General features: G+C 41.9%; 54 protein-coding genes and 1 riboswitch (2 of these 55 cut by a window edge). Of the genes, 32 read left to right on the forward strand and 22 right to left on the reverse strand.

Translation table 11 applies throughout. The features are described from left to right. Positions 1-652 carry the 5' end (the start) of a hypothetical protein gene (locus ACKI4H_RS08070; protein ID WP_407304965.1) on the reverse strand. 680 nt of this gene lie to the left of the window's left edge, so the window shows 652 of its 1332 coding nt (coding positions 1-652); it begins with the start codon at positions 650-652; the stop codon falls past the left edge of the window. A 249-nt stretch (positions 653-901) separates the two neighbouring features. On the opposite strand from ACKI4H_RS08070, the gene ACKI4H_RS08075 reads away from it, so the two are divergent. Beyond that, entirely contained in the window at positions 902-1486 is a 585-nt protein-coding gene (locus tag ACKI4H_RS08075) for a YqiA/YcfP family alpha/beta fold hydrolase (protein WP_407304966.1), read from the forward strand. 14 nt (positions 1487-1500) lie between these two features. Beyond that, positions 1501-3381: a DNA topoisomerase IV subunit B gene (gene parE / locus ACKI4H_RS08080; RefSeq protein ID WP_407304967.1), complete on the forward strand. Its 1881-nt coding sequence runs from the start codon at positions 1501-1503 to the stop codon at positions 3379-3381. 53 nt (positions 3382-3434) lie between these two features. Here parE and ACKI4H_RS08085 read toward each other — a convergent pair whose 3' ends face one another. The 9 genes from ACKI4H_RS08085 to urtA form a co-directional block, all read right to left on the reverse strand. Next, positions 3435-3731, reverse strand: coding sequence for an FmdB family zinc ribbon protein (locus ACKI4H_RS08085; protein WP_131269099.1), 297 nt, complete (start codon positions 3729-3731; stop codon positions 3435-3437). A gap of 102 nt (positions 3732-3833) precedes the next feature. Beyond that, positions 3834-5012, reverse strand: a complete 1179-nt coding sequence (fmdA, locus tag ACKI4H_RS08090) for a formamidase (RefSeq protein WP_131269098.1) — start codon at positions 5010-5012, stop codon at positions 3834-3836. A gap of 30 nt (positions 5013-5042) precedes the next feature. After that, positions 5043-6167 carry an AAA family ATPase gene (locus ACKI4H_RS08095; protein ID WP_407304969.1) on the reverse strand — a complete coding sequence of 375 codons (1125 nt, stop codon included), beginning with the start codon at positions 6165-6167 and terminating at the stop codon, positions 5043-5045. 25 nt (positions 6168-6192) lie between these two features. Continuing rightward, entirely contained in the window at positions 6193-7236 is a 1044-nt protein-coding gene (locus ACKI4H_RS08100) for an aliphatic amidase (RefSeq protein WP_131269096.1), read from the reverse strand. Positions 7237-7474: 238 nt separating this feature from the next. Continuing rightward, a complete protein-coding gene (gene urtE, locus ACKI4H_RS08105) occupies positions 7475-8173 on the reverse strand; it encodes an urea ABC transporter ATP-binding subunit UrtE (protein ID WP_407304970.1) in 699 nt (232 codons plus the stop codon). 12 nt (positions 8174-8185) lie between these two features. Next, a complete protein-coding gene (gene urtD / locus ACKI4H_RS08110; RefSeq protein WP_131269094.1) occupies positions 8186-8944 on the reverse strand; it encodes an urea ABC transporter ATP-binding protein UrtD in 759 nt (252 codons plus the stop codon). Further along, the gene (gene urtC / locus ACKI4H_RS08115) at positions 8941-10104 is read right to left on the reverse strand and encodes an urea ABC transporter permease subunit UrtC (protein WP_407304971.1); all 1164 of its coding nucleotides are present in this window, start codon (positions 10102-10104) and stop codon (positions 8941-8943) included. Before urtC ends, urtD begins: the two co-directional genes overlap by 4 nt. 18 nt (positions 10105-10122) lie before the next feature. Beyond that, on the reverse strand, positions 10123-11043 hold the full coding sequence (gene urtB, locus ACKI4H_RS08120; protein ID WP_407304972.1) for an urea ABC transporter permease subunit UrtB: 921 nt from the start codon (positions 11041-11043) through the stop codon (positions 10123-10125). An 82-nt stretch (positions 11044-11125) separates the two neighbouring features. Then, the gene (gene urtA, locus ACKI4H_RS08125) at positions 11126-12364 is read right to left on the reverse strand and encodes an urea ABC transporter substrate-binding protein (protein WP_131269091.1); all 1239 of its coding nucleotides are present in this window, start codon (positions 12362-12364) and stop codon (positions 11126-11128) included. 203 nt (positions 12365-12567) lie between these two features. Between urtA and ACKI4H_RS08130 the strand changes: the two genes are divergently transcribed. Both ACKI4H_RS08130 and ACKI4H_RS08135 read left to right on the forward strand, forming a co-directional pair. After that, complete coding sequence (locus tag ACKI4H_RS08130; protein ID WP_407305060.1) at positions 12568-16023, forward strand: ATP-binding protein; 3456 nt, start codon at positions 12568-12570, stop codon at positions 16021-16023. 19 nt (positions 16024-16042) lie between these two features. Further along, on the forward strand, positions 16043-16963 hold the full coding sequence (locus ACKI4H_RS08135; protein ID WP_407304974.1) for a response regulator: 921 nt from the start codon (positions 16043-16045) through the stop codon (positions 16961-16963). 124 nt (positions 16964-17087) lie between these two features. Here ACKI4H_RS08135 and ACKI4H_RS08140 read toward each other — a convergent pair whose 3' ends face one another. The 3 genes from ACKI4H_RS08140 to ACKI4H_RS08150 all read right to left on the reverse strand — a co-directional run bounded on the left by ACKI4H_RS08140 (position 17088) and on the right by ACKI4H_RS08150 (position 19269). Next, on the reverse strand, positions 17088-17795 hold the full coding sequence (locus ACKI4H_RS08140) for a phospholipase D family protein (protein WP_407304975.1): 708 nt from the start codon (positions 17793-17795) through the stop codon (positions 17088-17090). A gap of 119 nt (positions 17796-17914) precedes the next feature. Next, positions 17915-18418 carry a GNAT family N-acetyltransferase gene (locus tag ACKI4H_RS08145; RefSeq protein ID WP_407304976.1) on the reverse strand — a complete coding sequence of 168 codons (504 nt, stop codon included), beginning with the start codon at positions 18416-18418 and terminating at the stop codon, positions 17915-17917. A gap of 122 nt (positions 18419-18540) precedes the next feature. After that, positions 18541-19269, reverse strand: coding sequence for an outer membrane protein OmpK (locus tag ACKI4H_RS08150; protein ID WP_407304977.1), 729 nt, complete (start codon positions 19267-19269; stop codon positions 18541-18543). 488 nt (positions 19270-19757) lie between these two features. Here ACKI4H_RS08150 and ACKI4H_RS08155 point away from each other — a divergent pair, with 488 nt between their 5' ends. The 5 genes from ACKI4H_RS08155 (at position 19758) to ACKI4H_RS08175 (ending at position 24167) form a co-directional block, all read left to right on the forward strand. Further along, a complete protein-coding gene (locus tag ACKI4H_RS08155) occupies positions 19758-20135 on the forward strand; it encodes an HPF/RaiA family ribosome-associated protein (protein ID WP_407304978.1) in 378 nt (125 codons plus the stop codon). Between the two features lie 159 nt (positions 20136-20294). Then, positions 20295-20837 carry an ankyrin repeat domain-containing protein gene (locus ACKI4H_RS08160; protein ID WP_407304979.1) on the forward strand — a complete coding sequence of 181 codons (543 nt, stop codon included), beginning with the start codon at positions 20295-20297 and terminating at the stop codon, positions 20835-20837. 13 nt (positions 20838-20850) lie between these two features. Next, entirely contained in the window at positions 20851-21621 is a 771-nt protein-coding gene (locus ACKI4H_RS08165; RefSeq protein WP_407304980.1) for a transporter, read from the forward strand. A gap of 19 nt (positions 21622-21640) precedes the next feature. Further along, complete coding sequence (dsbD, locus tag ACKI4H_RS08170) at positions 21641-23482, forward strand: protein-disulfide reductase DsbD (RefSeq protein WP_407304981.1); 1842 nt, start codon at positions 21641-21643, stop codon at positions 23480-23482. 4 nt (positions 23483-23486) lie between these two features. Further along, on the forward strand, positions 23487-24167 hold the full coding sequence (locus ACKI4H_RS08175; RefSeq protein WP_407304982.1) for a glutathione S-transferase family protein: 681 nt from the start codon (positions 23487-23489) through the stop codon (positions 24165-24167). Here ACKI4H_RS08175 and ACKI4H_RS08180 read toward each other — a convergent pair. After that, entirely contained in the window at positions 24164-25363 is a 1200-nt protein-coding gene (locus tag ACKI4H_RS08180) for a GGDEF domain-containing protein (protein WP_407304984.1), read from the reverse strand. The genes ACKI4H_RS08175 and ACKI4H_RS08180 overlap by 4 nt on opposite strands. Positions 25364-25624: 261 nt before the next feature. Here ACKI4H_RS08180 and ACKI4H_RS08185 point away from each other — a divergent pair, with 261 nt between their 5' ends. After that, positions 25625-26191: an FMN-dependent NADH-azoreductase gene (locus ACKI4H_RS08185; RefSeq protein WP_407304986.1), complete on the forward strand. Its 567-nt coding sequence runs from the start codon at positions 25625-25627 to the stop codon at positions 26189-26191. 79 nt (positions 26192-26270) lie between these two features. Here the strand turns inward: ACKI4H_RS08185 and ACKI4H_RS08190 are convergent, their stop codons facing one another. Further along, positions 26271-27182, reverse strand: a complete 912-nt coding sequence (locus tag ACKI4H_RS08190) for an alpha/beta hydrolase (RefSeq protein ID WP_407304987.1) — start codon at positions 27180-27182, stop codon at positions 26271-26273. A gap of 152 nt (positions 27183-27334) precedes the next feature. Between ACKI4H_RS08190 and ACKI4H_RS08195 the strand changes: the two genes are divergently transcribed. After that, complete coding sequence (locus tag ACKI4H_RS08195) at positions 27335-27772, forward strand: DUF2147 domain-containing protein (RefSeq protein ID WP_407304988.1); 438 nt, start codon at positions 27335-27337, stop codon at positions 27770-27772. Between the two features lie 84 nt (positions 27773-27856). Here the strand turns inward: ACKI4H_RS08195 and ACKI4H_RS08200 are convergent, their stop codons facing one another. Beyond that, positions 27857-28204 (reverse strand): Spx/MgsR family RNA polymerase-binding regulatory protein, encoded by a 348-nt coding sequence (locus ACKI4H_RS08200; RefSeq protein ID WP_407304990.1) that lies wholly within the window; start codon positions 28202-28204, stop codon positions 27857-27859. A 451-nt stretch (positions 28205-28655) separates the two neighbouring features. Then, positions 28656-29474, reverse strand: coding sequence for an exodeoxyribonuclease III (locus tag ACKI4H_RS08205; protein WP_407305062.1), 819 nt, complete (start codon positions 29472-29474; stop codon positions 28656-28658). A gap of 40 nt (positions 29475-29514) precedes the next feature. Between ACKI4H_RS08205 and pyrE the strand changes: the two genes are divergently transcribed. Then, positions 29515-30165 (forward strand): orotate phosphoribosyltransferase, encoded by a 651-nt coding sequence (pyrE, locus tag ACKI4H_RS08210; RefSeq protein ID WP_171536916.1) that lies wholly within the window; start codon positions 29515-29517, stop codon positions 30163-30165. A 73-nt stretch (positions 30166-30238) separates the two neighbouring features. Further along, complete coding sequence (locus ACKI4H_RS08215) at positions 30239-31075, forward strand: GIY-YIG nuclease family protein (protein ID WP_407304992.1); 837 nt, start codon at positions 30239-30241, stop codon at positions 31073-31075. 29 nt (positions 31076-31104) lie between these two features. On the opposite strand, the gene ACKI4H_RS08220 is transcribed toward ACKI4H_RS08215, so the two are convergent. Further along, positions 31105-31296 (reverse strand): DUF3565 domain-containing protein, encoded by a 192-nt coding sequence (locus ACKI4H_RS08220; RefSeq protein ID WP_407304994.1) that lies wholly within the window; start codon positions 31294-31296, stop codon positions 31105-31107. 117 nt (positions 31297-31413) lie between these two features. Here ACKI4H_RS08220 and gshB point away from each other — a divergent pair, with 117 nt between their 5' ends. The 9 genes from gshB (at position 31414) to lpxC (ending at position 41951) form a co-directional block, all read left to right on the forward strand. Further along, positions 31414-32355, forward strand: coding sequence for a glutathione synthase (gshB, locus tag ACKI4H_RS08225; protein ID WP_407304996.1), 942 nt, complete (start codon positions 31414-31416; stop codon positions 32353-32355). A 14-nt stretch (positions 32356-32369) separates the two neighbouring features. Continuing rightward, complete coding sequence (locus ACKI4H_RS08230) at positions 32370-33491, forward strand: phytanoyl-CoA dioxygenase family protein (protein ID WP_407304997.1); 1122 nt, start codon at positions 32370-32372, stop codon at positions 33489-33491. A gap of 345 nt (positions 33492-33836) precedes the next feature. After that, positions 33837-34934, forward strand: coding sequence for an undecaprenyldiphospho-muramoylpentapeptide beta-N-acetylglucosaminyltransferase (gene murG / locus ACKI4H_RS08235; RefSeq protein ID WP_407304999.1), 1098 nt, complete (start codon positions 33837-33839; stop codon positions 34932-34934). Positions 34935-34947: 13 nt separating this feature from the next. Continuing rightward, entirely contained in the window at positions 34948-36396 is a 1449-nt protein-coding gene (gene murC, locus ACKI4H_RS08240) for a UDP-N-acetylmuramate--L-alanine ligase (RefSeq protein ID WP_407305000.1), read from the forward strand. A 56-nt stretch (positions 36397-36452) separates the two neighbouring features. Next, complete coding sequence (locus tag ACKI4H_RS08245; protein WP_407305002.1) at positions 36453-37382, forward strand: D-alanine--D-alanine ligase; 930 nt, start codon at positions 36453-36455, stop codon at positions 37380-37382. 3 nt (positions 37383-37385) lie between these two features. After that, a complete protein-coding gene (locus ACKI4H_RS08250; protein ID WP_407305003.1) occupies positions 37386-38240 on the forward strand; it encodes a cell division protein FtsQ/DivIB in 855 nt (284 codons plus the stop codon). Between the two features lie 71 nt (positions 38241-38311). Next, complete coding sequence (gene ftsA / locus ACKI4H_RS08255) at positions 38312-39574, forward strand: cell division protein FtsA (protein ID WP_407305004.1); 1263 nt, start codon at positions 38312-38314, stop codon at positions 39572-39574. Positions 39575-39735: 161 nt separating this feature from the next. Next, positions 39736-40926, forward strand: coding sequence for a cell division protein FtsZ (gene ftsZ / locus ACKI4H_RS08260; RefSeq protein ID WP_407305005.1), 1191 nt, complete (start codon positions 39736-39738; stop codon positions 40924-40926). Positions 40927-41048: 122 nt separating this feature from the next. Continuing rightward, positions 41049-41951, forward strand: coding sequence for a UDP-3-O-acyl-N-acetylglucosamine deacetylase (lpxC, locus tag ACKI4H_RS08265; RefSeq protein WP_407305006.1), 903 nt, complete (start codon positions 41049-41051; stop codon positions 41949-41951). A gap of 97 nt (positions 41952-42048) precedes the next feature. Here the strand turns inward: lpxC and ACKI4H_RS08270 are convergent, their stop codons facing one another. Beyond that, positions 42049-42489, reverse strand: a complete 441-nt coding sequence (locus ACKI4H_RS08270) for a DUF721 domain-containing protein (RefSeq protein WP_407305008.1) — start codon at positions 42487-42489, stop codon at positions 42049-42051. A gap of 107 nt (positions 42490-42596) precedes the next feature. Here ACKI4H_RS08270 and ACKI4H_RS08275 point away from each other — a divergent pair, with 107 nt between their 5' ends. From ACKI4H_RS08275 to recJ, 10 genes are all read left to right on the forward strand, one after another. After that, positions 42597-43277, forward strand: coding sequence for a M23 family metallopeptidase (locus tag ACKI4H_RS08275; protein WP_407305009.1), 681 nt, complete (start codon positions 42597-42599; stop codon positions 43275-43277). A gap of 327 nt (positions 43278-43604) precedes the next feature. After that, a complete protein-coding gene (gene aceE / locus ACKI4H_RS08280) occupies positions 43605-46319 on the forward strand; it encodes a pyruvate dehydrogenase (acetyl-transferring), homodimeric type (protein WP_407305011.1) in 2715 nt (904 codons plus the stop codon). Between the two features lie 2 nt (positions 46320-46321). After that, a complete protein-coding gene (locus tag ACKI4H_RS08285; RefSeq protein ID WP_407305012.1) occupies positions 46322-48358 on the forward strand; it encodes a 2-oxo acid dehydrogenase subunit E2 in 2037 nt (678 codons plus the stop codon). Between the two features lie 184 nt (positions 48359-48542). After that, positions 48543-48683, forward strand: a riboswitch (yybP-ykoY riboswitch). A 73-nt stretch (positions 48684-48756) separates the two neighbouring features. Further along, complete coding sequence (locus ACKI4H_RS08290; protein WP_407305013.1) at positions 48757-49332, forward strand: TMEM165/GDT1 family protein; 576 nt, start codon at positions 48757-48759, stop codon at positions 49330-49332. 181 nt (positions 49333-49513) lie between these two features. After that, complete coding sequence (locus ACKI4H_RS08295) at positions 49514-50311, forward strand: MBL fold metallo-hydrolase (protein WP_407305015.1); 798 nt, start codon at positions 49514-49516, stop codon at positions 50309-50311. A 97-nt stretch (positions 50312-50408) separates the two neighbouring features. Further along, positions 50409-50774, forward strand: coding sequence for a YkgJ family cysteine cluster protein (locus tag ACKI4H_RS08300; RefSeq protein WP_407305016.1), 366 nt, complete (start codon positions 50409-50411; stop codon positions 50772-50774). 175 nt (positions 50775-50949) lie between these two features. Further along, positions 50950-52416 (forward strand): IMP dehydrogenase, encoded by a 1467-nt coding sequence (gene guaB / locus ACKI4H_RS08305; protein ID WP_407305017.1) that lies wholly within the window; start codon positions 50950-50952, stop codon positions 52414-52416. 126 nt (positions 52417-52542) lie between these two features. Beyond that, positions 52543-53874 (forward strand): phosphoglucosamine mutase, encoded by a 1332-nt coding sequence (glmM, locus tag ACKI4H_RS08310; RefSeq protein WP_407305018.1) that lies wholly within the window; start codon positions 52543-52545, stop codon positions 53872-53874. Between the two features lie 9 nt (positions 53875-53883). Next, positions 53884-54540 carry a pyridoxamine 5'-phosphate oxidase gene (pdxH, locus tag ACKI4H_RS08315; protein WP_407305020.1) on the forward strand — a complete coding sequence of 219 codons (657 nt, stop codon included), beginning with the start codon at positions 53884-53886 and terminating at the stop codon, positions 54538-54540. Then, positions 54541-56262 carry a single-stranded-DNA-specific exonuclease RecJ gene (gene recJ / locus ACKI4H_RS08320; protein ID WP_407305021.1) on the forward strand — a complete coding sequence of 574 codons (1722 nt, stop codon included), beginning with the start codon at positions 54541-54543 and terminating at the stop codon, positions 56260-56262. Positions 56263-56280: 18 nt separating this feature from the next. Here the strand turns inward: recJ and ACKI4H_RS08325 are convergent, their stop codons facing one another. From ACKI4H_RS08325 to ACKI4H_RS08335, 3 genes are all read right to left on the reverse strand, one after another. Then, entirely contained in the window at positions 56281-56499 is a 219-nt protein-coding gene (locus ACKI4H_RS08325; RefSeq protein ID WP_407305022.1) for a hypothetical protein, read from the reverse strand. Then, complete coding sequence (locus ACKI4H_RS08330; protein ID WP_407305024.1) at positions 56475-56786, reverse strand: hypothetical protein; 312 nt, start codon at positions 56784-56786, stop codon at positions 56475-56477. Before ACKI4H_RS08330 ends, ACKI4H_RS08325 begins: the two co-directional genes overlap by 25 nt. Positions 56787-57086: 300 nt before the next feature. After that, positions 57087-57671, reverse strand: partial view of a putative porin gene (locus ACKI4H_RS08335; RefSeq protein WP_407305025.1) — the 3' portion only. It continues 204 nt past the right edge of the window; the window shows 585 of its 789 coding nt (coding positions 205-789); its start codon lies beyond the right edge, outside the window — the gene reads right to left on this strand; its stop codon occupies positions 57087-57089.

Below are 57671 nucleotides of genomic sequence, written 5' to 3' on the forward strand. Positions count from 1 at the left end.
GATCTTCGAGGGTGTTGGCAAGACTGCGTCCATTGGCAGAGATGCGCCGCCCGGTGTTGTAGTTGAGGTAAAGCATGGTGTTCTGGTCACGCTGTGCCAAAAGTTTCTCACCAATGCCACCATATTGATGGTTGGACCATTCTAAATGGGACAGGCATAAACCATGCACAAAGATCACCACCCGACCCGATAGATCACCTTTTTGCAGTTCCCCATAATGATCGTATAGCACCATTGGCAGGGCAAGCGGGTTTTGATATTTTAATAAATAATCCCCCAGTACACCGTTGAGAACACCGACTAAAAAATGCAATGATGGAGTAAGCGGTTTATCATGCAATTTAGGATATTTTTCAATGATTTGGCGCAAACCGGGTGCCAGTAGATAGAGACCGGAATTGAATAAAGTATCGTAGGAGAACTGGTAAAGTTTTTCGATATAAGGGATGCGCTGTAATTTTTTCGAACGTTGTTCACTCATACCAAACAAGCTGATCATGATTTCACGTTGAATAACCTGTATCAGATCTTGTACTACATCTCCCAAACGGGTTGTGACCAATTGAGCCAGGCCTTCCAATACATCGGCTTGACTGGGTGGAGTACGATCCCATTTACAATAGGTTTCATGCAATGGTGTTAAACTTGGCATTTTATCCTATCCTTATTTCTGACCAGATTCCGCAGGCACTTTATTTTTTCTTAAGATCACGGTATAAATTTTTAGCTTTGAATCTTATCGGGTTCATCTCGAACAACTTTTACAATACCGAGGATTGCCTTTTAGAATTAATTTTTTTGTCTGACAATTCCTGTTAAATACACATTAAAATAAGGGCGTGATAAGCTTCTCATTTTAGAATAAATCAGATTCATTTAAATTAATATGAAATAAAAAGCGATGAACATTATTTATTTACATGGATTTCAAAGCAGTGCCTTATCCCTGAAAGGTCAGCAGATTAAAGCATTTTGTCAGCAAAAAACCGGTTTTCAAGTCTATTTGCCTGATTTAAATATGCCACCCCAACAGGTTTTGGCTTACGTTTCGGATATGATTGCCGGTTTAGATCACGTGGCATTGATTGGCAGCAGTCTGGGCGGCTTTTATGCGACACAACTGGTCGCAAAACATGGGGTGCCGGCTGTTTTAATTAATCCTGCCATGCGACCATGGCGACTGTTTCACGATTTGTTTGGCAGTGAACAGATTCCCTATGTGGTGAGTGCCGAATGGACTTTGGATCAAGTGGACCTTGCTCAACTGGAACAGATGGCGCTGCCATTTGTGCAATATGCAGACAAAATTTTAGTGTTACTGCAACAAGGTGATGAAGTTTTGGATTATCGCGAAGCACAGCGCTATTATAGCAATGCTTCACATCAGTCTATGCTGATTACCGAAGCCAATGGCAACCATGCGATGGAAAATTTCGCAGACAAAATACCGATGGCATTACAGTTTTTATCGGATTGTATAAAATAAGGAAACAGTACAACGTGTCTCAATATACGGCTCAATCACTTGAAGTTTTATCTGGTTTGGATCCGGTTCGTCGTCGTCCGGGAATGTATACCGATACCACTCGTCCAAACCATTTGGCACAAGAAGTTATTGATAACGCTGTGGATGAGGCACTTGCAGGGCATGCCAATAAAATCACCGTGACGGTGTATAAAGATGGATCTTTATCGGTAGAAGATAATGGCCGGGGTATGCCTGTCGATATTCACCCTGAATATGGCCAAAGCGGGATTGAAATTATCCTGACCAAATTGCACGCCGGCGGTAAATTCAGTACTGATAACTACCAGTTTTCAGGCGGCTTGCATGGTGTGGGTATTTCTGTGGTCAATGCATTGTCCAACCGGGTGGAAGTGGAAGTTCAGCGTCAAGGCAATGTCTATAAAATGGCATTTGAGCATGGTGAACCAGTTTCACAGCTTGAGGTGTTGCAAGGTAAAGCGCCCAAGCGTGCCTCAGGTACCACAGTTCATTTCTGGCCAGATACAAAATATTTTGATTCACCCAAATTTGCCCTAAAAGCCTTAAAACATAATTTAAAAGCCAAAGCCGTTTTGGCGGCTGGCTTACAAATTGTATATGTCGACCAAATTAATAACGAAAAAATTGAATGGCAATTTGAAAATGGTCTGGTCGACTATTTGATGGATGAGTTGCAAGATCGCGACATTATTCCCTGTCCTGCTTTTGTGGCGACAGGTGAAGCAGAACGCGCCAGTGCGGAGTTTGCAATTTGCTGGAATGTCGAAGGCGGTGAAAGCATTCAAGAGTCTTACGTTAATCTCATTCCGACCGCGCAAGGTGGTACACATGTGAACGGTCTTCGTTCCGGTGTGACGGATGCCATGCGCGAGTTCTGTGAGCTGCGTAATTTATTGCCGCGTAATTTAAAGCTTTCTGCGGAAGATGTCTGGGATGGTGTGAACTACATTCTGTCTTTAAAATTTCAGGAACCGCAATTTTCAGGTCAAACCAAGGAACGACTTTCAAGTCGTGAAGCATCAGGTATTGTGCTGAATATTGCCAAAGATGCATTCGCACTGTGGTTGAATCAAAACTCTGATACTGCCATGCAGATTGCTGAAATCATGATTGCCAAAGCTGGCCGTCGTTTAAAGGCAGCAAAAAAAGTTGAACGTAAAAAAATTGTAGCAGGACCAACTTTGCCCGGGAAACTGTCCGATTGTGTCGGTCATACCCTGGATGAATCTGAACTGTTTATTGTGGAAGGAGATTCTGCAGGTGGTTCTGCCAAACAGGCGCGTGATAAAAATTTCCAGGCGATCATGCCCATTCGCGGTAAAATTTTAAATACCTGGGAAGTGGCATCGGATGAGGTTTTGGCATCTCAAGAAGTGCATAATATTGCGATTGCGATTGGTGTGGATCCAGGCAGTGATGACCTTTCAGAATTACGTTATGGCAAAGTGTGTATTCTTGCCGATGCTGACTCAGATGGTTTACACATCGCGACCTTGCTGTGCGCATTGTTTGTAAAACATTTCCCGACCTTGGTGGAAGAAGGGCATTTGTATGTGGCCATGCCGCCATTATTCCGCATAGATGACGGCAAAGATGTCCATTACGCACTGGATGAAGATGAATTAGAATCAATTTTGAAGAAAACCAAGACCAAAACACCTCAAATTACCCGATTTAAGGGTTTGGGTGAGATGAATGCCAGCCAACTTCGTGAAACCACACTTGATCCGAATACCCGCCGTTTGGTGCAGCTTGATCTAGACGACATGCAGTTTACTGCAGGTTTACTCGATAAATTGCTCGCAAAAAAACGTGCCGGTGATCGTAAAGATTGGCTAGAGCAAAAAGGTAATTTGGCTGATATTATTGTTTAATATAGCTACTTGCTTTTGATCAAAAGCCTGCAATTGTGGGCTTTTTATTTAGATTAAACATCGCATAAAGAACAATTTACGCCGCGGCAATTATGTAAAACGGAGCTGCGTGCGCTATTTTTATTGGTACCAGGACCTTCAACCAATGGACCTGCAAGTTGTTCGGCACCTGAACCTGGGCGCCATTTGGTTTTCATATTGATTTGTTGGTGACCTGTGATCATCGGTTTTGCTAAAGTCAGTTGCTTACAATAATTGCATTCAATCGTATCTGTCGAAATACGCGCGATCGGGACACGCTGTTCAAAAATTCCTTCGCAATGTTTACAGCGGAAGTCGTATAGCGGCATTTTTTGTACTCCTGTACCCTAACGGTTTAAAATTAAAAAGCCGAGTAGCCCAAGGCTTTGGATATATGGCTACTCGGTACGAAGTTTTACTCAACAATAGACTTAACGTCGATGTCCCCAGAACTTGTCATCGTTGAGTGCACCTTTTGGCAAGATATCTTGCTCAAAAATAGAAGTCGGTAAAGATACGGTACATGCACAGTTCGGAATATCCACGATCCCGCCAATACGGCCTTCAACTGGTGCAGCAGTCAGTAGCATATAAGCCTGTGAACCTGTGAAACCGAAGTTTTCCAAATACTTAATCGCTTTCAAACATGCTTGACGATACGCGACTGTGGCATCGAGATAGTAATTCACGTCATTTTCAACGCTAATGCCTTCAAACGTTAACCATTGGTCATAGTTTGGTTTCACGTTACTTGGTACAAAGATCGGCGAGTCGATGTTGTATTTCGCCATACCACCTTTGATCAAGTCGAAGCCAACGCGGGTGACGCCGTCCATTTCGATTGCACCACAGAAACCGATTTCGCCATCACCTTGTGAGAAGTGAAGGTCACCCATCGAGAAACCTGCACCTTTTTGATAAACAGGGAAGTAGATACGGCTACCTGCTGCCAGGTCTTTAATATCTGTATTACCACCATGCTCACGTGGCGGTACAGTACGTGCAGCTTCTGCCGCCATACGGTCAAATTCAGCACCTGTTACGCCACGAAGTACTGCTGTACGAGGGTCAGGCGGGTTTGCTTGACCTTTAGGAACAAGTAAAGCTTCACGGCGATTCCATTCTTTCAGTAGGTCATGCGATGGCAACGTACCCATTAACCCTGGGTGTTTTAAGCCCGCAATACGAACGCCTGGAATATGACGTGAAGTCGCAAATAAGCCTTTTAAGTCCCAAATGGCTTTGTCAGCTTCAGGGAAATAGTCAGCTAGGAAACCCCCACCATTTTCTTTAGCGAAGACACCGGAGAAGCCAATTGGTGAAATGGGTTGGATGTCGAGAAGATCAATAACAAGTAAATCCCCCGGTTCAGCCCCTTCAACATAGAAAGGACCAGTCAAAGGATGCGCACGTGTGAGGTCGACATTTTGAACATCAGAAATATCATCGGTGTCTTTAATTTGGGCATCGAGAAAGTCCAAACTTTCAATCAGAATTTCTTCACCCGGTTTAACAGAAGTTAAAAAGGGTAAATCTGGATGCCAACGGTTATGACCAATTTCCGCTTGTTCCGCGAGCGGTACCCCAGGTTTAATTTTGATATGTTGCATATTCCATCCCCTATGTGAGGTCAAATAAAGCTAGTTTTTAGTGTTATGGCTCATGTCATCTTGAATCACGGCAACATCATCAAGAATGTCATCCGTGGTGATAGCATGAACATGGATTCCTTTGCCGTCATAATTGATACAGATGCGACTGGCTTTAGGGTGTTGCAGAAAAAACTTTGCGAGCTTTGGCTCGACAAGTACATGAAAACGATGTCCTAGACCGCGTGCACCAAAACGCACATCATGTCCTGTCGCTAGAAATGCGTTGGCACTTGGCGTGAGTTGAATAGTTCGACTTTGTTTACGCAGTCTTTGATTGAGTTTTTCAACTTCTAAGTCCACCAATGTCGCTGCAAAGTCAGCTTCAACAGCTTGGTAATGCAGAATTCGCTCAATTCGGTTTAAAAATTCGGGATCAAACTTTTTATGTAAGGCTTTATTGGTAATTTCACTGTCATCGAGCTTGCTCATTCGTGCCAATTTTTGAATGGCTTTAGGGAGCTTAGACATTTGTTTTAAACGTTTTTGCGCATCTTTAGCACCGACATTACTGGTCATAAAGATCATGCAATTTTTAAAATCTAAAACTTTCGTTCCTGCGGTCAGTTTTAAGGTTCCAGTTTCTAAGACATTGAGTAAACCGCGAATGACTTCAGTGCTGGCTTTTTCAATTTCATCGAACAGCACGATGCCTGGTTTAGAAAAACTGCCTTGAATCGCAACTTCATCAAATAAGGTGTTGCCTTCTTTAGAGCCGACATAACCTGGAGGTGCACCTGTGAGTGCAGCTGCATAATGCTCTTGTGCCAAGGTATTCATATCAATACGGCAAAATGCATCAGGCTTGCCGTGAATCGCTTCTGCGATTAAGCGCACAGTTTCAGTTTTACCTACACCTGTCGGACCGAGCATTAAGGTGACCGATAGAGGACGGTTGGGTGAGTTAAAGTCTGCTTTAACCGTGACCAACATATTTTCAATTTCTTCCAAAGCCTCGCTTTGTCCGATAATTCGGTCACGCACATGTTGCATGACCAAATCTGGATCGAAACTAAAGCGAGAGGTACGTGCAATACGTTCTTTGCTTTGCATGTCGTAACGCTGCTTCGCCAATGTTTCTTGGTTTGCACTGATGCGATCGCTGGCAAATGTCATGTCGAGTACCTCCTACGCTAATGAATTAAGATGCTTCTTTTTCTAAACCTTCGTGGGGCAAATGGCCGATTGGGCATTCGGCAACGCCAATGGTTGAGCGCGTAATTTTTTCAACATCTTCTTGTGCTTTTTGTGCGTCAAGCACCCATGTTTTGTAGAAATCGAATGGACAATCTGCAATGCCTTTATCGCCATCGCCGTTGTTATAAACGCCGGTATAACCACGATGTAACAATTTAAATAAATGGTTTTGTGATTGATCGTATTTACGTGCATCACGAATTTCGTGCAGTGATAATTGCGCGTATTGGATACCGTTTTCTTCCGTGCCACATTCGCCCAAGGTACGACCGTCGAAGCCGACTACTGCTGAGTGACCAAAGTAGGTGTAGACACCATCGAAACCTGTACAGTTTGCAACCGCAACATAGACGTTGTTTGCCCAGGCCATACTTTTTGACATGTTAATTTGCTGTTCTGCAGCAGGGTACATATAGCCTTGACAACGAACCACAAGCTCAGCGCCTTTCATGGCACAGTCACGCCAAATTTCTGGGTAGTTACCGTCATCACAGATGATCAGTGACATTTTGATACCCTTAGGACCTTCAGTCACATAAGTGGTATCGCCTGGACACCAACCTTCAATTGGACACCATGGAATAATTTTGCGATATTTCTGAACGATTTCGCCTTTGTTATTAATCAAAATTAAAGTGTTATAAGGTACCTTGTTTGGATGTTCCTCATGTTGTTCACCGGTGATGGAGAACACGCCCCAGACGTTAGCTTCAATACAGGCTTGAGAGAAAATCGCGGTTTCATCGCCTGGAATGGTGGCAGCGGTTGCCATCATCTCGTCATGGTCGTACATAATGCCCATGGTGCTGTATTCTGGGAAAACAATCAGGTCCATACCCGGAATACCCTGTTTGATCCCTTTCAACATTTCAGCAATTTTTTTTGCGTTCTCAAGAACCTCTGCTTTGGTGTGTAAACGAGGAATTTTGTAGTTTACAACTGCAACACCCACTGTATCTGGACTGCTTGAGATATCACCGTGACGCATTCGACTTCCTCCAATTTCTTACATATAAATCAATCTATGTAGAGAGTGTCGCGTGAAATGCAGTTTTGAAAAATACGTTGAATTGCGTATATGATGCATATTTTTGAACAAATTGAATTGATTGAATAATTGACTAAATGTAAAATCATTTTTTGCTGAAAATTATGGGACTTGGCAATTAAAAATCCCCCGACGAATCGAGGGAAGTAGAGAAATGCTATAGCCTGAGAAAAAAAGCTTAGACTGATAGGTACTTGCTGATCGTGGTTTCATTCACATTGGCACGGACATCTTCATAAGCAAAACGTCCTTTATCGATTACCAAGAAACGATCTGCCATTGCCATGGTGAAACTTAAGACTTGCTCTGAAACGACAATGGTTAAATCGCGTTTATCTCGAATTTCCTTTAAGGTTTTCGCAATATCTTTAATGATCGATGGTTGAATCCCTTCAGTTGGTTCATCCAGTAACAGCACTTTAGGATTGGTTGCCAGTGCACGCGCAATCGCTAGTTGCTGTTGTTGACCACCCGACAAGTTACCGCCTTTACGTTTACGCATATCCCAAAGTACAGGGAAGAGCTCGTAGAGATCATCAGGAACTTTACCGTGCGCAGAAGCAGATAATCCGGTCTGGATATTTTCCAGCACCGACATGGTCGAGAAAATCATGCGACCTTGCGGTACATAAGCCACCCCATTTTCAACGCGTTGGTAAGGATCAAGCTTCTCTAAATTTTTACCATCGAGCTTGATTTCACCTTTGGTATTTTTAATATCGCCAATTAAGGTTTTGAACAATGTAGTTTTACCCATCCCGTTACGCCCCATGATCGCAACGATTTCTTTGGGCTGGATTTTTAGTTCAATGTCATGAATCACCTGACTTTGTTTATAACCTGAACACAAAGAATTTATTTCGAATAATCCGCTCATATCGCTTCCTCCTTAGTGTCCTAGATAGACTTCAATCACTTTTGGATCATTTTGCACATCGTCCATTTTGCCTGCCGCCAAGATTTTACCTTGGTGCAGCACAGTGACTTTGTCTGCAATGGTTTTGACGAATTCCATATCGTGCTCGATCACAAGCACCGAACGTCCTTGGCTGATTTTTTTCAGTAGCTGTGCAGTTTGTTCACGCTCAGAAACACTCATACCTGCAACAGGTTCATCGAGCATGAGCAGTTCGGGATCTTGCATCAGTAACATGCCAATCTCGAGCCACTGTTTTTGACCGTGAGACAGTAATCCAGCAGGTGTGTCCAAAAGTTCAGTTAAGAAAATCATGCCTGCTACTTCTTTAATGCGATCTTCAACATCTTTGGTACGTTTGAAAAATAGTGCACCAAAGACATTACGACCACGTGGGAAGGACATTTCTAAGTTGTCATAGACAGACAGGTTTTCGTAAATATTTGGGTTTTGGAATTTACGTCCAACACCTTTTCGTACGATGTCAAATTCTTTGAGTTTGGTCAGTTCAATATCATTGAACTTGATTGTGCCTGAGGTGGCTTTGGTTTTACCGCAAATCAAATCCAATACAGTGGTTTTACCTGCGCCATTTGGCCCAATCACCACATGTACTTCGTTTTTGTCCAGATAGAAGTTGAGGTCACTGACGGCTTTGAAGCCATCAAACGATACCGTTAAATCTTCAATTACGAGGACAGGCTTTGCCATTTCTACGCCGACTTTAGTCATTTAACACCTCCTTCTACGACTGGATCTGGAATATCTTCAGGGTCATTGGCGGGTGGGGGAGCAGGATGATCTGAAGGTTTCTTTTTCACGAATAGTGGGCGGACATATTTTGCATATAGACCTGCTAGACCATCTGGAAGGAACATCACCACAAAGATGAATAGTGCCCCTAAGAAATATAGCCATACTTCAGGGAATGCTTCTGAGAAGTAAGTCTTACCCAGGTTCACCAAGACTGCGCCATATACAGCGCCAATCAGAGATAGACGACCACCTACAGCAGCCAAAATCACCATTTCAATTGAGGGCACGATGCCAATAATGGTTGGTGACATAAAGCCCACTTGTAGCGTGAACATCGCGCCACCGATTGAAGAAACAACTGCTGCGAAACAGAAGATGAATACTTTGTACATTGCGACGTCATAACCTGAGAAACGTACACGTTCTTCTTTGTCACGCATTGCAGAAAGCAAGCGACCCAATTTAGAACTCAGAACAAAACGGCTGATCATGATCACAGCAATTAAGAGTAACGCATTGATATAGTAAAGAACGTATTTTGCTTCGTCAGTACGGATGTCCCACCCATGCAATGTTTTCAAGTCAGTGATACCGTTAATACCACCTGTGAAACCTTGTTGGCCAATAATCAAAATGGTTAAAATTGCCACAATAGCTTGCATGATGATCGAGAAGTACACATCACCGACGCGACGCGTGAACATCGCAAAACCAATGATAAATGCCAGTAAAATCGGAATAATAATGATGGCAAATAGGGTAAAGCCGAAACTGTGGAAGGGTTCCCAGAGACTTGGCAAACTGGTGATTTGGTTCCAGTCCATAAAGTCGGGAATACCCGGTGTGGTTTGTGCAGCGGTAGATTGCATGTCAGATGCTTCAAGTTTTAAGAACATCGCCATGCAGTAACCGCCAATCCCGAAAAAGATCCCTTGCCCTAAACTTAAAATACCGCCGTGTCCCCAGCACAGTACGAGACCGATCGCTACGAAAGCAAAAGTGAGATATTTACCCATTAGGTTTAAACGGAAAACATCAAGAAATATCGGCATCACTAGCAGGATCAGCACCGCTAAAATTGCGAGGCCGATTGCGCCTTCTTTACCGCCAAGTAAAGTATTTGTTAAATTTTTCATCATATCTCTCCTAAATCTCTATTTACGAACTTTGATTGAGAAGAGGCCCTGAGGACGCAGCATCAAGATGATAATCACCGTCGCCAGAGTAATGACTTTGGCAACTGAACCAGACAGGAAGAATTCCAAAATAGACTGCGCTTGCGCAATGCTGAATGCAGAGGCAATAGTTCCAAGTAAGCTTGCTGCACCACCGAAGACCACCACTAAGAATGTATCGACGATATACAGTGAACCTGCGGTTGGACCTGTTGAACCAATAGTGGTGAATGCCGCACCTGCGATACCTGCTAACCCACAGCCGAGTGCGAAAGTCAGGCTATCAACACGTTTGGTGTTGATACCGACTGCGCCACTCATAAAGCGGTTTTGGTTAGTGGCACGAAGTTGTAAACCCCAGCGCGAACGGTAAATCAGGAAGTAAACGAAAGCCGTGACCGTTAATGTCACACCAACAAGGAATAAACCGTTAATTGGAATATCAATGGTTTCAGTCGGTTGATATGAACCCATCAACCAGTCAGGCAAAGTCGGACTAACTTCTTTAGGCCCGAAGATTGAGCGGAATAACTGTTGCATGATGAGACTTAAGCCCCAAGTTGCAAGTAGCGTGTCTAAAGGACGTTGATAGAGCCGACTGATCATCAGTCGCTCGGTGATATAACCAATAATTCCGGCTGTGAGGAAGGCTGCAATGATCGCAACAAGGAAATAATACGGTAAAAGTTGTGGGAAAAAGCTTTCAGTCATTGTTGAAATAAAAAAGGTCGTATACGCACCAATGGTCAGAAACTCACCGTGTGCCATGTTAATTACGCCCATTTGCCCAAAGATAATTGCAAGGCCGAGTGCCATCAGTAACAGCACACAGAATACCGATAGACCGTTAAAGCCTTGCATTGCAAATATTGCACCGAATTCTGCAAATGATATATCCATCGCATCATCCTCCAAGCTTTAAAAAATTGTGTGGAATAAAAAGATCAGGAGAACGAACCCTCCTGATCCTGTGGCTGTTAAATTAGTAACCTTTAGGGAATGGGTTTGGTTTGATCAGACCTTTAGATTCGTAAACCACTTTAAATTGACCATTTGTTTGTACTTGAGCAATACGTGATTTGCTCCATAGGTGATGGTTTGGATCGATTTTCACGTAACCTTCTGGCGCGGTTTTCATTTCCAAACCTTTTGATGCAGCAGTGACTTTTGCCACATCAAAGCTACCTGCTTTTTCAACCGCGGCTTTCCATAACCAAGGACCTAAGTAAGCGGCTTGAGTGACGTCGCCGACCACGGCTTTGGGACCATATTTCGCTTTGAATGCTTTGACGAATGTCACATTATTGGGATTGTTCAGGCTTTGGAAATATTTCATTGAAGAGTAGAAACCCTTCATGTTTTCGCCGCCAATACCCAGCAGTTCATCTTCAGTCACTGATAGCGTCAGCAGGGTTTGTTTATCGCTTGTCACACCTGCAGCTTTCATCTGTTTGTAGAAGGATACGTTTGAACCACCGACCACAGCTGCAAAGATTGCATCAGGTTTTTTCAATTTGGTTTTGTTGATCAGTGAACCGAATTGCGTATGACCAAGTGGGTAGTATTCTTCGCCGACCACTTTACCTTTCAGGTTTTTCTCAATGTGAGTGCGGGCAATTTTCATGGTGGTACGTGGCCAGATATAGTCCGAGCCAATCAGATAGAATGTCTTGGCTTTCTTCTCTTTTGCAAGCCAATTTAATGCTTCAAGTACCTGTTGAGTGGCTTCTTGGCCTGTGTAAATGACATTTTTAGATTGTTCTAAACCTTCATAGAAGGTTGGGTAGTACAGCAGTGAGTTGTTTCGTTCGATAATTGGAAGAACTGCTTTACGTGATGCTGATGTCCAACAACCAAATATCGCAGCCACTTTATCTTTTTCAGATAACTTCCGTGCTTTTTCAGCAAAAGTTGGCCAGTCTGATGCACCGTCTTCCTGAATGATTTTGATCTGACGACCAAGGACACCACCTTGTTTGTTGATCTGTTCAATGGCTAAACGTTCTGCCTGAATTGAACCTGTTTCAGAGATGGCCATCGTACCTGTTGCCGAATGCAGCTGACCGACATAAACGAATTTGTCATCCACTTTTAATTTGGTGGTATTCACTTTTGCCGTTGCTGCTACGCTTGCATTGGTCAACATCGGTGCAAGTAAAAATGGCACTGCAAGTAAGCCTGCGAGTAATCCAGTTGTTTTCACTTTTGCTTTCAAGGTCATGCTTGTTCCCCTAATCGAAGTAGTTTGGCTCATGCGCTTTTTAATTGGCTTGCGCTGGGTATGAGTTAAGACTAAGGGGCGTTAAAAAATGAGCATATACGTCACTTTACGTATATGTTTACGTACAACCATGATTTTAGATAGTGATAGGTTGGGCATAGTTTTTGCTTTAAAGACCAAATATTTATGAATGTTTAATGGACATGAAACCAACTGTCGAGCCAAGCCAAGCACCACAACGCGTAATCCATACCCGACGTAAATACAATACCTGGGTGGTCGATGAGAGCATTGAGGACTATGCGCTTCGCTATGCACCTAAATCGGTACGGAAGTGGTCACTTTGGACGGTGACCAATACAGCACTTGCTGCGGTCAGTTTCTTGGCAATGGAAGCTCTTGGGGCAACCATGCTGTGGCAATATGGTTTTGCCAATGCATTTTGGGCATTGCTGGTCGTCTCGGTTATTATTTTTTTAACCAGTTGGCCGATCGGTTATTATGCTGCGCGTTATAACGTCGATATTGACCTGCTGACCCGGGGCGCGGGTTTTGGCTACATCGGTTCTTCTATTACCTCAGTCATTTACGCCAGTTTTACTTTTATTTTCTTCGCTTTTGAAGCTGCGATTATGGCACTGGCTTTAGAATTGGGGCTGGGTATCCCACTCAGTATAGGCTATCTGATTTCATCCATAATTGTACTGCCTTTAGTGGTGAAAGGTATTGGATTCATCAATAAGGTGCAAGCCATCACGCAGCCGCTGTGGTTATTTCTGCTTTTATTGCCTTGGTGCTTTGTTTTGGTGAAGCATCCTACACTTGCGTCCGAGCTTGTCCTGATTGAGGGTGCGAAAAGTGGCAGCGCTTCCTTTAATTTGGCTTTTTTTGGTGCATCTTGTACTGTCCTTTTTGCGCTCATTACCCAAATTGGAGAACAGGCCGATTATTTACGCTTCTTACCTGATAAAAATAAGATTAAAAAGAAATGGAATTTAGCGGTGTTTTTGGGTGGGCCTGCATGGATATTGGCAGGTTTCTTGAAGATATTCATGGGTATGATGTTGATGGCATTGGCTCTAAAATATCTGGTTCCGAGCAGTGAGCTGACCGACCCGAATTACTTGTATTGGATTGCCTTCCAACAAGTAGTATCTCATCCAGGTATTGCACTATTTTTAACAGTACTCTTTGTTTGTATTGCACAAGTTAAAATTAATGTCACCAATGCCTATGCTGGTTCACTGGCTTGGTCAAACTTCTTTGCACGATTAACCCATAGTCATCCAGGGCGTGTGGTGTGGTTAGTATTCAATATCTTTATTGCGCTATTGCTGATGGAGCTTGGCGTGATTCACGCTGTCGAGCGGGTTTTAGGCTTATATAGTAATGTGGCTTTGGCATGGATTGGTGCGATCGTTGCTGACTTGGTCATCTGCAAACCTTTGGGGCTAAGTCCCAAAGGTATTGAGTTTCGGCGTGCTTACTTATATGACATCAATCCTGTTGGTGTGGGAAGTTTATTTATTGCATCGAGTTTATCGCTGCTTTGCTATTGGGGGGTTTTTGGTGAGATTGCCAAATCGTTAGCGGGCTTTATTGCGATTGCAACATCCATGCTTTGTGTACCGTTGATTGCCTATTTCACCAAAGGAAAATACTACCTCGCACGTACAGAGAAGCCTATTTTAGATTGCATACAAACTCAAACCTGTGTGGTCTGTGAGCACGATTATGAAGTCGCAGATATGGCAAGTTGTCCTGCATATAACAGCCATATTTGTTCACTGTGCTGCACCTTAGAAGCACGCTGTCATGATCTGTGTAAATCGTATGCACGTTGGTCATCCCAGCTTCGAGTTTTTGCAGCATGGTTCTTGCCGAAGCATTGGCTGCAATACATAAATACACGTTTGAGTTTATATATTTTATTGATCTTTGTGCTGGGTGTGGTCTTGGCGGTGAGCCTGAGCTTGGTTTACCTGCAAGAATTAGCCAATTTGGAGTCATTGTTGCAGCAGCAAGATGCCTTGTTGATGTTGTTTATCAAAATTTACGCCGTCTTGTTTTTACTGCTCTGTGTAGCAGCATGGTGGTTGGTACTCAATGATGAAAGCCGTCGTCAGGCACAGCTTGAAAGTAATACCCAGACCCAATTACTTATGGATGAAATCGAAGCGCATAAAATCACCGACCGCCAATTACAAGATGCACGGATTCAAGCAGAAAAAGCCAATGAAGCTAAAAGTCGCTATGTGATCGGCATCAGTCATGAATTAAGAACACCTTTAAATAGTATTTTAGGCTATAGCCAATTGCTGCAAAAACAAGAACAACTCTCGGAAAAAGGTGAGGCTGCACTTGGGGTGATTAGCCGCAGCGGACAGCATTTAACATCGTTGATTGATGGTTTACTCGATTTAGCGCGCATTGAAACTGGTAAGATTTCTTTAGAAATGTCGAATATTGATTTTCCAAAGTTTTTAGATCAAATCGTACATATGTTCGAACCGCACTTCATGCAAAAACAACTCGATTTTCAGGTTGAGATTAGCGAAAAAATTCCGCAGTACGTGCGCATTGATAAAAAAAGACTTGAGCAGATACTGATTAATATTTTAGGCAATGCGCTTAAGTTCACTGTATCGGGTCGGGTGAAATTTAAAGTAGACTACCGCTTTCAAACAGCTTATTTTGAGATTCAGGATACGGGCTGTGGTATTGAAGATACGGACATTGAGCGCATTTTTCAGCCTTTTGAACGTGGACATAATGTCATTCAGGGCAGTTTTGCAGGCACGGGCTTAGGCTTGCCGATTGTTAAAGTCTTGGTCGATATCTTAGGTGGAGAGCTGACTGTAAAGAGTAAAATCCGACAGGGAACTTTGTTCAATATCAAACTGTATTTGCCATCGAAGTCGTTGATTCATCCTATTGCAGATGTGGCATCCAGTACGGTCGTGGGCTATAGCGGGCAGCGCCGCAAGATATTGGTGGTGGACAATGAACTGACCGATCGTGGTTTGGTCCTCAACTTTTTACAACCGCTCGGATTTATATTGGAAGAAGCCGAGTCGGGGCTTGAATGTTTAAGACAAGTTCCGATGTTTAGTCCAGATTTGATTTTGATGGATCTAAGTATGCCGATGCTTGGCGGTTGGGAAACGGCAAAATTATTACGTAAAAATAAAATCACCAATGTGCCGATTATTATTATTTCTGCCGATGCCAATGAACGCATGCACAATCCTGAAACGGATGTGCTCAATGAAGATTTCTTGGTGAAGCCGGTTGATTTAAATTTATTACTCAACAAAATTGGTGACAAACTCGATCTGAAATGGATCCATCAGCATCAAACCTGTGAGCAGACCAAAATTTATATTCCTTTACAAAACAATATCGATGAAATAGTCGATCCGATTCAAATCGAAGCTTCGCAGCAGCTTACACCATTGAGCTTAATCGAAGCGGTACAACAGTTAAAACAGCATTTGAGTATTGGTTATATCCGCGGTGCGAAGGAACAGCTCGCACAATGTGTACAGGATTTTGATCAACATCAAGAGATTTGGTTGCAGATTGAACAGGATTTAAAACAATTTGATTTCAAAAAATCAATCCAGCGTTTGCAGCAGCATAGCGATGCGTTGAGATAGGATAGAACGGGGATTGTATATGTTAGAAAGTATATTAATTGTTGATGATATTCCTGAAAATTTAAGTTTATTACATGAAAGTTTAGATCAGGCCGGTTATCAGGTTTTGGTCGCAACCAATGGCTTTAGTGCAATTGAAATTGCCCATCGTTCCCAGCCCGATATGATTCTGCTCGATGGTAGCATGCCTGAAATAGATGGTTTTGAAACCTGCTTGCAGTTGAAGGCTAGTCCTGTGACAGAGCATATTCCTGTTATTTTTATGACGGGTTTAACCGAAACCGAGCACATTTTAAAAGGCTTTCAAGTGGGGGGAGTGGATTACGTCACCAAGCCTTTAAACATTGACGAAGTTCAAGCCCGGGTTAAAACTCATTTGTTGCAGGCTCGTTTAATGTATCAGCAAAAACAGATGCTCGATGCGACGGGCAGTGCGATTTTATCGTTGAATTTAAAGGGTGAAATTATTTGGCAAACACCGATTGTAAGTGAGCTTCTTAAAACCCATCATGTTGAATTGAAACATTTTCAACAAAGTTTGAATGTCTGGTTACAAGATTTGATCAGACAACCGGATCAAGCGCATTTGCTGCATGGTCAATATGGGCATCAGCATCAACAATTACAGTTAAATTTGCTGACTAAAATAGAAGGTGAACGTGTCTTTAAGCATGTTTTGGTTCAGTTGAAAGAGCAAACACAAATGCCAAGTGCTGAAGAAATTGCAAACGCATGTCCAAGCTTAACCCCGCGTGAAGCAGAGGTAATGCATTGGGTCGCTATGGGAAAAACAAACCGAGATATTGCGGAGATTTTGCAGCTTAGTCCACGAACGGTAAATAAGCATTTGGAACATGTATTTGAAAAGCTCTTTGTGGAAACACGAACGGCTGCGGTATTACATGTGACTTCGGCTTGTCAGAATCAAGCATTAGCTTAACCTCTCCCTAACCCTCTGCTAAAAGGAGAGGGAAATAAATTTTCCTTTTAAACCGCGAGAAGTACGGCTTCGCATGAGAGAATTTAAATTGAAGGTGAGTAGCATTGCTACCTAAGGACTGAATTTATAATTCAATATTTTCATGCCAAAGGAAATAATTACCATATTGTCCAGTTCTAAACTCACCACCAATAGCCTTACCTGTATCCGTTAAAAAATGTTTTTCATTGTCTAATTTTAAATAACCTTTAGCGATGAGCTTTTCAAAAAGTTCAGGCGTTTTTAATCCCACCTTTAAAGCAAGTTTTGCTGTGGTTAATTTAGTAAATTTAAGCGGTTCTGCATCGACTTCAGGCTCGGATTCAACTTCCGTTTTATCTGTCTTAATTTCATCTAAAGTAATTCGTACTTCTTCACTAATGCGAATAATACGTTGCGCTTCTTCATAGGCATCTTTGAAGACATCATCATCTTCATATTTACGTATTGATATACCCATCTCATTATTATTCACCTGACTGAATTCATATAAATTTAAGCTTGAGATAATGCATTCAGATTCATTGAGATAGCATTTGGCATGCAGATTTTTGCAGAAACTCAAACGGATGTAATCCAGTTTTTGAATCCATTTAATTTCTTCGGGATGCAAATCACTTTTGCCATACACAATGCGAACATCAATCTTTAAACGGTCTTTGTCCTCTAATAATTCTTTAATACGGTCATTCAGACGTAAATAGGGGCTGATTAAAATGAGTCGCTCTTTTGCATTTTTGATGAGCTCTTCCAAGAAAAAATTGGTCGCACTGGTATTTAGAAACTTAGCCATAATTCCCCAAAATAGGTTTATTCAAATTATTTTTTGTTATTAAAAAATATACCATCATTTGTTTAGCAGTAAATAAACAAATTTAAGACATTATTTCAGCAGGTGGAATAATGTAATATTTAATCGAGGATCAGCTGCATCAGGACTAGATCACGCCATTGTCCAAATTTTTGCCCCACCTGTGGCATATAGCCTGTCTGCTTAAAGCCTAATTTTTCATGCAATACAATGGACACTTTATTTCCATGATCAATTGCCGCGACCATGACATGAATATGATGCTGTTTTGCATGGTCTATCAGTTTCAGCATTAAAGCTTTGCCTAAACCTTGTCGTACGAATTCAGGATGAATAAATACGGAATGTTCAACGCTATGTTTAAAACCCGTAATTTGACGAAATGAAGAATAATCAGCATAACCTGCAATTCGTTTAGACTCTAAGTCTTCAGCGATGAACAAAGGAAAATGCTGAGCAGCGAGATTGTGAAGCCCATGATGAAAATCCTCTAAAGACTTTTCCTTGTCATTCCAGGTCGCAGTTCCATTTAGAATTTCAGCATTATAAATGTTCAGTATTTGTTCTAAATCTTGTATTTGAGCGGGACGTATTTGAAAGCTCATGAGCTATGCCGAATAAATCAATAGAGCTATATTTTAGAAATAATTCCATTTTCGGGCAATAAAAAAGCAAGACCAAAGTCCTGCTTTTTTAAACGCTAATCTAAGACCTAAAAATGTTGTGCTTAGAAGTGATATTTAACCAATGCACTTACGTTATTTTCATTGGCATCTGAAATACCGAATTTATTGTTCCAAACCGAGTGTTCAATACCAAGGTATAAACGTGTGTCTGGAGAAATGTGTTTACCAGCATTCCATTTCCATTGTGTGGTCCAGTTAAGTTCACTAGCATGGTCATTTTTTTCTGCTGTGGACCAATCTAGAAAACCGTCAACAAGGAAGTCTTCAGAGCCTAATTTAAATGGCACACCATAGGTAAGCGTCATTTGATAGTCATCTTTAGTTTTTTCATTGTTAGCACGATAAAGATTTAAACTCGCATATTGGGTATATGGAATATCTAGATCGAAGCCTACGCCGTATAAGAAATTATCAAAGCTGCTGAAATCATCATTGTTTGCTTCCCAAGTCGTAGAAACTAACACGTCTTTTACTGGACCAAAAGCAAGTTTTTGACCCGTTACTTCACCCAGGCTTAAACGAGGTGATAATTCAAAATAAGTTGATTTATGGTCATCACCACCGCGCATGCGGTCAGCAAAAAAGAATACATCTGCATATTTAACTTTGGCTGCATATTCAACAGTCATAGTGGTTTGCTGCTCATCTACAACTTCATAGTTTTCACCATAAAGACCAGTCACGCTGAAGTCTTGCCAGATTGGCGCAGCTTGAGTAAGTGCAGCAGTTGAAGCCAAGGCACATGCGGTAAAAATTTGTGTAAATTTCATTAAAAATATCTCCCCCCGAGAAGCCAACAAAGCATACAGCTTCTTAAGCAAAAATAAAGTCAGAATTGATCAATAGCTCAAAAATAATATCATTCGCTAAAATATTTCGATGGTTAAAATTACACTACAGCTTTGATACTTAAAAATACATGATGAGCAAAAATATAAAGCGCTTTTAAAGTATTACTTTTGATTAATAAAAAATAATGTGAGATTTATCAAATAACTTGGAAAATAAAATTGAATCACTTATGAATAATATGGATATTAAAAAAATATCAAAATACTACTTGCATATACTTCGCTTAGAACCGTATATTCGAAGCATAAGGACACGATTCTGCAGACTCAAAAGTGTTCATCGTTCAATGTGGAGGAATTTGTTCCATACTAATTTGAAGATGTTTCGCGCTGTTTTTACAGCAAGTTTAACGTGCCAAGATAAGAAGTTTTGCACAAAAGATGTGAATAAAAGAGGATGAAATTATATGAACATTGAAATCCGTACAGATAAAAACATTCAAAATAGTGAACGTTTAATTACTTATGTTCGTGCAGAACTGAACGCAGAATTCCAACGTTATAGTGAGCGTATTACTCACTTTTCAGTTCATTTTAGCGATGAAAATGCAGCCAAAGGTGGTGCAGATGATATTCACTGCATGATTGAAGCTCGTCCAGCAGGGTTGAAACCAGTGGTGGTAAATCATCATGGTTATAATATCGATACTGCCATACATGGAGCCATCGACCGCTTAAAACGTAGTTTGGATCATTTATTTGAGAAAATAGATGATCCTCGTGCTGCAGTGCCAGCATTGGCTGAAGACAGTGATACTGAAGGCACACCGGATTTAGAAGATTAGGTAGAAACTTGCTTGATTGGATAGAAAAAAGCTCTTCGGAGCTTTTTTTATGTGCAAATCTTATAAAAGAATAATAAATATACTTGTTATACATTTAGCCAAAACAAAGCAGCTTTTATTGGGCATAATAGTTTAAAACTGATTAAGAGAGCTTTCTCCATGTTAACAGCGCAACAACAAGTCTTTGTACAGGCAATAGAAGAACTCAATCTTGCTCAAGTACAGCGCCTTTTGGCAGAAGGCCTCGACCCTAATTTTATCGATCCGGAAAAAGGTCCTGTCATTTCTGTCTGGTCAGACGGTTTATTTAAATGGTGGGAACAGATTTGTGAAGCCTATGAAGCCGGTTCACCCTTATCTGAACAAGAAAAACAACAAAATTTAGTGGTACATATCGAAATTTTGGAAGCGCTTATTCAGGCCAAAGCCAATGTACATTTATGGGATGCAGAAGAACTGTATGGCCCGTTATGGGATGCTGCCAGTGCTGCCTGTGTACCTGCGGTGAAACGCTTACTCGATGAAAAAGTAGATCCAAATAGCAAGGATGAAGAAGGACTTACAATTTTGTCTTCGATCAGTGACTTATTCTTTGATTGTGATTTTGATGAAATTAACTGGTCAGAAGCCTTGGAAGAAGAAAAGCAAACGCTGGAATTGCTTCGTAGTCACGGTGCTAAAATGACCAAAGAATTAACATAATAGCGAGATAAAAATGTCAGCAGTAAAAATAGTAGCTTTGAGTGTTGCAGCAGGTTTCAGTATGAACACTATGGCTGCTGAATTTTCCTTTGACCGTCCAGGGGCAGGCTTTGGTACCGGCATTACTCCAGTCAGTCAACTGGCATGGGAACAGGGTTTACCAAGCTTAAGTTACTTAGAAGGCACAGATGAGAACGGCATAAAAGTTAGAAACATTACTTTAAATGCTGACATGTTATTGCGTACTGGTTTGGCTAAAGATATTGAATTGCAGTTGGGCTGGCAAGGTCCATCTTGGTCAAAAACCAAAATAGCAGGCCGGTCTGTTGAAGAAGACGGTCTGGGCGATGTCAGCATTGGTGTGAAAAAAGCCATTGATCTGGATGATGAAAAGCTATCTATGGCCATTTTAGCCAAAGCTATTCTTGCAACCGGCAATGATGATTTTAGCAATCACGATGACATTTACAGCCTGAGCTCTGCCGTAGCTTATGCAGCGACTGACCTGATTACGACTTCAATCACCATGCGTTATGAAGCCCAAAATAGCAATTGGGCAGTCGCTGCTATCCCAACAATCAAATATAAAATTGCGGATAAATGGTCAGGTTTTTCAGAACTGGTTTATCGTAAAGAAGAAAGTGAAGCTTCTGAATATTCTCTGGGTTCAGGTGTGATCTATGCAGTGAATGACCGCGTGCAAATGGATGCCAGTGTAGGTGTGGACTTGAATGGCAGAGATAAAGGCTATCAGTCAGGTTTGGGTGTTTCCTTCCTCTTTTAATTAAAAAATATAAATGTATATGAAAAAGCATCTTCAAAATGGTCGGTTTTTGTTTTATTCCGCAGTGAGCGGATTTATGTGTAGCGTCATTTTATTGTTTTCAATGACTTTACAGGCACAGGAACAATTACTCTCTGCGGAAGATGCTTTTTCTTTTAAGGTTGAATCCACTCATGAGCATGAAGCACAGCTCAACTGGAATATTCCCCCGGGTTATTATTTATACCAACACAAATTTGAAGTCCGGCAGGGGACACAACAACTGGTTTTAAAGCTGCCTAAAGCCACCGATCTCTATGATGAAAATTATGGACATACCCAGGTCTATTTTCACAATGTCCAATTTGATATTCCGACCCAAGCCTCGCAAACCTATCGGGTGACTTGGCAGGGCTGTGCCCAAGACCGTATTTGTTATCCTCCACAAACGGTCGAGTTTCAGACCGATGGCGATGGTTTGGTACTTTTGCAAAATCAGGCCAAATCTAGTAAGCGTTTGCTCGATCTCTCACAGTCATCGAATAGCACAACAAGCATCAAGCCCCCTTTTGCGAATGAACAAAATCATTCAGAAAGCGTAGAATCTCCAGCGGCATTAGACACTGCTCAAGATCAGATGTGGTCGGAAAAACTGGCTGAAAATTCTTTATTTTATAGCCTGCTTCTATTTTTTGGCTTAGGCATCTTACTGGCATTCACGCCGTGTTCATTGCCAATGTTGCCTATTTTGACCTCATTAATTGTACGCGACAGCAAGGGCTTAAAAGCCTGGATGATTGCCTTGGTTTTTGTCTGGAGCATGGCGATGGTCTATGCCATTTTAGGATTAATCGCTTCATCTGCCGGCTTAAACTTCCAGCGCTGGTTGCAACAACCTTCCACCCTGATTGCTTTTAGTGCACTCTTTGTCCTGTTCGCCCTGAATTTATTTGGCCTGTTTGAAATTAAATTGCCACATGCTTTAGTAAACCGTTTAGACCAGGTGCATTCGCTGCAAAAAGGCGGCAGTTTGGTGGGTGCCGCGGTGATGGGCATGATCTCGGCCTTGTTGGTGGGGCCCTGTATGACCGCACCTTTAGCCGGAGCGTTGTTATTTATTTCCCAAACCCAAAGTCAGTGGCAAGGAGCATTGTTACTGTTTACGCTAGGTTTTGGTATGGGAACACCGCTGCTTTTGGCCAGTGTGTTGGGTGCAAGAATTCTGCCTAAAGCCGGGCAGTGGATGCATCAAATTAAAGTGATTTTTGCTTTTATCATGCTGGCTTTGGCGCTGTATTTTATTCGTCCTTTGATTTCTGAAGCGTGGATGCAGTGGTTAGGTCTGGGCTTGGGTTTAAGCTTTATTGGCTATGTAATTGCGCGTTTAATCGGACAAAAAACACAGTTTAAATGGCTGTATATTTTAGCATTGATCACCGTGATTCCTTATCTCGCCTATACGCAGTATCAGCACAGTCAACGTTTCTTTGTGCAAAACAGCACGACTCAAGCGACATGGCATGTGGCTAAAACAGCCGATGAATTTCAGCAGTTATTAGCCACTGCGCCATCAGAGCAAGATATTATTATTGATGTCTATGCCGATTGGTGTGTGGCATGTCAGCCGATTGAACATCGTGTCTTAAAATCAGCACAAGTACAGCAAGTCTTGGCGCCGTATTTTCTCATTAAACTGGATTTGAGTAATTACGATGCAACCCATCAGGCATTGCTGAACCAATGGGATATTTTAGGTCCACCGACTTATTTATTTTTAAATTCACAACAACAAGAAATTCGCGGTTTACGATTAACCGGAGCGTTTAGCGAAGCAGAATTATTGAAACAGCTCGATCTTTTTCAAAAGCATAAAGGACAGTAATTTCATGTACCAGCTCTATATTGCCAATAAAAATTATTCCAGTTGGTCCATGCGTCCATGGTTGGTGCTGAAGGCATTTAATTTGCCGTTTGAAGAAATCATGCTTCCCTTTCCTTCACAGCGTGACACAGGTACTTTTAAACAAGACGTACTGACGATTAACTCCAATGGTAAAGTTCCAGTATTACTTGATGATGGGTTGATGCTGTGGGATTCTTTGGCCATTTGTGAATATCTGGCAGAACAACATCCAGATCAGGCTTTATGGCCACAAGATATTAAGCAACGTGCACGGGCGCGCTGTATTACTGCGGAAATGCACAGCGGATTCCCTACTTTACGCAATGTCTGCGGCATGAATATTCGGGCGAATCTGGCTGATGTAGGTAGGCGTTTATGGCAGGACAATGCAGAGCTTCGTCAGGATGTAGCACGCATCGAGCAGATATGGTCTGAACGCCCAGAATCGCATCGTTTTTTATGTGGTAAATTTTCAATTGCCGATGCATTTTATGCACCCGTGGTGACGCGCTTAATGACGTATGCTTTGCCTGTCAGCGATGCTACACAGCAGTATATGAAAACCATGCTGCAACATCCTGCCGTAAAAGTCTGGATGGATGGCGCATTACAAGAAGACGCTTGGGTGAATTATTTAGAAAGTTATCAACAAAAACTACTTTAACCCAGCTTGGCTTCACTCAAGAATTCTTCCTGATAACATTTGACCTGATTACGGCCACATGCTTTTGCTTGATACATTGCTTTATCGGCTTGGCTTAACAATTGTTGAGGTTTCAGCTGTGCATTGGATAATGCAATTCCAAAACTTGCGGTGACCCGAATACTCTCGCCCACGTCACTGGTTAACTGCAGCTGCTGAATGGCTTGACGACAACGTTCAGCAATAATTTTCGCCTTTTCTAAAGAAGAATTATTGAGAATAAGAATAAATTCTTCTCCACCAAAGCGTCCCACGACATCGCTATCACGAATGATTTGGGAAAGGATTTCACTGACTTTAATCAGGGTTTCATCGCCCTTATCGTGGCCATACTGATCATTAATCCGTTTAAAATGATCGAGGTCAATTAACACCAATGCATAAGAAGTTATGGGTTTATACTCTAATCTCTCCAGACAATCGCTAATACTACGACGGTTAAGCACATGGGTTAGCGGATCAATCTGACTTAAATGCTGAATGAGTTTTTCTCGGTGCCGCCATTGGCTGAGTAAAATTTCAAATAAAATTAAACAGGTAATTAAAATGGGTAAAATGAAATACATCATCGTGACAACCCAAAACATGTTTTGGTAAGGCAAGCTGTCCAGATAAAAAATCGGTGCGTAGGGAAGGTGATTTTGTAAGCTTAAATAGCCACATAAGACCAAGTAGAGTGTGGCGGGAATCAGTGCATAATAGACAATTTTACGGTTAAACAATACCAAGCCAACGGTCACCAAGCTGATGTAAGAAATCATGGTGGCAGGACTAAGCACCCCGATGATATAACCATCCCAACATAATGAAATGATAAAAATAGCCACGCATAAATAAGGCAACCACTGCTGTACCGCAGCATTTTTTCGCCAAACTGAACACGGGTAAATCAGCCCAATAAAGACCAGGAGAGAGAGGATGTTGAGTCCAAGTTGAAACTTGAGCAAAGGCAAATTTATCCAGTGCCATAGCTCGGGTGAAAGAAGGACAAAAACTTTCCACGCAATCCAAATCATATGCACCAAACTTGCTAAAACAAGCATCAGAATGCATTTATTAAGGACGCTCCAGTTCATTACGACTTCATCTTCTATTAGATATTTCGCAATTTTTTTTTGCAAGGAGGAGCTGAGATTGGGTGAAAAGGTTTGCTTCATTCGCTAGATATGACCTTTAGATTTTTAAAATTAGCTAGTAATGATGATTTGATCTGCTTTATTCTTAATTATTCATAACATAGCACGTTTTTTTATGAATAGTAATGCCTATATTTTGTACTAACGGGTCTAAAAATGCATGTTATCCGCATACCTATTGTTCTAAATATAAAACAGTGTGTTGTATATACGGGTATTATTCTATTTTTGTTGATCGATTAAACTGAGTTCATTGAATAAATAAAGATTAAGGTTTTGAGTATGAAAGTTTTACATATCGATTCAAGTATTTTAGGTGATGCTTCAGTTTCACGCCAATTAAGCCAGGCCATTGTTGAGCAGTTACAGACTAAACATGCAGATTTAGCTGTGGATTATTTGGATCTGGCTGCACAGCCCATTCCACATTTAACGGGTGCTATTTTAATGGGGCAAGATGCAGAACAAGCGGCTTTGGGCGAAAAAATCATTCAGCAATACCTGGATGCAGATATCGTAGTGGTTGGTGCCGCCATGTATAACTTTGGTTTGACTTCAACCTTGAAAGCCTGGATTGACCGCATTAGCGTAGCGGGTAAAACATTTAAATATACTGAGAGTGGTCCGGTCGGTTTAGCAGGTGAAAAAAAGATTTATATCGCAAGTAGCCGTGGTGGGGTCTATGGTGAAAATAGCCCAGTCGATTTTCAGGAAGGCTTTTTGAAAACGGTATTTAACTTCACCGGTGTGAATGATGTTGAAATTATTCGTGCTGAAGGCGTGAATATGGGGCCAGAGTTGAAAGATAAAGCCATCTCTGGCGCTTTGACCCAGGTATTGGCATTGTAATTTTAAAAAATATAAGCTATTCCTCTTTGGTCAGCTTCGGCTGACCTTTTTTATGTGCATTACTTTTTAATACCAGGATTTAATCTTGATCGAGTTGGTGGGCAAATTCGGCCAGATCTGCCAAGGCTTGTTTGCCTTCATCAAACCAATGATGAAACATCTGAAAATTATGCCACATACCGGTATACAGTTTATAGGTAAGATCCACGCCGGCTTGTTCCGCTTTTTCCTTAAAGCGCTTTGCATCATCCAGTAAAATTTCTTTAGAGCCCACTTGAACCAAGATCGGTGGCAATCCGTTCAAATCTGCAAATAACGGTGAAATGGCAGGATCTGCAGTGTCCATAGATGGAGGGACATAATAGTCAATGCCTGCTTCTAAAGTTTCAATAGAAAGTAGCGAATCATGTTTACGGTTATAGCGCAGCGATTCACTACTTAAAGTTAAATCTAGGAAGGGGGATAACAATATCAAGCCACTGACTTGAGGAAGATCTTCATCTCGGATTTTAAGTGCCAAACCCAAAGCCAAATTAGCGCCACAAGAGTCACCGGATAAAATAATATCTTTGGCTTGAATCCCTTGACCTAGCAAAGTGGTATAGATATCAAAAATCGCATCGCTGGCCTCAGGATAAACCGATTCGGGAGCTAAGGGATAATCGGCATGAAGCACTTGCATTTGCGTACGTGCAGCGACATGGGTCAAAAAGGCGCGATGAGTATTGAGTGAACCCAAATAGAATGCACCGCCATGAATATGCAAAATAAGTTGAGAGGATTCATTTTGAGGTTTTATTTCTTCAGCGCGCAAGCCTGCCAAGCGTAATGGCCTAATTTCAACGTCTTTGTTACTCGGAAAGGCACGGCACATTTGTTCTAAGGCAAAACGTATCGAGTTGGGAGGCAGGTTAAATTGGCTGGGCTTGCGGATAGCAGTTTTTAAAATGCTTTCTGTAATTAATTGTTTCCATAGCGGACTGATCTTCATGTTTTTTCCATTTTTTCTATCTTTTAGGGGATGATTAGATATTTACCAATTCAAGTTACAAGATTACACTAAATGGTCACATTCGAAAATTGCAAAAATGTTGTGACTTTTTAATACTAAGCCGTCTATACCAGACTAGGGAAACAAAAAAAATGAAAAAAATTGCACTTGCATTAGGATTGCTCGGATTAACAGCTTTGGCTAATGCTGCTGATCCACTAAATGGTTCTGTTTGGAAAACAATTGATGACAAAACGAAACAACCGAAAGCGATAGTAAAATTTACTGAACAAAAAAATGGCACATTGTCTGCAAGTATTCAACAGGTTTTAACACCAGGGGAAGAAAAGGCGTGTTCAAAATGTGAAGGCCCATATCATAACAAATCTTTAAGAGGCCTCAAGATTGTGCATGGTCTTAAAAATGCAGGCGGCACAAGCTATGCAGACGGTACTATTTTAGACCCTTCTTCAGGCAAAACTTACCGATTAAAAGGTCAAATGGTTGATGGCGGTAAAAAATTAGAATTACGTGGTTTTATTGGGGTAGCTGCTTTAGGTCGTAACCAGACTTGGATTCGTGCAGAATAATTCCAAGCCAAAATAAAATCTAAGAAAAGCCTGGCTGATATTCAGCTAGGCTTTTTTATATGGGGAGAATTTAATATTTTGGTTTTACTTTAAGGCACGGTAAGCCTCTTCATCATAACCCACGACATAACCTTGCTCAGTTTCAAGTACCGGACGTTTAATCAAGCTGGTATTCGTTGTTAAGGATTTGATTAAATTTGTTTTATTGGTAAGCGCAGTTTGCTGTTGTTCTTCACTTAGTTTGCGCCAAGTGGTGCCCTTTTTATTTAGGATGAGATCTTGTCCAACTTCATCGAGCCATTTTTTTACAGTTTCAGCATCAATGCCTTGTTTCTTGTAATCATGAAATTCGTAGGTCAGACCGAGCTCATTCAATAAGTCGAACGCTTTCTTCATTGAGCTGCAATTTTTGATACCATAAATTTTAAGCATAAGAAAATCATTTCATATTCAATTTACCAGATAGCCTAGCGAAAATTATTCAGAAGCTCTAGAGGGAATTAAAAGTATTAAAAAATAAATGAGATGTCATGAAATTGACATGTAGATTTGCCAATATAATAGTGGCTTAGATAAGAATAATTTTAATATTAAATATGGATTTAAGGAATCTAGAAAAGAGAAAACCCGCATTTAATCATCCTGATCATGCGGGTCTCATTTCAACGTCCATTGTCATATCCTTGCAAAATAAGCGACCGAAGCGGTTTATTCTGTTTCATCCTACGGCGTCCTGTCCTTTTGTGTCATCCTGACGTATCCCTTTGCCGTGGCGTCATAATGCACTTAAAACATATGTATAAAAATACACAAACGCGTCAAGTATTGTAGGTTTTTGGATGGTATTGAGTGAACATATGTTCACTCAAATAAGGCTGATTGATTAGATTTTATAATCAATAATCACAGGAGCATGGTCGCTGAACCAAGTTTCTTTATAGATCCAAGCATTGACTGTGCGGTCTTTCCAGTCAGGTGAACAGGCTTGGTAATCAATCCGCCAACCGACGTTTTTGGCACGGGCCTGTCCACGGTTTGACCACCATGAGTAAAGTTCAGCTTCTTTACGGACTTCACGGAAAGTATCGACATAACCCAGGTCATCATAGATATGATCTAGCCAGGCACGTTCATGTGGTAGGCAGCCAGAAGATTTTTGATTGCTCGTCCAGTTTTTAATATCAATGCGTTTATGGACGATGTTGTAGTCACCGCAAACGATGATCGATTTATCTTCATCGCGCCACTGTTTTAAAATTTCCTTGTATTGATTTAAAAAGTGGTCTTTACGGGCTTGTGCTTCTTCACCCGATGAACCTGAAGGTAAATAAAGCGAGCAAATATGAACAGGTTTTTCCAGACCTAAGTCAAATTCAGCAGATATAAAGCGTCCTTGAGAATCGGCCAATTCAAAACCCAAACCATCTTTTACGGAAACAAAAGGTAGGCGGCTATAAATGGCTGTACCGGCATAGCCTGCACGTTCAGCAGGGAACAGGTGTGTGTACCAACCTTCCGGTCTAAATTTTTCAGTCCACTGCGCATGCGTGATCCGGCTTTCCTGCATACAAATCACATCAGCATCTGACTGTTCCATCCATTCAAGCAAGCCTTTGGTCACGGACGAACGTAAGCCATTTACGTTAATGGAAACGACTCTTAGAATTTTTTGATCACTTGGATAGCTACTCTTTGGTATCATGCGCAAGTCTTACCTCTATTTATGAATTTTGGAGCACCTCATGACCTCGCCAGCTCAATTTAACCCTCAAGCTTTTATCGAACTTGCATTATCACGTGGTGTGCTTAAATTTGGTGAGTTTACTTTAAAATCGGGTCGTGTGAGTCCTTATTTTTTTAATGCCGGTTTGCTCAATGATGGTGAAGCGTTAACATTATTGGCTTCAGGCTATGCCGATAAATTAACAACTTGCGATAATGTTGAAGTGATTTTTGGACCTGCGTATAAAGGCATTCCTTTTGTAGCCGCGACTGCTGTGGCGTTGTCACAAAATCATGGTGTGAGCGTACCTTGGGGCTTTAACCGTAAAGAAGCCAAAGATCACGGTGAAGGCGGCGTATTGGTTGGTGCTTCAGTTGAAGGTAAAAAAGTCTGGATTATTGATGATGTGATTACTGCGGGTACAGCCATTCGTGAAGTAGTGACTGTGCTTAAAAATGCAGGTGCGCAAATTGCCGGTGTATTGGTTGCTTTAGACCGCCAAGAAAAAGGTCAAGGTAGCTTATCTGCAATTCAGGAAGTGCAAAAAGAACTCGAAATTCCCGTGCATGCACTCATTACCATGAAAGATTTGATGGATTTCCTAGATGCGAAAGGCGAGAAAGAAGCTTTAGCGAAAATGGAAGCGTACCGTGTAAAATATGGTATCTAATAATTAATACAAGCTATTGATTTTTAATAAGGCTCTATTCATGATAGGGCTTTATTTTTTTGAATAATAAAATATGTCATTACTTACTTTTAAAAATATCATGGGATTGATTTCTAATAATCCTTTAATAAAGTCATCAAAAATAAAATTTGTGAGACATAAAGGAGGAGATAAGGAATATTTAGATATTATTAAAGATTTATTAGGTAATAAAAATAAATTAGAAAACTATCAAAAAATTCAAGATAAGCCGATCTTTAATGATTGTGAATATATTATTTCTTTTATTGGTCAAGACGGTACAAAAGCACTTTTTTGGAATGTATTTAAAGTTTTAGGTGTTGAAAAAAAATCAGATAATCTTTATGAATATCAATTTGAAGAAGTAACTGGCTTTGAAGAACTGAGCTATAGGGTCGTAATAGATTGGGGAAAGGGAACACAGGCTTGGCATCAGCATTATGCAACTACTGATAAACAGATTTTAGAAATTTATCCTCAAGGCTATTTAGGATCATTCCCAGGATATGATCAGCTATTGTTGACACATTCTGAACTGACATTATTGGTGAGTAATCCTGAGGCCAATAAAGATTTGAAACATGCTTTATCCGCAGTAAGTGGTATTTATCTAATTGTCGATAAAAATACTTCCGAAGAAAAACAATATATTGGGTCTGCTTATGGGGTCGATGGAATTTGGGGACGTTGGTCGCAATATGCTAAAAATGGGCATGGCGATAATGTCACCTTGGTAGAATTATGCAAGCAAAATGATTATCAGAAAAATTTTACATTTACAATTTTAAAAACTTTACCTAAAAATCTTTCGAATAAAGAGGTTATACAAGTCGAGAATCTATATAAAGAAAAGTTAGGGTCACGTGTTCATGGTTTAAATGCTAATTAATCAATTAGAATCAATATGTAGGAGCGGCTTTATTTTTCTTCCTCACACTTCTTGCATTCCAGCATCACACCTAATTTTTCTTTGCGTTCTTCTTCACTTATCACCCAAGGGCGGTTTTGCCATGGCGGATTATGCCGAACATGCTGCGCATGACCACAGGCTAAATCTGCAACCCAGTCATTTTCCTCATCCAAATGAAAACCAATAATTGCCTGTTGCATCAACTGCTCCTGAAACCTCTTTGTACAATCATATAAAAGCTTTACCAAAATTGAGAAAAAAGAAAGATTAAACTCCGTTATACTTTTCTCAATTTAAAAATATATGAGCAGATCGATATGCGCGTACTTGTTGTGATGGATCCCATTGAAAATGTAAACCTGAAAAAAGATTCCTCTATGGCGATGCTGTGGGCAGCCAGCCGTCGTGGACATGAGTTGGGTTATGCGTTACAGCAAGATTTATATATCGAACAAGGCAAAGCCTTTGGTTTAATTTCACCCTTAAAAGTATTTGAAGACTATAACCATTACTTTGAATTGGGTGAAAAGAGAAAAGAATCGATTGCAGATTATGACGTGGTGTTGATGCGTAAAGACCCACCGTTCGACATGAATTTTGTCTATACCACTTATATTCTGGAACAGGCAGAGCGTGAAGGTGCGTGGATTATCAACAAACCGCAAAGCCTGCGCGACTGTAATGAAAAATTATTTGCCACCCAGTTTCCAGAACTTCAGGTACCGACTTTGGTAAGCTCAAATGAAGCGCTGATCCGTGAATTTCTGAAAGAACACGTCGATGTCATTGTAAAACCACTAGATGGTATGGGCGGTACAGGCATTTTCCGTTTATATCAAGATGGCATAAATATTGGGTCTACCATTGAAATGCTGACCAATAATGCGACCCAACCCATTATGGCGCAGCGTTATATCCCGGAAATTGTTGAGGGTGATAAACGTATCTTGATGATTAATGGCGAACCTGTACCTTACTGTTTGGCGCGTATTCCGCAAAATGGCGAAGTTCGTGGCAACTTGGCCGCAGGTGGTTTGGGTCAAGCACGTCCACTTTCTGAAAATGACAAGGCGATTGCTGCAAAAGTCGGTCCTTATCTTAGAGAAAGAGGTCTAGTCTTTGTCGGTCTGGATGTGATTGGCAATTACGTGACAGAAATCAACGTCACCAGTCCAACCTGTATCCGTGAAATTGATGATCAATTTGGAACATCAATTGCAGATAATTTATTTGATGTTTTAGAAGCCGGTCGACCATAAGTCGGATTTGATCTATGAAAATAAATTTAAAAAAGATCAAAATTTTTTTTCAAGATGAGCGCACGCAAGTTGCGCTCAATCAAATTAAAATGCTTATCCGGGAAAAACCAAATAAGTTGATGGTGGATGTTTTTACACTTTTTGGCGAAGCAAAATCTTTTGAATCACACTCAATTATTGGAAATCCTGTATTTAATCAGTTGGGATTACACCGGTTTCGGGTGCAAAAAGCAGCTCAATTGGCAGAACAGCGTAGGCAATATCTTGCTCGATTTATTGCAGTAGAAGATGTTGAACAATTTCAGCAAAATGGTTTTATTTTAAAAGGAAATTTTCTGTCAGATGCTGAATTTAACCAGTTAAAACAAGAATTGTTGGAGACAAAATTCGAGACCCGGGAAACTTTGCAAGGCGATACCGTGACACGTCGAATGTCTCTAGATCATCAAGTGCTGAATCAACTTCCAGCAACTAAAACATTGCTCCAAAGTCCTCAGTGGAAAAGTCTGATTAATTATGTGGGAAGCTTTAAAGTTCAGCCCATGTATTATGTGCAGGTGATTTTATCGCATGTACGTAAAGCTCGTCCCGATCCACAAACCAATTTACATAGTGATACCTTTCATCCAACGGTAAAAGCCTGGCTGTTTTTGACCGATGTCCTTGAGGATGAAGGGCCTTTTGTTTATGTGCCGGGTTCACATCAGCTTACACAATCGCGTTTAAATTGGGAACATCAAAAAGCTTTATCTATCAGTGAAAAGACCGATACCATGACCCGCCGTGGTTCTTTCCGAGTGAAACCTGAAGAGCTGTCAGCGATGGGCTATGCGCAGCCCAAGGCATTTGCAGTTAAGGCCAACACCTTGGTTGTGGCCGATACCTATGGATTTCATGCACGTGGTCAATCAACGCATGCATCGACACGTATTGAATTGTGGGCTTATGCTCGCCGAAATCCTTTTTTACCGTGGGTGGGTTTAAATCCTTTGTCTTTACCTCTACTGAATAAAAGACTGGTTCCGTTGTACTGGAAAGGTCTGGATTTTCTAGAAGCAAAATATCAACGTAATAATCCATGGAAAAAAGTGGGTAAACGATATGCGACCGAGCCTGCTGTAGTGAAAAGCAAATAATGGTAAAAGTGACAGGATACTTTTCATTAAGTTGATTGAATCATTATGAGATAAAAAAGAGTCCAATTCGGGCTCTTTTTTAACGAAGCTTTTGGGGCGAAAGCGTATTAAATTGATCAGCTGATCAAAAACAAGATCACAAAACCGGATAAAAAATGCATTAAATTGTATATTTTTCCTCGATTAATAATAAAACTAGTTTAAACTTTTAAATCCGTAGAAAAAAACAATGAAGCGCTTCGTGAAAAAAAGTAAATAACCTTTCACGGTTATGCGTTTGTGATTACAATTGATCGCTTAAAATCGTATCTCGTTATCCATATTTTAGAATTGAAGAATTAGACTGTGACTGAAGCAACGCAAACAAAGCCCAAACATGTCATGATGATGGCCGCAGGTACTGGCGGGCATGTTTTTCCAGCGCTCGCTGTTGCTAAAGAATTACAGCAGCAAGGAGTACAGGTGTCTTGGCTTGCAACGCCAACAGGCATGGAAAATCGCCTGTTAAAAAATCACAATATTCCAATTTATCAAATTGATATCCAGGGCGTCCGTGGCAACGGTGTGGTGCGTAAATTATTGGCACCTTTGAAAATTTTAAAAGCCACCTTAAGTGCCATGCGCTATATGAAACAGCTCAAGATTGATGCTGTGGTGGGCTTTGGCGGTTATGTCGCAGGACCGGGTGGTCTGGCTGCACGCGCCTTGGGGATCCCTGTCATTATCCATGAGCAAAATGCGATTGCAGGTTTTACCAATACCCAATTGTCCCGTATTGCCAAAACCGTGTGTCAGGCTTTTCCTGGCACTTTTGCTGAAAATGCAAAAATTGTGACTACGGGCAATCCTGTACGCAAAGAAATTACAGAAATTTTAAATCCGTCTTGGCGTTATCAAGAACGTGAGAAAGCGGCGAAGCCTTTACAAATTTTAATTGTCGGTGGTTCCTTGGGTGCGCAAGCATTGAATGAACGTGTGCCGGAAGCATTGAAACAACTTGATGTGCCGATGCAGGTATTTCATCAATGTGGTCAAAATCATCAGGATGCAACGCAGGCACGTTATAGTGATACACCTGCCACATTGCAGGTTGAAGTGCGACCGTTTATTGAAGATATGGCCAAAGCCTATTCAAATGCCGATCTAATTATTTGCCGTGCGGGCGCATTAACGGTCACCGAAATTGCAACTGCGGGTGTGGCTGCGGTTTTTGTTCCACTGCCAAGTGCAGTAGATGACCATCAAACCGCAAATGCGAAATTCCTTGCCGGTATCAATGCCGCGAAAATTTGTCCACAAGCCAGCATGACTGCGGATCGTTTAAAAGAATTGCTAACACCACTGATGAATCGCAAACTGCTGTCCGAAATGGCAGTTAAAGCACGTCAAAAAGCACAACCTGATGCAACCCAGCATGTGGTTCGTTTAATTCAAGAATTGTAAATTAGAGTGATATATGTCTCCATCTACTCCTGCTGAGCAAGCGAAAAAGTTAATTAAAGTACCTGAAATGCGTCGTATCAAACACATTCATTTTGTAGGAATTGGTGGTGCCGGTATGTGTGGCATCGCGGAAGTGCTAAAAAATCAAGGCTATAAAGTTTCTGGTTCAGACATTAAAGCCTCTAAAACCACTGCTCAACTTGAAGAAAACGGTATTAAAGTTTATATCGGTCATACTGCTGACAATATTAAAAATGCCAATGTATTGGTGGTATCTACAGCGATTGACCCGGAAAATCCGGAAATCAAGGCAGCGATTGAAACCCGTATTCCTGTAGTTCGTCGTGCTGAAATGCTGGGTGAATTGATGCGTTACCGTCATGGTATTGCAGTGGCAGGAACCCATGGTAAAACCACCACCACAAGTCTGATCACGTGTATGCTGGCGGAAGAAAATCTGGATCCGACCTATGTGATTGGTGGTTTGCTGAATCGTACCGGCGTGAATGCTGCACTGGGTGCGAGCCGTTATATCGTGGCTGAAGCGGATGAGTCTGATGCGACCTTCCTGCATTTACATCCGATGGCTGCAATTGTGACCAATATCGATGCCGACCATATGGACACCTATGGCGGTAGCTTTGACGTATTAAAAGATACCTTCGTACAGTTCTTACAGAAGCTTCCATTCTATGGTTTAGCCGTGGTTTGTGGTGATGATGCCAATGTCCGCGAAATTATGCCGCGTATTGGCCGTCCGCTTTTAACCTATGGTTTTAACGAAGATAACGACATTCGTGCGGTCGATGTGGATCAAGACGGCATGCGCACGCACTTTACCGTGTTACGTAAAGATCGTGAGCCATTACGTGTGACGGTGAACCAGCCGGGTCTGCACAACGTACTCAATGCCTTGGCTGCCATTGGCGTGGCAACGGATGAAGGCGTGTCTGATGCGGCAATTTGCCGTGCCTTGGAAGGCTTTAGTGGGGTAGGTCGTCGCTTCCAGGTTCAAGGTGAATTTGAGCTTGAAGGCGGTAACGTAAAACTGGTTGATGACTATGGTCACCATCCTAAAGAAGTGGAAGCGACCATTAAAGCTGCACGTCAAAGCCATCCAGACCGTCGTTTAGTGATGATGTTCCAGCCACACCGTTTTAGCCGTACTCGTGACTGTTTCGATGACTTCGTAGATGTATTGTCACAAGTCGATCAATTACTGTTGCTTGAAGTGTATCCTGCCGGTGAAAAACCGATTGTGGGTGCCGACAGCCGCAGCTTGGCGCGCAGCATTCGTTTACGTGGCGATGTTGAACCGATTTTGATTGATCCTGTGGAAGGCAATTTAAAAAATGCAGTGCAAAAAGTGTTAAAAGCGAATGACTTGTTATTAACGCAAGGCGCAGGTAATGTAGGTGCGATCTCGATTGAGCTTGCACAAAATAAATTGTATTTAAAATAATCATGTTATGTGATTTTGAATTTGATCGTTCAGTTATAAAGTTTAAGGATATAAACGTGGCAAATGCTTCAGAATTCGGCAAAGTTGCCGTGTTGCTTGGTGGTAAATCAGCTGAGCGCGAGGTTTCTCTAGATAGTGGTAAAGCTGTGCTTGAAGCATTACTACGCTCGGGTGTAAATGCAGAAGCTTTTGACCCGCAACAGCGTAGCGTGACTGAACTGGTCAACTATGATCGTGCATTTATTGTTTTACATGGTCGTGGCGGAGAAGACGGTCAAATTCAAGGTGTATTAGAATGGTTGAATCTGCCTTATACCGGTACCGGTGTGCAAGGCTCAGCCATTGGTATGGATAAAGTTAAAACCAAGCAGATTTGGCAAGGTTCTGAACTGCCGACGGCACCCTACCGTATTGTGACCAAAGATTCTGATCTGAATGCTGTAGTCGACAGTATTGGCTTGCCTTTCATTATTAAGCCGGTACATGAAGGTTCAAGCATCGGTATGAGCAAAGTTGAACAGATCGAAGACTTTGCCATTGCGATTGAAAAAGCCACTGAACATGATGCAGTGGTGATGGCTGAAAAATGGATTAGCGGTCGTGAATTCACGATTGTGATTCTCAACGGTCAGGCGCTGCCTGTAATTCGTCTTGAGCCGCCAAAAGATGTGGCTTTCTACGATTATGAAGCCAAATATAACCGTAACGATGTACAGTACGGCATTCCTTGCGGTCTAAGCCAAGAGGATGAAAAACGTTTACAGGCCTTGTCTTTGCGTGCTTTTCAGGCTGTAGGAGCAAGTGGCTGGGGTCGTATTGATGCGATGCAGGATGAACATGGCAACTTCTGGTTGTTAGAAGTAAACACTGTTCCAGGGATGACCAGTCATTCATTGGTGCCTAAAGCTGCGAAAGCGGTAGGGTGTAGCTTTGATGAGCTTTGTGTTGCTATTTTGGAACAAACGTTGACAGGTACGGCTCACTAAACCATGGCTCAACTTCCTGCTTCAATGCGCCGTAAACGAGCAGCAATTACCTCCATACATGACAAGCCACCGACCCGTAAGGAAAAGCTTGCAAATGCAGGTGGATGGATGTTATTGCTGGTTGCACTCATGGTATTGGCTGTAGGGGTCTATGGTTTATATAAGGTCATGACCGATGCGCATGTGGCAGAACTCAATGTGGTGGGTACGCGTTCAGATGCTGAAAATAGTCAGGTCATGCAGCATGTTACCCCAGCGGTAAAAGCAAATTATTTTACTTCGGATTTGGAGCAAATTCGAGATCAGGCGCTAGAGTTGTCTTGGGTAGATCGCGTGGTAGTTTCACGTGCATGGCCCAATTCAATTCGGGTAAGAGTGATGCCGCGTCATCCCATTGCACGTTGGGGAACTGGGCGACTTTTGAGTGATAGTGGTGATATTTTTGCAGAAGTGATTCCGCAAAATCATCAGAAATTGCCATTGCTGCACGGTCCAACTTCGCAATCCAAAATGATGATGCGTCGTTACAATGAAATTAATCAGTTATTTTTACCGGTCAATGTTCGTTTAAAAGAATTATATTTAACAGAACGTATGACCTGGTTTATGCAGTTTGATTCGGGTTTACGCGTTATTGTGGATCAAGATCAGACCATGAGTAAACTTCAACGCTTAAGTCATCTGGCACAACGTGATTTAAAACCAGTCTGGTCTAAAATCTCGTCAATTGACTTGCGTTATCGAAATGGATTGGCGATGCAATGGAAGAATTCAACCCCTCCAAGTATTATAAATGGTCATTTTGTTGTAACGATTGATGACACAAGCATTGCAGATGCAAGAGCGGTAAAGCCATAATTAAGCGGCTTTATATAAAATAGAGGCTTATGGCCATAAATTAACCAAACACGTAATGGTAGTAGTAGACAATGAATGAAGCTGTTCCCTCGGTTGTTGCGATTGACATTGGGACACACAAAGTTTCAGTTTTGATTGGTAAGGTACATGCGCCAGACAATATCCAAGTGATTGGGATGGCAACAGCTCGTAACCGAGGCATGAGTAAAGGGAAAATTGTAAGTCTCGATAAAGTCATTACTGCAATCAAAAATGCCGTACAAGAAGCAGAAGATATGGCTGAATGCCGGGTGCATTCCGCTTGGATTTCCATTCCAAGTGCAGAATTAAAAAGTTTTTATGCATCAGGTCGTACCCCCATTGAAAATAGCGACCATACAATTACAACCAGTGAAGTTGTACGTGCGCTAGAATTGGCTAAAGCCAGTCATTTGACCTCTGATCACTATTTGGTGAGTGCAGTACCTTTAGGTTTTGAATTAGATGATTCGGCAGAATGGGTACAAAATCCGATTCGTATGTCTGCCCATAGTATGATGGGTCATTATCAGTTGATGATGCTGCCGATTAGCACGATGCAGAATCTGGATCGTGCGCTGAAAGGTGCCAATATTGGGGTCGAGAAGATGGTGGTGTCCTGTTTGGCAACCGCTGAAGCAAGTCTGCTCAAAGATGAAAAAGAGTATGGTGCTTGCCTGGTGGATATCGGTGCGGGTACTACTAATATTGCGGTATATCTCGATGGCCGCCTTGCATTGACACACACTTTGCAACGTGGTGGCGAGCATGTTACGCGTGACATTGCGGCAGTCTTGCAAACCACCACGGAAGAAGCGGAACGAATCAAATTATTGTATGGTTGTGTTGACCTGAAAGTGGTGAAACCCGATCATATGATTCAATTTCAGGGCATTGATGGTCCACAAACCATCAGTCGCATTGAATTGGCAGAAATTATTATTGCGCGTTATGAAGAAATTTTGACTCAAGTTCATCAAGAGCTACAACGTAATGGTGCAATTCATGGTTTATATCATGGGGTGGTTCTGACAGGTGATGCAAGCCACATCGAAGGAATGGTAAATCTGGCACGTCACATGTTAGGGGTTTCGGCACATTTAGGAAATCCGCCGGTACAGGTATATGCTGAAGAGCAAAATCAGGCAGCATTGCGTCGTTCGCAATATGCAACAGCAGCAGGATTATTGATGTTTAGTCAAAGTGACACGCAAGATACCATTTTAGAATCTACAGATCCTGAAAAACTGTCTGTTTTTAAGCGAGTAGGTCGAGCATGGTCGGCATTAAATAATCAGTTAAAATCGATATTTTAAGTTGAATTTATTGGGAATATTGTTAGGAAGTTGTACGTCTAACGGCTTGGACTTGACAAGCGTGGAGTTGGGCAGCATCCTAAAACAAAATTTTTTATTAAGATCAAGGCAGTATACGGGCTTAAGTGACTGCCAATTACGAATTAGGAAATCCAAAGGTCATGGCCTCATTTGAATTTTTAGAAGATGATCAAAACGATAGTAACGGTCAAGCCCGTTTCACTGTATTTGGTGTAGGTGGTGCGGGTGGTAACGCTGTACAACATATGCTCGAATCAGACATTCAGGGTGTGAAATTTGTTTGTGCCAACACGGACAAGCAAGCTTTGGACCGCATGAATGCTCAATTCAAAATCCAGTTAGGCGAGCAAAGCACACGTGGTTTGGGTGCAGGTGCAAATCCTCAAGTGGGTCAAACTGCTGCAGAAGAAAGCCGTGAAATCATTCGCCAACACCTTGAAGGTACAGACATGGTGTTTGTAACTGCAGGTATGGGGGGGGGTACAGGTACCGGTGCTGCGCCTGTGGTTGCGGAAATTGCCAAAGAAATGGGTATTTTGACCGTCGGTGTGGTGACAACTCCATTTAACTTTGAAGGGAAACGTCGCCAGCAATCTGCTGAAAAAGGGATTGAAGCTTTAGAAGCACATGTGGATTCGTTAATCATTATTCCTAACCAGCGTCTGCTTAAAGTATTCCGCGATATTTCTATGAAAGACGCGTACAAAAAAGCAGATGATGTATTGCTCAATGCAGTACGTAGTATCTTTGATCTTGTGGTTCGTCCAGGTCATATTAATCTTGACTTTGCTGATTTGAAAACTGCAATGAGCACACGTGGTTATGCCATGATGGGTGTGGGTTCAGGTCGTGGTGAAACACGTGCGCGTCAAGCTGCTGAACAGGCAATTCGTAGTCCATTGCTAGATAACGTGACCATTATGAATGCCAAAGGTATTTTGATTAACGTGACTGGTGGTGATGATGTGACTTTCGGTGAGATTGAAGAAATTACCGATGTGGTCAATCAAATTGTCGATTTGGATGAAGGTCAAGTGTTCTATGGAACGGTATTTGATCCAGATGCACGCGATGAGCTGAGTGTGACTGTGATTGCAACTGGGTTAACCCGTAATTCAGCTGATTCAGCTGATACAGTTAAACGTCCGTCATCTCAGTCTGCAACTCGTCCGGCAAACCATGCTGCTCATGCTGTCGTGGAAGATGATGATGTACCTGCAATTCAGCGTCAAAACAATGATGCCGGTACAACGCCTGCTCCTGCAGTAGGTGCAGCTCGTCCAACACCTATGAGTATTCAAGATTACTTGAAAAATCAACAACGTAAATAAAATAATGGTTTAAGTTGTAGTTTTCAGATTTACAAAAGGTCGTAGTAATACGGCCTTTTTGTTTTTTATCAATGGCTAAATATGCTAACGTATAGCGGTTTTATGAGTAGATGATAGAAAAAATGTTGAAACAACGAACCCTAAAACGTATCGTGAAAGCGAGCGGTATCGGTCTTCATAGTGGGCAAAAAGTATTGATTAACTTTGTGCCGCACCATGTGGATGGGGGGATTGTGTTTCGACGTATTGATTTAGATCCACCGGTTGAGATTCAAGCCAATGCCATGCTAATTCAAGAAGCATTTATGTGCTCGAATTTGGTTCAGGAAAATGCTAAAGTCGGCACCATTGAACATGTCATGAGTGCGATTGCCGGATTAGGTATTGATAACCTGATTATCGAGGTCTCTGCATCTGAAGTGCCAATTATGGACGGTAGTGCAGGCCCGTTTATTTATTTGCTGATGCAAGGTGGCTTACAAGAACAAAATGCACCAAAAAAATTCATCAAAATTTTAAAACCTGTACACGCATTGATAGAGGATAAACGTGCAGTGTTTCATCCACATGAAGGTTTTCAACTGAACTTCACTATTGATTTTGATCATCCTGCATTTAAAAAAGAATATCAGTCGGCGACCATTGATTTTTCTACTGAAACTTTCGTTTATGAAGTCAGTGAAGCCCGTACCTTTGGTTTTATGAAAGATTTAGACTATCTGAAAGCCAATAATTTGGCCTTAGGTGCGAGTCTGGAAAATGCGATTGGCGTCGATGAAACTGGTGTAGTCAATGAGGAAGGACTCCGCTTCTCAGATGAATTTGTACGACACAAGATTTTAGATGCAGTAGGAGATCTATATTTGCTCGGGCATCAAATTGTTGCAAAATTTGATGGCTATAAATCGGGCCATGCCCTAAATAATCAATTATTACGTAATGTTAAAAGCGATCCCACTAGTTACGAAATTGTAACATTTGATGACGAAACGCAATGTCCAATTTCTTATGTGAGTGTGACATAAGTCATTGTCTTTTAATGCATGCGTTATAATATAACAAAGGTGACTGTTAAACAGGTCACACAAATTATGACTAATTTCAAAGACATCAAAATGTCAGTTACTTTTTATTGCTTGCCAAACGTAGCATTGCTTGGCTAAGCTTAGGGTCATTCACAAAGTCAGCAGCACCACGAATTAAATCTTGGGTATCTGGACTAAGGGACCTGGTCAGGGCTTCAGGCTTGTGAGGTGTATGTGTCTGGATTCTTAAACGAACTTGCAGTTTATGCAAATCTTTAAATTCAGACAATTGTGCCAATTGAACAATATATTGCTTTTGAAGATATGCCAGTTGACTAATCATGGCTTGATTTGCACCGGTAATCGTCAAAATGCCATTTTCATAACATACAACTTGCCATTGCTCTGGTTGGGGCAATAACGGTTGAATAAGTTTTGTAAGTTTCTGCCAGGCAGCAACTTGTGTAGAGAGAAACGTAAAGTTTCCTGTTTTTAAGTGTTTTCTTGTTTGTTGGAAGAGCTTAACCGGTTCAGACATACATTGTTCCTACATATTTGTGTCTTCATCTTATGCGCTCCTTTCAGTAGATATCAAGGAAGAGATCACACAAGAACATTAACTAAGAACAGTTAAAAGGGGTTTTTATGCATACAAGACGTATTTTATTAGCGTTTTCATTGGCAGCGTCTGCTGCATCTGTAGCTTTTGCTGATTTGGTAGAGCTAAATTCTGATGTATCCACAGATCGTATTGAACAATTGACCCGTACTTTGGCTCAAGGTTCTTATGCAGAATCAAATGACATTGATATTCCTGCCGAAACAATAATGAGCGTCAAATTACGTGAGAAAACTATTGAATTGAACAATGAATCGCTCGCAAAAAAATACGGTTCAAGCTCCTCAAAAAGTTATTCTAACAATCCTTACTCTTGGTTGGTAGCTCATCCGCTTCCTGACATGAAACGCGTTAGCTCAAATTATGGCGGTCGTACCATGAGTGGTCGCGCTGAAAATCATTCAGGCTTGGATATGTCTGCACCGAGTGGTACCGCTATTTATGCTACGGGCCCAGGTGTTGTCACTAAGTCAGGTTGGGGTACTGGTTATGGTCAGTACGTCGAAATCAACCACGGTAATGGTTATTTAACCCGTTACGCGCATGCATCCCGTTTAATTGCCCGTGTTGGTGATCAAGTCAAAGCCGGGGACCACATTGCCAATGTAGGTTGTACTGGTCGTTGTACTGGTCCGCATTTACACTATGAAGTAGTAAAAGACGGTCAGCGTAAAAACCCATCCGCCTATTTAGCTATGTTGCCATAAGACCAAGTATGACAACTTTTAAAAGCTTTTCTGTCAGTTTTACTTTAAAGAGTTGTAACGAACCTTAAAGAGTGTGGTAATTCAATTAAAGAATAGATTAAAAAGCTGCTATAGCTTTTAAATATTATATTATCATTTTATAGAATACTTATTGTATAAAAAACCGCCTATATTGGCGGTTTTTTGTTTTATTGCGTAAAGAATAGTCAATAGGTATTTATTATCTAAATAATAGTGCTATTGCGTATTCAGCTGTAGCAATAACTGAAGCCCTCTAAAGTATGGTACATATAGAGAATATAAATAGGCTCAAGGAATAGGTGGAATATGGCGTTTTATGGTGATACTGACGCGCAAGAAACCCAAGAATGGCAAGATGCTTTTGACTCGGTTTTACAACATATGGGAACGGAGCGAGCGGCATTTTTGCTCGAAAAGCTCTATCAGCGCGCAATTGCTACCCATGTTCCCATTCAGCGTCTAAATACTCCTTATCTCAACACTATTTCAGTTGAAGAAACGCCAGCCATGCCGGGTGACCAAGACATGGAACGCCGTATTCGTGCCTTGATTCGCTGGAATGCTTTGGCGATGGTATTGCGTGCCAATAAAACCGGTGATGATCTCGGTGGTCACTTAGCCAGTTTTGCCTCTTCAGCCACCTTGTATGATGTTGGTTTTAACCATTTCTTCCGTGCTGGCAATGATCATTTCGGCGGTGACATGATTTATTATCAAGGTCACTGTGCACCGGGTGTATATGCGCGTTCATTCCTTGAAGGCCGTTTAACTGAAGAACAACTGAGTAACTTCCGTCGTGAAGTGAACGGGAATGGTCTGCCAAGTTATCCACATCCTTACTTGATGCCGGACTATTGGCAGTTCCCGACCGTATCGATGGGTCTGGGTCCCATCATGTCGATCTATCAAGCACATATTCAAAAATATTTAATGAACCGTAGCCTGATTAAAACAGAAGATCGTAAAGTTTGGGCCTACCTCGGTGATGGCGAGATGGATGAGCCGGAAAGCTTGGGTGCTATCTCGCTTGCAGGCCGTGAAAAGCTCGACAACCTGATTTGGGTGGTGAACTGTAACTTACAGCGCCTGGATGGCCCTGTGCGTGGCAACGGTAAGATCATTCAAGAACTGGAATCTATTTTTCGTGGTGCCGGCTGGCGTGTCATTAAAGTAGTTTGGGGACGTCATTGGGATCCACTGCTTGATAAAGATGAATCTGGTGCGCTTAAAGCTGTGATGGAAGAAGCGGTGGATGGTGACTTCCAGCGTTATCAAGTGAAGGGGGGCGGTTATGCCCGTGAACACTTCTTTGGCAAATACCCGGAAGCAAAAGAGCTGGTTAAAGATTTAAGCGATGAAGATATTGATAATCTGAACCGTGGTGGTCATGACCCGTATAAGGTTTATGCTGCGTATGCTGCTGCCACCAAAAGTAACGGTCAACCGACAGTAATCTTGGCAAAAACAGTCAAGGGTTATGGTTTGTCTGATGAAATTGAAGCAGTCAACAAAACCCATCAAATCAAAAAAATGCAGTTGGAATCATTAAAATATTTCCGTAACCGTTTCAACTTGCCATTTAATGATGAGCAACTGGAAGAATTGCCTTTCTATCGTCCAAGTGAAAATTCTCCTGAATTGAAATATATGAAAGCGCGTCGTGAGGCTTTGGGAGGGTATTTACCTGCGCGTCGTAAAGAAAGTGAAACTTTGGCGATTCCTGAATTATCAGTTTTTGATGGCGTATTGCGCGGTTCAGGTGGTAAACAACAGTCCACTACCATGGTGATGGTGCGCTTAATTTCTGCATTATTAAAAGAAAAAGCGATTAAAGACCGCGTGGTGCCGATTGTTCCGGATGAAGCACGTACTTTTGGTCTGGAAGGCATGTTCCGTCAGTTGGGTATTTATGCGGCACATGGCCAGCATTACACCCCTGAAGATCAAGAACAGCTAATGAACTATCGTGAAGCCAAAGATGGTCACATGCTGCAAGAAGGAATTAACGAAGCCGGTGCGATGAGTGCATGGGCGGCATTGGCTACCAGTTATTCAACCAATAACTTGCCGATGATTCCAATGTACATGTACTACTCCATGTTTGGGTTTCAGCGTATTGGCGATATTGCGTGGGCAGCAGGTGATGCTCAGGCACAAGGTTTCTTGCTGGGTGCAACGGCTGGCCGTACTACATTAAATGGTGAAGGTTTGCAGCATCAGGATGGTCATTCACATATTCTTGCCGGCACCATTCCGAACTGCGTCGCATATGATCCATGTTTCGGTTATGAGCTTGCAGTAATTGTGCATGACGGTTTACAACGCATGTATGTCAATCAGGAACGTGTATTCTATTACCTGACAGTAATGAATGAAAACTACGAGCATCCGCCAATGCCACAAGGGGTTGAGGAAGGTATCAAACGTGGTATGTACTTGCTTGAAGAAGATGAGAAAGCCACTGTTCAGTTATTGGGTTCAGGTGTGATTCTTCGTGAAGTGATTAAAGCAGCAAAAATCCTGCGTGATGAATATCAAATTAATTCAAATGTGTGGAGCGTAACCAGCTACAACGAACTTGCACGTGATGGCATGGCGGTTGAAGAATACAACCGTCTGCATCCATTGGCGGAAGAAGCACAAGAGTCTTGGGTATCTAAGCAATTACGCAGTACTGATGGCATCGTGGTGTCTGCAACAGATCATATGCGCGCCTATAGCGAACAGATCCGTGCCTATCTTCCAGACAACCGTCCATATGTGACTTTAGGTACAGATGGTTATGGTCGTTCAGATACGCGTGGCAATCTGCGTAGTTTCTTTGGTGTCGATGCAGCGCACATTGTGGTTGCGACATTGAAAAAATTAGCCGATGAAGGCGAAGTGGATGCGCGTTTAGTCAAGGATGCGATTTCAAGCTTTGAGTTAGATACCGACCGTCCTGTAGCTTGGTTGCCTCAAACCCACCCAGAAGTTCAAGCGGTTGCGGATTATAAAGAGCCAACAGGTGAGGAGAACTAAGCATGCAAATCAAAACACCTGATATTGGGGTCGATAAAGCCACTGTTGCGGAAATTTTAGTTAAAGTCGGCGATACCATTGATGTGGATGATAGTTTGGTCTTGCTGGAATCGGATAAAGCCTCTGTTGAAGTGCCGAGCACTTCAGCAGGTGTGGTGAAAAGCATTCTGGTGAATCTGGGCGATAATGTCACTGAAGGCGCGGCATTAATTGAACTTGAATCAGAAGATGCATCTAATGCAGCGACTGAAGTTCAAGAGGCGGATGCTTCAGAAAAGACTTCGGAAAATACGCCGACTTCTCTGCCTGATGATGAAATCATGCAGGAACTGACAGCTCATCAGCCGCATCGCACGGCGAATTCTGTACCATCTTCTACATCTGCATCGAGCAGCATTGTTGAAGTTCAGGTACCGGATATTGGCGTAGAAAAAGCGCTGGTGGGCGAAATTCTGGTCAGCGTTGGCGATGTGATTGATATTGACCAAAGTATTGTCGTGGTTGAATCCGATAAAGCTACGGTAGAAGTGCCAAGTTCAGTTTCAGGTATCGTTGAAAGTATTGAAGTTCATGAAGGCGACACCGTCAAAGAAGGTGTGGTACTGATTAAAGTGAAAGTTGCTGGTGCGACTCAGGCCGAAACTGCAGCTGAAGCTAAGGCTCCAAAAGCAGAAAATGTAAAAGCTGCTGTAATGAAATCTGAGCCTGTGGCAGATGCTGCTCCGGCTCAAAGTGGTGCAATTGAAATTACCGTACCTGATCTGGGGGTGGATAAAGCCAATGTTGCTGAAATTTTAGTTAAAGTCGGTGACATGGTTGAAGCGGATCAAAGCATCATTGTGGTGGAGTCGGATAAAGCTACGGTTGAAGTGCCAAGCTCAACTGCCGGGGTGATTAAAGCGATTCATGTTGAGATGGGACAAAGTGTCAGCCAAGGTTTAGCTTTGGTAACCATTGAAGGTGAAGTCAAGGCTGCAGCTCAAGCCGCACCTGCAGCAAAAGCAGACATTCAACAACTCGAACCTAAGCCAGAAGCTGCTCCTGCTAAATTGGCACCAGCGGAACAGGCGCAAGCGCCAGTCGCTGCATCGGGTTCCGATAAACTGAGCAAAGAGCAAAGTGCGGCAAATGCCAAAGTCTACGCAGGTCCTGCAGTACGTAAACTGGCACGTGAACTCGGTGTGGTGCTATCTCAAGTGAAAGCTTCGGGCACCCATAATCGCTTAATGAAGGAAGATGTGTTTGCGTATGTGAAAACACGTTTAACCACCCCTCAAGCAGCGCCAGTTGCACAGGCTGTAGCACAGGTTTCGGGTTTGCCTAAGCTTCCTGATTTTAGTGCTTTTGGCGGTACTGAAGAAAAAGCCATGACACGCTTGCAACAGGTTTCTGTTCCGCAACTGTCATTGAATAACTTCATTCCTCAAGTTACCCAGTTTGATGCAGCCGATATTACCGAACTTGAAGCTTGGCGCGGCGAGTTGAAAGGCAACTTCAAGAAAGAGGGTATTAGCCTGACCATTTTGGCTTTCATTGCCAAAGCTCTGGCGCATCTTTTAAAAGAAGAGCCTTATTTTGCAGGTCATTTGGCGGATGATCAGAAATCAATATTGTTACGCAGTGAAATCCATATGGGGATTGCTGTAGCAACGCCTGATGGTTTGACCGTGCCTGTACTGCGTAACCCAGATCAAAAATCAGTGAAGCAAATTGCGATTGAACTGGGTGAATTAAGTAAAAAGGCGCGTGAGAAAAAATTATCACCGAAAGATTTGCAAGGTGCGAATTTCACCATTACCAGTCTGGGTTCAATTGGCGGTACCGCATTTACCCCATTGGTGAACTGGCCTCAAGTGGCAATTTTGGGTATTTCACCTGCAACCATGCAACCGGTCTGGAATGGTGAAAGTTTTGATCCACGCCTGATGTTGCCATTGTCATTGTCTTATGACCATCGTGTGATTAACGGCGCTGATGCTGCACGCTTTACCCATAAACTGACCAAGCTTTTGGCAGATATTCGTACTTTATTACTCTAATCAGTTCATAAAGCATGAAGAATAAAAAAACCTGCTCCAGCAGGTTTTTTTATTCTTTGCAAGGCATAATGAAAATTTCTGAAAGTCCTTATTATCATCGTTTAATTTAATTTGTTTTTATCTTGTATCTAAAAAGCTTATCGGAAAATTGATTTGATAAAAAATAGCTTTGCGATTAAAATCACCCCACTTCATTGGGGAGTAGCCGCTTTTTACGCAATGTAAAAAGGTGATGGTCAACATAATTGTTCAACAGAACATGGTCATCATAGCAAAGAACCAAATCAGCTTTTATTAAGCTTCTTTTGTTGGCAAGACCTTTGATTTATCACTCTGCAGATTTTGGCTAGCAGGAGCGATAAGTCATCGGCAAATTTTGCTAGCCAGAGAAAGATCCCATGCATGAACTGCTTATCTCTACCGCTATTGTTGCCCTCGCTGAAATGGGTGATAAAACTCAATTATTAGCGCTTTTACTTGCGGCACGCTTTCGTAAACCTGTTCCTATCCTGCTTGCCATTTTATTGGCGACTTTGTTGAACCATGGTATATCGGCTGTTCTCGGTCAGTGGATTACTACGGTATTAAGCCCAGACGTCTTGCTTTGGATTGTATCGGTTGGCTTTATCGCGATGGCACTGTGGATGCTTGTTCCAGACGAACTGGAAGATGAAACCGATAATATTAATAAATGGCAAAAATATGGCGTGTTTGGTGCAACCTTTGTGCTGTTCTTCCTGGCTGAAATAGGGGACAAGACCCAAGTGGCAACCGTCGCTCTGGCTGCGCGTTTTGACAGTGTATTCTGGGTGATGATCGGTACTACAATTGGGATGATGATTGCCAATGCACCGGCAGTCTTTGTCGGGAATAAGCTGGCTGATAAATTGCCAATTCCACTGATTCATAAGATTGGTGCGAGCATATTCTTAATCATTGGTGTTTCAACCTTGGCACAACATTATTTCTTATAAAGTTGAATCGTAGTGAAAAATCCTGGCATTTTAGTCGGGATTTTTTATTGCAAAACGTATCACAATTTACTGATAAAGCTGACAATATTTCAATACATGTTTGTTGTAAATCGCCATAATACCCTATATGTTGTATGGCATTAAAAATGCACTTTTACAACGATATTTTGGGGAATGGGTTATGGCATTTGATCGCACTACATCACAAGTGTTATTTGATAATGGCACACATAAATGTATTAGCTTTACCAGTCTGGTCAAAGGTGAAGGTGTACAAGCCAACCAATTTCTAATTTTAGATAATGAACGTGCCGCAGTGCTGGATCCAGGCGGTGATTTAACCTATGTCCCACTGACCATGGAACTGAATAAATATACCCGCTTGACCAATCTTGATTATGTGATGGCCTCTCACCAAGATCCGGATATTATTACCTCGATGCCACGCTGGTTAGTTTATACCGAAGCTAAAGTGGTGGCGTCTAAACTCTGGGCGCGTTTTTTACCGCATTTGAACTCGGCATTTATGAGTGACCGGATGAAAGGTGGATGGCTGGAACGCTTGATTGAATTACCGGATCATGGTGGGATCATTCCTTTGGGCGAATCACGTATTATTGTTGTGCCTGCGCATTTCCTGCATTCCGTGGGCAATTTTCAGTTTTATGATCCGATTGCAAAAATTTTATTTTCCGGTGATATGGGGGCTTCCATGGTAGATGATGCGTCTAAACCGCTGGAAAATTTTGCAGCGCATATTCCCAAGATGAAAAGCTTTCACCAACGCTATATGTGTTCAAATAAAGTGATTCGCCTTTGGGTGAATATGGTACGAACCATGGATATTGAAATGATTGTGCCTCAGCACGGTACGCCATTTATGGGTAAAGAGCAGATTAACCAGTTCCTTGATTGGATTGAAACTTTAGAGTGCGGGATCGACTTGATGGATGAAACAGTATTTACCTGTCCAGAATAATATCTCTGCTGTTCACTGATTTTTCTTGCGTATAAAAGCAACATTTTTTAATATTTCTGTCTAAAAATTAGACCTTTGATGACGAGAATTTATAAGAATGTTGTCTCAAGCACCCACCCAAGATGCCTGTTTAAGCTGTGGCGCTTGCTGCGCCTATTTTCGGGTTTCATTTTATTGGGCTGAAGGCATTGCTATGCCCGAACATTATACCGAACCGCTGACTGCGGTATATTCATGTATGCAAGGTACTCATCAGGCCCAGCCCTATTGTGTGGCGCTCGAGGGAAAAATTGGCGAGCAGGTGAACTGCGCAATTTATAGCGTGCGCAGTTCAACCTGCAAAGAAGTACAGATTGCGGATGAACAATGTAATAAAGCTCGCCGTGCCTATAATATGATTCCGTTTATACCTATTGAAACAGTAGAACCAAGCAATGAGGATGGTTTTGATCAGGAGGTTTAATCATTTATAAAATTAAATCTTAAGCAGCATAATGCAGCAGAGTTACTGTTTTTGAACAAAAAAACTCATAAATATGCAGGATGTGAATTTATTTTTCCTGACTGTTTGAAATTAACATGAATAAAACTGTTTTTTTTGTTTATAATAGCGCACGGAAATTACCAGTGAGACTGTTATGTTGACCATCGTTCAAGAAGCACTAACCTTCGATGATGTCTTATTACTCCCTGCCTACTCAACTGTTCTCCCAAAAGATGTCTCCCTAAAGACACGCCTTACTCGTGGCATTAATCTGAATATTCCCCTTGTTTCAGCTGCAATGGATACTGTGACAGAATCACGTATGGCTATTGCGATGGCACAAAACGGTGGTATTGGCATCCTGCATAAAAACATGGATATTTCTGCTCAAGCAGCTGAAGTACGTCGTGTGAAAAAATTCGAAGCAGGGATGGTGAAAGACCCTATCACTGTGACTCCAGAAACTACGGTTCGTGAATTAATCGCAGTGACTCAAGCCAACAATATCAGCGGTGTACCTGTTGTTAAAGATGGCAAAGTGGTCGGTATTGTCACTGGTCGTGATACACGTTTCGTGACCAATTTAGAACAACCGGTTAGCAACATCATGACCGGTCAAGACCGTTTGGTGACTGTTCGTGAAAACGAATCTAAAGAAAATATCCAAGCCTTATTACAAAAAAACCGTATTGAAAAAGTATTGGTGGTTGGTGACAACAACGAACTTAAAGGTTTGATTACCGTTACTGATTTCCGTAAAGCAGAGCTTTATCCAAACAGCTGTAAAGATGATTTAGGTCGTCTGCGTGTTGGTGCTGCAGTCGGTACAGGCATTGAAACCCCTGCACGTGTTGAAGCATTGGTTGAAGCGGGCGTAGATGCGATTGTGGTAGATACTGCACACGGTCACTCTGCGGGGGTAATTGAACGTGTTCGTTGGGTTAAAGCCAACTATCCTCAAGTTCAAGTAATTGGCGGTAATATCGCAACGGGCGATGCTGCATTGGCTTTACTTGATGCCGGTGCCGATGCCGTTAAGGTGGGTATTGGCCCAGGTTCAATCTGTACCACACGTATTGTTGCCGGTATTGGTATGCCACAAATGTCTGCAATTGATAGTGTTGCCAATGCATTGAAAGAACAGATTCCTTTAATTGCTGATGGCGGTATCCGCTTCTCTGGTGATATGGCCAAAGCTATTGGTGCCGGTGCAAGTACGATTATGGTCGGTTCGCTCATGGCCGGTACTGAAGAAGCGCCTGGCGAAGTTGAATTCTTCCAGGGCCGTTACTACAAAGCTTACCGTGGTATGGGTTCGTTGGGTGCAATGGCAGGTGCGACTGGTTCTGCAGACCGTTATTTCCAAGACTCTAAAGCCGGTGCTGAAAAACTCGTACCGGAAGGTATTGAAGGTCGCGTACCGTACAAAGGCCCAATGGGTAACATCGTGCACCAAATGATGGGCGGTTTACGTTCATCTATGGGCTACACGGGTTCTGCTGTGATTGAAGATCTTCGTCAAAATGCGAAGTTCGTTAAAATTACTTCAGCCGGTATGTCTGAATCGCATGTGCATGATGTGACGATTACCAAAGAAGCGCCAAACTATCGTGTTGGTTGATTTTTAGTAATCCAAGCCATGAAAAGCCGTCATTTATATGATGGCTTTTTGGATTTTGGTGTAAAGTAATTACAGATAAAATCGGATGATAAATATCATCACACATGTATAAGAAGTGAGTAGAAAATGAGTTATTTTGGAACAGACGGTATTCGTGGAAAGTTTGGGGAACTTCCAATTACACCTGAATTTGCACTCAAGCTAGGCTTTGCGGCAGGTAAAGTATTAAAACAATATAGCAAGAAAACTAAACCCATCGTTGTTATGGGCAAAGATACCCGTTTATCTGGCTATATTTTAGAATCAGCTTTGCAAGCCGGTTTAAATGCTGCCGGGGTTTATGTTCATTTATTGGGACCATTACCAACACCTGCTATCGCACATTTAACCCGTGCAATGCATGCCAGTTTAGGCATTGTGATTTCAGCTTCGCATAACCCATATTTTGATAACGGGATTAAATTCTTCTCAAGCGAAGGCAAAAAATTACCCGATGAAGTTCAAGAAGCAATCAATCAAGAACTTGAAAAAGAATTGAAAATTGAAGATAGCGCAAACCTGGGCAAAAGCGTTCGTGTCAAAGATGCTAACGGCCGTTATATTGAGTTTTGCAAATCCACATTCCCTTACCATTTTGACTTAAGTAATTTAAAGATTGTGGTGGACTGCGCCAATGGTGCTGCATATAACGTGGGTCCTTCGGTATTTAAAGAACTGGGTGCTAAAGTTATTGCACTCTATAACCAACCCGATGGTCTAAATATCAATAAAGACTGTGGTTCAACCCATCCGGAAAACCTGCAAAAAGCAGTGGTTGAGCATAAAGCTGACTTGGGAATTGCCTTTGATGGGGATGCCGACCGCGTAGTTTTAGTCGATAAAAATGGTCAATTGGTCGATGGTGATAACATCCTTTATATTCTGGCGACCCAAGCGAGCCATAAACCTGCAGGAATTGTCGGCACCGTGATGAGCAATATGGCACTTGAACTGGCTTTAGAAAAAGCCCAAGTTCCGTTTGTACGTGCCAGTGTAGGTGACCGTTATGTGTTGCAGGCACTGGATGAAAATGGCTGGGTGATTGGCGGTGAACCATCAGGGCATATTCTGACCTTAGATAAGAGCACTACAGGCGATGCGATTATTGCAGCCTTACAAGTGTTGACTGTCATGGTTGAACAGAAAAAAGCTTTGCATGAATTGGTTGCAGACTTTCATTTATTGCCAAATGTACTGGTAAATGTCCGTTTAGAAGCAATGTTTGATCCCTATGCGGTGCCTGCACTGGTAACTGAATTTGAAAAAGCTGAACAACAGCTCAAAGGTCGGGGTCGTTTACTGATTCGTAAATCGGGAACTGAACCGGTCATTCGTGTGATGGTGGAAGGTGAGGATCGTCAGGAAGTGACTGATTTAGCCAACTATCTTGCAGATGCTGTACGTGCCAACGCGGCTTAAGGTAATAATATGAATGATGTGATTAAAGACTTGAGCGAACTTCGCTTAAGTTACCAAAAAGGTGAATTACATGAAGCCCACGTGGATGAAAATCCGCATGTGCAGTTTTTAACATGGTTTAACGCATCTTTAGAAGCCAAGTTACATGAACCCTATGCCATGTCTTTAGCTACGGCAAATGGGCAAGGTCGTCCGCACGTGCGTACCGTATTGTTGCGCGGTGCAACGCAGGCAGGTTATGACTTTTATACTAATTATGATAGCCAAAAAGGTTTAGATTTAATTGAAAATCCGTATGCAGAGCTGCTGTTTTACTGGCCTGAACTGGAACGTCAAATTCGGGTGAGTGGGAAAGTTGAAAAAATTTCCTTAGCAGAGTCGACTGACTATTACCATAAACGTCCACGTAATAGCCAGATTGCAGCGCATATCAGCACGCCACAAAGTGGAATCATTGCCAGTCGTGAAGAACTACAAACGCGTTTTCAGGCCTTGCAAGATAAGGTTGCAGAAAAAACGGAATTGGCCAAACCCGAATTCTGGGGGGGCTACCGTTTGGTAGCGGACTATTACGAATTTTGGCAAGGTCGTCCAAACCGTTTACATGACCGCTTAAGTTATGAAAGAATCGACGGTACGTGGAAATTACAACGACTCATGCCTTAAATGCCAAAAACACTGATTCTGCAACGACCTTTTATTACACGCCCTGAAAATATTCAGGGCGTGTCGCCCTTTATTGCGCAAATTTTAGCGCGCCGTGGGGTGCAATCTGAACAAGAACTCGAACTTAAACTGAAATATTTACTCGCGCCAAATATGAAGGGTTTAGAACAAGCCATTCAGATTATGGATCAAGCCATTGATGAAAATAAAAAAATAGTCATTGTTGGTGATTATGATGCTGATGGTGCAACCAGTACTACATTAATGGTTTTAGCTTTACGGGACATGGGCGCCAATGTTAAATATTTGGTTCCAGATCGGTTCAAGTATGGCTATGGTTTAACACCTAAAATTGCAGATTTGGCGTTTAGCCGCTATCAGCCAGACCTTCTGATTACGGTCGATAACGGTATTTCCAGTCATGCTGGGGTTGAGCAAGCTCAAGCGCATGGCATGCAGGTGATTATTACCGATCACCATCTGACCACCAAGAAAACGCCTAACGCCGAAGCTGTGGTGAATCCAAATCAATTGGGATGTGATTTTCCAAGTAAGGCATTGGCAGGGGTTGGGGTTGCATTTTATTTGCTTGCTAACCTGTCGAGTCACCGAAGTAAATTGGGGAAATCGACTTCCAAGGTGGCACAGTATTTAGACCTAGTTGCACTGGGTACTTATGCAGACGTTGCAAGTTTAGACTATAACAACCGGATTCTGGTTGATGCCGGGGTAAAACGGATTCAGCAAAATCAATGTCGTAGTGGGATAAGTGCATTACTCGATATTGCAGGACGAGACCCGTCTCAACTCAAGGCACAAGATTTGGGCTTTGTGCTAGGTCCTCGAATTAATGCGGCCGGGCGCATGGAAACCATGGACATTGGTATTGAATGTCTCCTGGCCAGCGATATGCAAACAGCTTATCCATTGGCGCAGCAGTTGAATCAATTGAATATTGAGCGTCGCCAGGTTGAAGCACAGATGAAGCAAGAGGCTTTATCTGAATTAGCTGCTTTGCAATTAGATCAGGCAGATTTACCTGCAGCTTTAATTTTATTTGAACCGCATTGGCATCAGGGCGTGATTGGTATTGTAGCAGGTCGTTTAAAAGAACAGTTTCATCGTCCGAGCATTGTGTTTGCGGCAGATGATGATGGGATTCATATTAAGGGTTCTGCACGTTCAATTGAAGGTGTGCATATTCGAGATGCGATTGAACTGATTGCGGAGCAACATCCACATTTGGTCAGCCACTTTGGTGGACATGCTGCGGCAGCGGGTTTAACTATCCAGAAACAGCATTTTGAAGAATTCAAACAGGCTTTTGAGCAACTGATCTCAAAGATGGATGAATCGCTGTTTCAAGCCACTTTATGGACCGATGGTGAATTACCAACAGCAACTTTTCAAATTGATACGGTCGATTTGCTGCAAAATCTAACCCCGTGGGGACAAAAATTTCCATCGCCGGTTTTTGAAGGGATATTCAAAGTTTTAGATTATCGCTGGCTGAAAGAAACTCATTTAAAGCTACGTTTGGCTTTGGATAATGGTCAAATTGTGGAAGCAATTGCCTTTAATGCCAGTGAAAAATTCGAATTTGATGCCATGCAGAATACCGTTAGACTAGTGTATGAGCTTGATAAAAATGAATTTAATGGCAATGTCAGTTTACAAATGCGTGTCATGTATTTAGAACAATCAAAAAAACCGCTCATCTGAGCAGTTTTTTTAATTTAACTATCGGCATATATTAAAAACGGAATGTACTGTGAATACCAAAAGAGTATCTGACTCATTAGCAGTAAAATCAGCGATTGATCCACCTGCGCTTAATGCCTGATGGATATAAAGATCTGCACCCAAACGGTAAGTCGTTTCATTACCCATAGAGGAGATCCCTTCAAAATTGGCATAGCGATTACCAATTAAAGTCACATATTTGGTATGTAAAGACATCGCAGTATCTTCGTCCCACTATTACAGCGTTTAAAAGATTTGTAGTAATAATATCCATAATTAGGAATTTGTACAGGATCTACATTTTCATTGGCTGCCTCAACAGCTAATAATAAACCATCAACTGGTAAGTAACCGACTTCAAAAGCATAACCAGTATCATATTCATCACCAACATCGACTTGGTTAAGAGCAGCACTGACATAAATTGTGGATTTGGAATAAAAAATTCGCCATTGATCCAAATACCTCAATATCCTCATCTCCGTCACTCCTTGCATTGGCATAACCACGACCGATATTGCTGGCTTTACTCAAGAATACAGCTTCTGCCAAGGGAGCATTTTTTACCTGAATCCCATTGAGATAGTATTTACCATTAATAAAAATGGGGTCTAAATCGCCTGCATTCTCAATATCTCTGTTTTGTGATAAAAATGTGACATTATATTTTAGTTGATATCGGTGTACGTAAAATAAACGCTCATAAAATGTGCATTTTATGAATATAAATAAACTCTTTATTTTTAAGCAAAAAATAGCCCATCCGAAGATGGGCTATTTCATTTGAATAGTTTTAAGACAAATTAGAAGCGGTATTTCGCAGCTACACCAAATGAGTTGTAGTCATTGTTACCGGCTTCACCGAAACCAACACGACCTTCAAGGCTGACTTGTTGATTAATGAATTTACGTGCATTGATACCAAATTCACTTTGATCAGTTAAGTCATTGTTGTGATAATCAGCACCAATACTGAGTGTTTTATCAATGAAGTAATCGGCAGCAAGATTGTACTCATCTAGATCACCGAATGCTGCACCAGCTTCTAGGTTGATGTCTTTACCATTACTTAAGGTAGTTACGTATTTTGCACGTAATGTTGGATCTACACCATCATCATAGTCGTTGTCATAACCTTTAAGACCAGCGGCAATCAATAGGCCTGGAGCTGGAAGGTAACCGACTTCAGCAGCATAGTACGTGGTATCAAAGTCATATTTTTGACCTTGTATATTGAAACGTTCTGTTTCATTTTGACTGATGTTACCGCTTAAATAGAAGTCAGAATTTGGTACGAAAATCTCAGCGCCTATACCGTAAGTGTTGTTATCTAAATCCCCACGATCAGCAAATGTTGCTTGGGCATTTACGTTACTTGCACGGTCAAG

This window comes from Acinetobacter sp. (assembly GCF_045628685.1).
GTDB lineage: Bacteria > Pseudomonadota > Gammaproteobacteria > Pseudomonadales > Moraxellaceae > Acinetobacter.

Excerpts from the sequence above, each read along its gene's own strand:
- ACKI4H_RS08075 (WP_407304966.1), top strand. The coding sequence starts at position 902 with ATGAACATTATTTATTTACATGGATTTCAAAGCAGTGCCTTATCCCTG.
- ACKI4H_RS08085 (WP_131269099.1), bottom strand. The coding sequence starts at position 3,731 with ATGCCGCTATACGACTTCCGCTGTAAACATTGCGAAGGAATTTTTGAA.
- fmdA (WP_131269098.1), bottom strand. The coding sequence starts at position 5,012 with ATGCAACATATCAAAATTAAACCTGGGGTACCGCTCGCGGAACAAGCG.
- ACKI4H_RS08095 (WP_407304969.1), bottom strand. The coding sequence starts at position 6,167 with ATGACATTTGCCAGCGATCGCATCAGTGCAAACCAAGAAACATTGGCG.
- ACKI4H_RS08100 (WP_131269096.1), bottom strand. The coding sequence starts at position 7,236 with ATGCGTCACGGTGATATCTCAAGCAGTCCAGATACAGTGGGTGTTGCA.
- urtE (WP_407304970.1), bottom strand. The coding sequence starts at position 8,173 with ATGAGCGGATTATTCGAAATAAATTCTTTGTGTTCAGGTTATAAACAA.
- urtD (WP_131269094.1), bottom strand. The coding sequence starts at position 8,944 with ATGACTAAAGTCGGCGTAGAAATGGCAAAGCCTGTCCTCGTAATTGAA.
- urtC (WP_407304971.1), bottom strand. The coding sequence starts at position 10,104 with ATGAAAAATTTAACAAATACTTTACTTGGCGGTAAAGAAGGCGCAATC.
- urtB (WP_407304972.1), bottom strand. The coding sequence starts at position 11,043 with ATGGATATATCATTTGCAGAATTCGGTGCAATATTTGCAATGCAAGGC.
- urtA (WP_131269091.1), bottom strand. The coding sequence starts at position 12,364 with ATGACCTTGAAAGCAAAAGTGAAAACAACTGGATTACTCGCAGGCTTA.
- ACKI4H_RS08130 (WP_407305060.1), top strand. The coding sequence starts at position 12,568 with ATGAAACCAACTGTCGAGCCAAGCCAAGCACCACAACGCGTAATCCAT.
- ACKI4H_RS08135 (WP_407304974.1), top strand. The coding sequence starts at position 16,043 with ATGTTAGAAAGTATATTAATTGTTGATGATATTCCTGAAAATTTAAGT.
- ACKI4H_RS08140 (WP_407304975.1), bottom strand. The coding sequence starts at position 17,795 with ATGGCTAAGTTTCTAAATACCAGTGCGACCAATTTTTTCTTGGAAGAG.
- ACKI4H_RS08145 (WP_407304976.1), bottom strand. The coding sequence starts at position 18,418 with ATGAGCTTTCAAATACGTCCCGCTCAAATACAAGATTTAGAACAAATA.
- ACKI4H_RS08150 (WP_407304977.1), bottom strand. The coding sequence starts at position 19,269 with ATGAAATTTACACAAATTTTTACCGCATGTGCCTTGGCTTCAACTGCT.
- ACKI4H_RS08155 (WP_407304978.1), top strand. The coding sequence starts at position 19,758 with ATGAACATTGAAATCCGTACAGATAAAAACATTCAAAATAGTGAACGT.
- ACKI4H_RS08160 (WP_407304979.1), top strand. The coding sequence starts at position 20,295 with ATGTTAACAGCGCAACAACAAGTCTTTGTACAGGCAATAGAAGAACTC.
- ACKI4H_RS08165 (WP_407304980.1), top strand. The coding sequence starts at position 20,851 with ATGTCAGCAGTAAAAATAGTAGCTTTGAGTGTTGCAGCAGGTTTCAGT.
- dsbD (WP_407304981.1), top strand. The coding sequence starts at position 21,641 with ATGAAAAAGCATCTTCAAAATGGTCGGTTTTTGTTTTATTCCGCAGTG.
- ACKI4H_RS08175 (WP_407304982.1), top strand. The coding sequence starts at position 23,487 with ATGTACCAGCTCTATATTGCCAATAAAAATTATTCCAGTTGGTCCATG.
- ACKI4H_RS08180 (WP_407304984.1), bottom strand. The coding sequence starts at position 25,363 with ATGAAGCAAACCTTTTCACCCAATCTCAGCTCCTCCTTGCAAAAAAAA.
- ACKI4H_RS08185 (WP_407304986.1), top strand. The coding sequence starts at position 25,625 with ATGAAAGTTTTACATATCGATTCAAGTATTTTAGGTGATGCTTCAGTT.
- ACKI4H_RS08190 (WP_407304987.1), bottom strand. The coding sequence starts at position 27,182 with ATGAAGATCAGTCCGCTATGGAAACAATTAATTACAGAAAGCATTTTA.
- ACKI4H_RS08195 (WP_407304988.1), top strand. The coding sequence starts at position 27,335 with ATGAAAAAAATTGCACTTGCATTAGGATTGCTCGGATTAACAGCTTTG.
- ACKI4H_RS08200 (WP_407304990.1), bottom strand. The coding sequence starts at position 28,204 with ATGCTTAAAATTTATGGTATCAAAAATTGCAGCTCAATGAAGAAAGCG.
- ACKI4H_RS08205 (WP_407305062.1), bottom strand. The coding sequence starts at position 29,474 with ATGATACCAAAGAGTAGCTATCCAAGTGATCAAAAAATTCTAAGAGTC.
- pyrE (WP_171536916.1), top strand. The coding sequence starts at position 29,515 with ATGACCTCGCCAGCTCAATTTAACCCTCAAGCTTTTATCGAACTTGCA.
- ACKI4H_RS08215 (WP_407304992.1), top strand. The coding sequence starts at position 30,239 with ATGTCATTACTTACTTTTAAAAATATCATGGGATTGATTTCTAATAAT.
- ACKI4H_RS08220 (WP_407304994.1), bottom strand. The coding sequence starts at position 31,296 with ATGCAACAGGCAATTATTGGTTTTCATTTGGATGAGGAAAATGACTGG.
- gshB (WP_407304996.1), top strand. The coding sequence starts at position 31,414 with ATGCGCGTACTTGTTGTGATGGATCCCATTGAAAATGTAAACCTGAAA.
- ACKI4H_RS08230 (WP_407304997.1), top strand. The coding sequence starts at position 32,370 with ATGAAAATAAATTTAAAAAAGATCAAAATTTTTTTTCAAGATGAGCGC.
- murC (WP_407305000.1), top strand. The coding sequence starts at position 34,948 with ATGTCTCCATCTACTCCTGCTGAGCAAGCGAAAAAGTTAATTAAAGTA.
- ACKI4H_RS08250 (WP_407305003.1), top strand. The coding sequence starts at position 37,386 with ATGGCTCAACTTCCTGCTTCAATGCGCCGTAAACGAGCAGCAATTACC.
- ftsA (WP_407305004.1), top strand. The coding sequence starts at position 38,312 with ATGAATGAAGCTGTTCCCTCGGTTGTTGCGATTGACATTGGGACACAC.
- ftsZ (WP_407305005.1), top strand. The coding sequence starts at position 39,736 with ATGGCCTCATTTGAATTTTTAGAAGATGATCAAAACGATAGTAACGGT.
- lpxC (WP_407305006.1), top strand. The coding sequence starts at position 41,049 with ATGTTGAAACAACGAACCCTAAAACGTATCGTGAAAGCGAGCGGTATC.
- ACKI4H_RS08270 (WP_407305008.1), bottom strand. The coding sequence starts at position 42,489 with ATGTCTGAACCGGTTAAGCTCTTCCAACAAACAAGAAAACACTTAAAA.
- ACKI4H_RS08275 (WP_407305009.1), top strand. The coding sequence starts at position 42,597 with ATGCATACAAGACGTATTTTATTAGCGTTTTCATTGGCAGCGTCTGCT.
- aceE (WP_407305011.1), top strand. The coding sequence starts at position 43,605 with ATGGCGTTTTATGGTGATACTGACGCGCAAGAAACCCAAGAATGGCAA.
- ACKI4H_RS08285 (WP_407305012.1), top strand. The coding sequence starts at position 46,322 with ATGCAAATCAAAACACCTGATATTGGGGTCGATAAAGCCACTGTTGCG.
- ACKI4H_RS08290 (WP_407305013.1), top strand. The coding sequence starts at position 48,757 with ATGCATGAACTGCTTATCTCTACCGCTATTGTTGCCCTCGCTGAAATG.
- ACKI4H_RS08295 (WP_407305015.1), top strand. The coding sequence starts at position 49,514 with ATGGCATTTGATCGCACTACATCACAAGTGTTATTTGATAATGGCACA.
- ACKI4H_RS08300 (WP_407305016.1), top strand. The coding sequence starts at position 50,409 with ATGTTGTCTCAAGCACCCACCCAAGATGCCTGTTTAAGCTGTGGCGCT.
- guaB (WP_407305017.1), top strand. The coding sequence starts at position 50,950 with ATGTTGACCATCGTTCAAGAAGCACTAACCTTCGATGATGTCTTATTA.
- glmM (WP_407305018.1), top strand. The coding sequence starts at position 52,543 with ATGAGTTATTTTGGAACAGACGGTATTCGTGGAAAGTTTGGGGAACTT.
- pdxH (WP_407305020.1), top strand. The coding sequence starts at position 53,884 with ATGAATGATGTGATTAAAGACTTGAGCGAACTTCGCTTAAGTTACCAA.
- recJ (WP_407305021.1), top strand. The coding sequence starts at position 54,541 with ATGCCAAAAACACTGATTCTGCAACGACCTTTTATTACACGCCCTGAA.
- ACKI4H_RS08325 (WP_407305022.1), bottom strand. The coding sequence starts at position 56,499 with ATGTCTTTACATACCAAATATGTGACTTTAATTGGTAATCGCTATGCC.
- ACKI4H_RS08330 (WP_407305024.1), bottom strand. The coding sequence starts at position 56,786 with ATGCCAATGCAAGGAGTGACGGAGATGAGGATATTGAGGTATTTGGAT.